The organism is Streptomyces sp. NPDC048383 (genome assembly GCF_040651775.1).
GTDB lineage: Bacteria > Actinomycetota > Actinomycetes > Streptomycetales > Streptomycetaceae > Streptomyces.
Window position 1 is genome coordinate 57,055 of sequence record NZ_JBEZKS010000028.1, and the last position, 41,417, is coordinate 98,471.

Below are 41,417 nucleotides of genomic sequence, written 5' to 3' on the forward strand. Positions count from 1 at the left end.
GGGAACACGTGAAGGAGCCCCGCAAGGCGCCCCTGTGCGGCAACTCCGTCGGCACCGACCGCGGGTTCCTGCTGCGCGACATGGGCGCACTGGAGAGCTACCTGCACTACCGGATCGTGGACGTGTCCTCGGTCAAGGAGCTGGCGCGCCGCTGGTACCCGCGGGCCTACTTCAACAGCCCGCCGAAGAACGGCAACCACCGGGCGCTCGCGGACATCAAGGAGTCCATCGCCGAGCTGCGGTACTACCGCGAGGCGGTCTTCGTGCCGCAACCCGGACCGGACTCGGACACGGCCAAGAGCATCGCCGCCAAGCACGTCGTGCCGGGCGCGTAGTACCTCCGGAGACGGGCGCGGGCAAAGGGGGGAGCGAGCACCCTCCCGGACCCTGTACGCTTTTCTTCGGCCGGTCGTTCTGCGACCGGACATGGTGGGTGTAGCTCAGTTGGTAGAGCACCTGGTTGTGGTCCAGGTGGCCGCGGGTTCAAGTCCCGTCACTCACCCTGCGGGAAGGCCTCGGTTCGCGGAAGCGGACCGGGGCCTTTCGCATGTCCGGCGGCCGGCGGGGCCGGTGGCCGCCGGCCCGTCCGTACGGCCGTGCCGTGGTGTTACGTGGACTCCCGCACGACCAGCTCGGTCGGCAGGATCAGCGCCCGCTCCCCCGGCTCCTCGACCGCGCCGTCCCGCAGGCCCGCTATGCGTTCCAGCAGCACCCGGGCCATGGTCCGGCCCATCTCCTCGATCGGCTGGCGCACGCTGGTCAGCGGCGGGTCCATGTGGCGGGCCACGACCGAGTCGTCGAAGCCGACCAGCGCGACGTCGCCCGGGACCCGGCGGCCGGCCGCGCGGAGCTCGCGCAGGGCGCCCGCCGCCATCACGTCCGAGGCGGCGAAGACGGCGTCCAGGGCGGGCCGCCGCTCCAGCAACTCGCGCATGGCCCGGCGGCCGGCGTCCTCGGTGAAGTCCCCGACCGCGATCAGCAGCTCGTCGACGGGGTGCCCGGCGGCGGTCAGGGCCTGCCGGTAGCCGTCGAGGCGGCACTGGGCCCCGTACACGTCGAGCGGGCCGGTGATGGTGGCGATCGTGCGGCGGCCCCGGTCGATGAGGTGGCGCACCGCGCCGGCGGCGCCCGCCAGGTTGTCGGAGTCCACGCTCGGCAGGGTCTCGGCGGCCGACCGCCGGCCGCTGATCACCGCCGGGATGCCCAGCTCGGTCAGCAGCTCCGGCAGCGGGTCCCCGGCGTGCACCGAGGCCAGCAGCACCCCGTCGACCCGGTGCCCCGAGAGGTACTGGGCCAGCCGGCGGCGCTCGCGGTCGCTGCCGGCGAGGGTGAGCACCAGCTGTACGTCGGTCTCGGCGAGGGTGGCGCCGACGCCGCGCACCACGTCGGAGAAGTAGGGCTCCGAGAAGAAGCGGGCCTCCGGCTCGGGGATCACCAGGGCGATGGCGTCGGTGCGGTTGGCGGCGAGCGCGCGGGCCGCCCGGTTCGGCACGTACCCCAACTCGGCGACGGCGGCCTCGACGACCTCCCGCGTACGGTCGCTGACCTTGGCCGATCCGTTGATCACCCGGGAGACGGTGCCCCGCCCGACCCCGGCCCGGACCGCTACCTCTTCCAAGGTCGGCCGTCCTCCACTGCGCCCGTGCCCGTTCATGGCTTCCTCCCGGTTGTGAATCTACCTCTTGACGACTGTGGGAGCGCTCCCACACTGTGTCACACGACACCCGGCACGTTCCGTCCTTCAGGGAGGACCCAGATGCGAGCCCGAAGAAATCTCCTCACCGCGGCCGGCGCGCTCGCCGCGACCGCTCTGCTGCTCGCCGGCTGCGCACAGGACCCGGACGAGGGCCCGAAATCGGGCTCCCCGTCGGGCGGCTCGGGGCGCACGACCCTGACCGTCGGCGTCTTCGGGGCCTTCGGCCTCCAGGAGGCCGGCCTCTACGACGAGTACATGGCGCAGAATCCGGGGATCCGGATCGAGCAGACCTCCATCGAGCGGAACGAGAACTACTACCCGCAGCTCCTGACCCACCTGGGCAGCGGCAGCGGCCTCGCCGACGTCCAGGCCGTCGAGGTCAACAACATCGCGGAGATCACCGCGACCCAGGCCGACAAGCTGCTCGACCTGGGCAAGGTGGCGGGGGTCGACAAGGCCGCGTACCTGCCGTGGAAGTGGGCGCAGGGCACGACGAAGGGCGGGGCGACCGTCGGACTCGGCACCGACATAGGCCCGCAGGGCATCTGCTACCGCAAGGACCTCTTCGCGGCGGCCGGACTGCCCACCGACCGGGAGGCGGTCGGCGCGCTGTGGGACGGCGACTGGAACAAGTACCTGGAGACGGGCCGCGCCTACAAGGCGAAGGCCGGGGACGGCAAGGCGTTCGTCGACTCGGCGTCGGGCGTGATGGCCGCCGTCACCGCGAGCAGCGCCCAGCGGTTCTACGACGAACGGGGCGAGGTCGCCTACAAGACCAATCCGGCGGTGCGCGGGGCCTTCGACCTCGCCGCCTCCTTCGCCGGCGACGGGCTGAGCGCCAAGCTCCAGCAGTTCACCCCGACCTGGGACCAGGGCTTCGCCAACGGCACCTTCGCGACGATCTCCTGCCCGGCCTGGATGCTCGGCTACATCCAGGACAAGGCGGGCCCGGCGGGCAAGGACAAGTGGGACGTGGCCCGGGCGCCCAAGCCCAGCAACTGGGGCGGGTCGTTCCTGGTGGTGCCGAAGGCCGGCAAGCACACCGAGGAGGCGGCGAAGCTGGCCGCCTGGCTGACGGCTCCCGCCCAGCAGGCCAAGCTGTTCGAGAAGCGCGGCAGTTTCCCGAGCGCGAGCGCCTCGTACGGGCTGCCGGCGGTGGCGGGCGCCCGGCACGCGTACTTCGGGGGCGCGCCCATCGGGGAGATCTTCGCGCGGGCGGCCGAGGGGGTACCGGTCACGGTGATCGGCCCGAAGGACCTGGTGATCGCCCAGAACCTGGCGGACATCGGGATGCTGCAGGTCGACCAGAAGGGCCGCAGCGCGCAGGAGGGCTGGGACGCCGCGGTGAAGGCCATCGACAACGCCCTGGACCGGTGAGGTCCCGGTGACCGACACGACCGCGGCTTCGGGCACGGCCCCGGCCCCGGCCTCCCCCGCCCGCCGCGTGCGGGGCGGGGAGGGCGGGGCCGGGGGCCGGGGGTCCGGGCGGGCTCAGGTGTGGCGCTCGCGCCGCTACCGGTGGGACCTGCGCTGGAGCCCGTACGCCTTCGTGGCGCCCTTCTTCCTCTTCTTCGCCGCCTTCGGGCTGTTCCCGCTGCTGTACACGGGCTGGGCGGCGCTGCACCAGGTCGAGCTGACCGACCCGGACGCCATGACCTGGGTGGGGCTGCGGAACTTCACCCGGCTGTGGGACGACGCCTTCTTCTGGAACGCGCTGCGCAACACCGTCACCATCGGGCTGCTGTCGACGGTGCCGCAGCTGGCGATCGCGCTGGGGCTCGCCCACCTCCTCAACTACCGGATGCGCGGCTCGGCGTTCTTCCGGGTGGTGGTCCTCACTCCGTACGCGACCTCCGTGGCCGCGGCCACGCTGGTGTTCGTGCTGCTCTTCGGCCGGGACTACGGAATGGTCAACTGGGCCCTTTCCAGCGTCGGGATCGGGGCGGTCGACTGGCAGAACGGGCCGCTGGCCTCCCAGTTGGCGGTGTCCGCGATCGTGGTGTGGCGCTGGACCGGCTACAACGCGCTGATCTACCTGGCGGCGATGCAGGCCATCCCCGGGGAGCTGTACGAGTCGGCCGCCCTGGACGGGGCCTCGCGGTGGCAACAGTTCGTCCACGTGACGGTGCCCTCCCTGCGCCCGACGATCTTCTTCACCTGTGTGGTCTCCACGATCGGGGCGACCCAACTGTTCGGCGAGCCGCTGCTGTTCAACGCGGGAGCGGGCGCGACGGGCGGCTCGGACCACCAGTTCCAGACGCTGGGGCTGTACCTGTACGAGCAGGGGTGGGTGAACCTGCACCTGGGGCGGGCCTCGGCGATCGCCTGGGCGATGTTCCTGATGCTGCTGCTGGTCGCGGGGGCCGCCCGGCTGCTGCGGGGACGGGGGGCGAAGCGATGAGGTCACTGCGCGCGGGCCGGCTGACGTACGCCGTGCTCGCCCTGTTCACGGTCGGATCGCTGTTCCCGCTGGTGTGGACGGCGATCGCGGCCTCGCGCAGCAGTACGCGGCTGGCGCAGACCCCGCCGCCGTTCTGGTTCGGCGGGAACCTGGGGCGCAACCTGCGGGTCGCCTGGACCGACGCCAACATGGGCGCCGCCCTGCTGAACACGGTCGTCGTCGCCGGTACGGTCGCGGCCGTGACCGTCGTGCTGTCGACGATGGCGGGGTTCGCCTTCGCCCGGCTGCGGTTCCGCGGGCACCGGGTCCTGTTGTCGCTGGTGGTCGGGACGATGCTGATCCCGCCGCAGCTGAGCGTGGTCCCGCTGTACATGTTGGTCGCCGAACTCTCCTGGACGGACCGGCTGCAGGCGGTGATCCTGCCGGCGCTGGTGTGTGCCTTCGGGGTGTTCTTCATGCGGCAGTACCTGGCGCAGGCGTTGCCGATGGAGCTGGTGGAGGCGGCCCGCACCGACGGGGCGAACTCGTTGCGGGTGGTGTGGCACGTGGTGTTCCCGGTGGCCCGGCCGGCGATGGCGGTCCTCGGGATGCTGACCTTCGTCATGACGTGGAACGACTTCTTCTGGCCGATCGTCGCGCTGACCCAGAACGGCAGCCCGACGGTGCAGGTGGCCCTGACGGGGCTGGGCCGGGGCTACGTCCCCGACCAGTCCGTGATCATGGCGGGTGCGCTGCTGGGCACGCTCCCGCTGCTGCTGGTGTTCGTCGTCTTCGGCCGCCAGATCGTGGGCGGCATCATGCAGGGAGCGGTGAAGGGATGAACGGCGTGGGGGACATGCGATTCCCGAAGGGGTTCCTCTGGGGAGCGGCCACGGCCGCCTTCCAGATCGAGGGCGCGGCCGGGCTGCGCGGGCCGTCGATCTGGGACACCTTCTGTCGTACGCCGGGCAAGGTGCACGGCGGTGACACGGGTGACGTGGCCGTCGACCACCACCGGCTGTGGCGGGAGGACGTCCGGTTGATGGCGGAACTCGGTCTGGGCTCCTACCGGTTCTCGGTGTCCTGGCCCCGCGTCCTGGCCGGCGGGATCGGCTTCTACGACGCGCTCGTGGACGAACTCCTCGCCCATGACATCGAGCCCTGCGTGACCCTGTACCACTGGGACCTGCCGCAGCACCTGGAGGAGGCGGGCGGGTGGCCGGCCCGGGAGACGGCCCACGCCTTCGCCGGGTACGCGCGGACCGTCGCCGACGTCCTCGCCGACCGGGTCGGGCTCTGGACCACGCTCAACGAGCCCTGGTGCAGCGCGTTCCTCGGCTACGCCTCCGGGGTTCACGCCCCGGGCCGTACCGATCCGGCCGACGCCCTGCGGGCCGCCCACCATCTGAACCTGGCCCACGGGATGGCGGCCGCGGCCCTGCCCTCACACGTCCGGACTGGCATCGCGCTCAACCCGAGCGCGGTGCGGCCGCTGACCGACTCGGCCGGTGACCTGGACGCCCAGCGCCGCATCGACGCCCTCGCGAACCGGATCTTCACCGGTCCCCTGCTGCACGGCGCCTACCCCGAAGACCTCCTCTCGGACACGGCGGCGCTGACGGACTGGTCCTTCGTCCGGCCTGGGGACGAGGCCCTCATCCACCAGCCACTCGGCTTCCTCGGCGTGAACTACTACACCCCGGCGGTGGTCTCGGCCTCCTCCGACGGCCCCCGCGCCGACGGCCACGGTGCCACCGGCCACTCCCCCTGGCCCGCGGCGGACGGCGTCGCCTTCCACCAACCGCCGGGCGAACGAACCGACATGGACTGGTCGATCGACCCGACGGGCCTCTACGACCTGCTGATGCGGTTCAGCGCCGAGGTCCCGGGCCTGCCCCTGATGGTCACCGAGAACGGGGCCGCGTACGCGCCGGACCTGCACGACCCCCGGCGCATCGGCTACCTGCGGGAGCACCTGTCGGCGATCCACCGGGCGATCGGCGACGGCGCGCCCGTCGGCGGGTACTTCCTGTGGTCGCTGATGGACAACTTCGAATGGTCCTACGGCTACAGCAAGCGGTTCGGCATCGTCCACGTCGACTACGAGACCCAGACCCGCACCCCCCGTTCCAGCGCCCGCTGGTACGCCCGCCTGGCCCGCACGGGCACCCTCTGACCGCCGGCGGTCGGTGCCGCCCGCCCTGGCCGCCCACCCCCGGCTGCCCACCCCACCGCTACGGCCTGCGGAAGTCGGCGGCGTTCTCCTCGGCCCAGGTTTCGAAGGACCGCGCCGGGTGTCCGGTGAACCGTTCGACGGTGTCGGTGGTGGCGGTCGGGAGGCCTTCGGCGGCAGCCCAGTAGCCGAGGAGCGCGTCGGCCATGGAGCCGGGCAGGTACGGGGCCACCTCGGCCTTCCACTGTTCGGGGGTGGCCTTCTCGTAGGGCAGGGTCCGGCCGAGGACGGAGCCGAGTATCGCGAGTTGGGTCGCGAAGGTCAGGGACTGCGGCCCGGTCAGGGTGTGGGCCCCGCCACCGCGGCCCGGGTCGGTGAGCAGGGCGAGGGCCGTCTCCGCGATGTCGGCCTCATGGATCGGGGCGGAGTGCGCTCCCGGGTAGGGCAGTCGGACGGGCCGACCGGCGACGAGGGACGAGGACCAGCCGCGGGCGTTCCCCGCGAAGGCCCCGGGGCGCAGCAGGGTGGTGTGCAGCGAGGAGGCCGACAGGACCTCCTCGACGGCGAGGTGGGCGGCTGCGAGGGGGTTCACGGCGGCGTCCTCCGTGATCACCGCGGAGGAGGACAGGAGCACCACGTGCTCCACCCCGGCGGCGCCGGCCTCCTCGACGAACGCCTCGATCCCGGCGGCTTCGGCGTAGAGGAAGACGGCGCGGATCCCGGCCAGCGCCCCGGCGAAGGTGGTGGGATCCGCGAGATCGCAACGCACGGCCTCGGGCGTGTCGGGCTCGCGCGAGGCGAGCCGGTAAGGGAGTCCGCGACCGGCGAGGAGGGTGGTGAGGGAACGGGCGACGGCGCCGCGGCCGCCGGTGACGAGGATCGACATGTCGATCTCCTGATCTGCTCGTGAGACTGATGGGTTCGGGTGACGACTTCGGTGTGCCGTAAGCTGAGTACGTGACGCAGATTCTGCGCGATACATTCTCTGCGCCACACAGTTAAATCTCAGGCATGGAGAGGCCGATGTCAACGGATTCCCCCCGTACGGGTGAGTGGAGCCGCGCCGAACTGCTCGCGCGCATCGTCACGGAGAGCCAGCGGCACTACGCCGACTACTCGCTCTTCAGCCAGGCCATGGCCGATCACGTCGGCCTGCACCCCACCGACCTCCAGTGCGTCGGCCTCCTGGACCTGGAGCCGGGGCCCGTCAGCACCGGCGACGTGGCCCGCCTCACCGGGCTGACCTCGGGGTCCGCCACCCGTCTCGTCGACCGGCTGGTCAAGGCGGGCATCGTCGAGCGGCGGGCCGATCCGCACGACCGGCGCCGCTCCCTCGTCGTCCTCTCCCCCGCCGCCCGCGACCGGATCCACCAGGCCTGGGACACCCCCGGCCGGGCCTTCGGGGCCGTACTGGACCGCTACTCCGACACCGAACTCGCGCTCATCGCCGACTACCTCCACCGCGCCGCCGAGGTCGGCCGGGCGCAGGCCCAGCGGCTGAACTCCGGCGACCCCGCCTGACCACCCCCTGCTCCGGGGCTACCAAGGCCCCCGTTCCGCGGCTACCGTCCCGCCCCACGGGCAACGACGCGCGCCGGAGACACGGGAGGATCGGCGTGCGGCTGAGGTTGCCCGGCCATGCCCGACGCCCTTCCCGACACCGCCGCCGGCCCCGGCCCCACGCCCGGCCCCACGCCCGGAGCCGGCCCCCGCCGCCGGCGGCTTCCGCGGGGTGTTCGCGCTCGGCGGCCCCGCCCTGCCCGTGTTCGCGTTCCTCGCATGGGCGGCCACCGGGCCGGCCCGTTCCACCAGCCCGAACAGGGCGATGAGGTGCGGGCGACGGCCAGGCCGATGCCGGCGACGGCGACGGCGAAGGCGGCGCGGACCGTTCCGGACACCGCCAGGAATGTTAGCGACAGCGCCGCTTGGACGCCGATCGTCCAGCGCAGCCGCACCGTCAGTTCGGCCGTACCGGGCCGGGCCACGGTCAGTAAGCCGGCGACGGAACTGGTCACGGAACGGATGGCCGAGGCGATGACGGTGGTGGGCAGCGGCCTGATCCTGGGTCAGGCGTTGGCGGCGGCCGCCGCCGGGCCGCTGGCCGCGGCGTACGGGTACCGGGCCGCGTTCGCCGTCTCCTGCGCGGCGGCCGCCGCCTCGACGGCCCTGGCCCTGGCCCTGGCCGCGACCCGTCCGGCCTGCTTCCGCCCCGGACCGGCATGATCCGCCCGGGAGGATCCGTACGGCATGACCCGCCCGGGAGGATCCGTACGGGACGATCCGCGCGGGATGCCGCCGGACGGACCGTCCCCGTACCGAAGGCGATGCGACTCAGGGCCTAACGCCCCCCGCCCAAGGCCGCGAGGCCCTTCGCCAGATCCTCGGCATTCATGACGGGAGCGACCTCGATCTCCGCGTTGAGCTGGAGGAAGAGGTCCTCCACCAGAGCCGGGACCATCGCGCTGTCCTGGAGGTCGAAGACCATCCAGCAGGAGCGCACGCCCTCGTGCAGTCCGAAGTAGGCGGCCTCCGGCTTGACCGTGTCCATCAGTTTCTTGATGGTGTGCGGCAGCGAGCCGGTCTTGATCCCCTCGTTGGCCGCGGCGGTTTCCATGTGGGCGCGGAGCATGACTCTCATGCGGGGCTCCTTCCGTCACGCCCACGCTCCGTGCGCTGCGGGCGCGGGGCAACATCTGAGCCCCCGTCCGGGGCCGGCCCCGGGAAGGAGCCCGGGAGGTCGGGGTCCGGGGAGGGCCGCCGGAACGACGCGGTCCGCCGTCGCGTGGGCGACGGCGAGGACGACGCCGATGGCGACGGCCGAGACGGTGAACAGGATCCACGCCCACAGGTACAGGTACAGGTACAGGTGCAGGCCGAGCAGGGAGCCGCCGTAGCCCTCGTTCCTCAGCAGGGCGTGCAGCAGCGTCCGGCGCCCGGCGGCGACGGAGCCGCCGATGACGGCGACCAGGGCCACGCCCCATACGGCCATGTAGTCCCGGCCGGTGACGGTGCCGTCACCGAGCGCCGTACGGATGGCCCAACCCGCCCCGTCAGTCGCCCCGCCGCTTGCGCCGCGTGCGGCGGCCGCCGGCGCCGCGGTCGCCGCCCCGGGCGCGGTCGTCGAGGGCGATCCAGACCCGGACCTCGGTCCCCCCGAGGACGGAGCGGCCCAGCCGGACGTCGCCGCCGGTGGATTCCGCGACCCGGCGCACGATGTCCAGTCCGAGGCCCGTCGAGCCGTCGCGGCCTCCGTCGTTGCCGCGCCGCAGGGCGGCGTCCGGGTCGGCGATGCCGGGTCCGGCGTCGGAGACGAGGACGATGACGGCGTCGCCCGCGTCGTGCACGTCGACGGCGAACGGGGTGGCCTCGGGGGTGTGCCGGAAGACGTTGCCGAGCATGGCGTCGAGCGCGGCGGCGAGTTCGGGCCGGGCGACGGGGATGCGCACGACGCGGTCCACGCCGGCGAGCCGCACCTCGCGGCCCTCGTCCTCGGCGAGCGCCGACCAGAAGTCCATCCGGTCACGGATCACCTCGGAGGCGTCGCAGCCGGCTCCCGCACCACCGGCCGCGCCCGCGAACCCCTGCGAGACGGGCCGCTGTTCACGGGCGGTACGGATGATCGTGTCGACCTCCCGTTCCAGCTGCTCCACGGCGGCCCGGGTGTGTTCGGCGGCCGGACCGTCGCCGAGGGAGGCCGCGTTGAGCCGCAGCACGGTCAGGGGCGTGCGCAGCCGGTGGGAGAGGTCGGCGGCGAGTTCCCGTTCGTTGGCGAGGAGTTCGACGACCTGGTCGGCCATCGAGTTGAACGCCACGGCCGCCGACCGGAGTTCCTTGGGCCCCTCCTCGGGCACCCGGGCTCCGAGCCGCCCCTCGCCGAGCTGGTGCGCGGCGTCCGCGAGCCGTTCGGCGGGCCGTACGAGGCGGGCGCCGAGCCGGTCGGCGACCGCGACCGAGCCGATGATCAGGGCGAATCCGACGCCTGCGAGGACCAGCCAGGCGGTGGTGACGCCGTTGCTGACCTCGTTCTCCGGCACCAGGATCTCGATGACCGCGATGTCCCCGGAGCCGAGGGCCGTGGGCTGGAGCACGACGGAGTCGCCGCCGCCGACGTGGGCGGTCGTCGCCCGTCCGAGGCCGCGCACCTCGGCGACGACGTGCGCGCCCGCCCAACCGTCACCGATGTCGACGGGCCCGGTCCCGCCGATGGCGGGTACGTGGACGGCCATCCGGCCGGCAGCGCCCATCTGCGTCGACTCGACGGCCTTGCGCAGTTGCACCGGGTCGGTGGTGATGGACAGGGTCGGCCCCATGGTGGCGGCCTGCCGTTCCGCGTTGGAGATGGCCCGGTCGCTGGCCATCTCCTGCACGACCATGCCGAGCGGGACGGCGAAGGCCACGACCACCATCACCGTGACGGCGAGGCACACCTTGACCAGGGCCCACCTCACGCCGGCGGCTCCAGTTTCACGCCGACGCCCCGCAGCGTGTGGAGGTAGCGGGGGCGGGCGGCGGTCTCGCCGAGCTTGCGGCGCAGCCAGGACAGGTGCACGTCGATGGTCTGGTCGTCGCCGTACGACTGCTGCCACACCTCGGCGAGCAGTTCGCGGCGGGCCACGACCACCCCGGGCCGGCCGGCGAGGAAGGCGAGCAGGTCGAACTCGCGGCGGGTGAGGTCGAGGACGGCCCCGTCGAGTTCCGCCTGGCGGCGCAACGGGTCGATGGCGAGCCCGCCGACGCGCAGCACCCGCGAGGGGGGTTCGGCGCCGGTGGCGCGGGCTCGGCGCAGGACGGCGGCCATCCGGGCGGAGAGGTGTTCGACGGAGAAGGGTTTGGTGAGGTAGTCGTCGGCGCCGTCGTTGAGGAGCCGGACGATCTCGGCCTCGTCGTCGCGCGCGGTGGCGATGATGACGGGGACGTCGGTGATGCCGCGGAGCATCTTGAGGGCTTCCGCGCCGTCGAGGTCGGGCAGGCCGAGGTCGAGTATCACCACGTCGAAGCGGTGGTGGGCGACCTCGCGCAACGCCTCCAGGGCGGTGCCGACGCTCCGCACGGTGTGGGAGGCCTCGGTCAGGTGCCGGATCAGGGCGGAACGTACGAACTGGTCGTCCTCGACCACGAGCACACTAGCCATGGCCGCACGGTAGTCCATTCGGGGGACCCCAGGAGGCGCCGGGCCACCTCTGGGGCGGGTGGTGCAGTATGTCCCCGATGCGTCGAGGACTTGTACATGCCATGGCCTGGATCCTGGCGACCGCCGCGGCCGTGACCCTGTCGTGGTGGGGCGTGCGCACCGTCATGTCCGGGACCGCCTACGATCCGCCGCTGGCCGTGCCCCTGACGACGACCCCGCTGTCCTCCTCGACGCACGGCACGCAGTCCCCGTCGCCGTCCCCCTCGCCCCCCTCGTCGCCGTCGCCGTCCGCGACGCCCTCCCCCTCGGCCTCCGCGTCGGATCCGGCCCCGGCGGCGAGGCCGAAGTCGCCGCCGCCGGCCGCCGCGCCGTCCCGGGGGCCGGAGGCATCGGGTCGGGTGAAGGGGTACTCGGTCACGGGCGGCCGGGTCGTCCTCGACCTCGGGACCGCCTCGGCCGAGCTGGTGTCGGCGACGCCGGAGGCGGGGTGGCGGATGCAGGTGTGGAAGCAGGACCTGTGGATCCGGGTCACCTTCACCCGCGACGGCCGGGAGTCGTCGGTGTTCTGCACCTGGCACGACACCGCCCCGCGCGTGGAGTTCGACGAGCGCTGAGCGGGGACGGGACCCGGCCGCCTACCGGAACACCGAGGGCGGCGGTTGCGGCGAGGCGACCGCCGAGGCGTCCGCGACGGGCGCGGCCCCGCCGGTGAAGTCGGCGAGGGCCCGGCCGTGTTCGACCCGGCCGGGGTGCGGGTCGCCGGCGACCCGGCGGGTGAACTCCGCGACGGGCAGCTCCCGGTCGGCGGCGACGAGCACCGCGTTGCCGAAGCGCTTGCCCCGCCACACCACCGGGTCGGCGGCCAGGGCCAGTTCGGTGAACCGGGAGGCGGCGGTGGCGATCTGGCTCCGCAGGTGGGTCAGCGGCGGACCGTCCGCGAGGTTCGCCACGTACCAGCCGGTGGGCGCCAGGGCCCGGCGTACGTCGTCCAGGAACTCGGTGCTGGTCAGGTGCGCCGGGGTGCGGGCGCCGCTGAAGACGTCGGCGATGACGAGGTCGGCCCAGCCGTCGGGGATCTTGGCCAGGCCCGCCCGGGCGTCCACGGCGCGGACCCGGATGCGTGCCTGGGGATCCAGCGGCAGGTGTTCGCGTACGAAGGTGACCAGGGCGCCGTCGATCTCGACGACCTGCTGGGTGGAGCGGGGCCGGCCGGCGGCCGTGTAGCGGGCCAGGGTGAAGGCGCCGCCGCCCAGGTGGACCACGTTCAACGGCTGCCGGGCGGGGGCGACGAGGTCGATCAGGTGGCCGATCCGGCGCTGGTACGAGAAGTCCAGGTACCCGGGATCGTCCAGGTCCACGTGGGACTGGGGGGCTCCGTCGATCAGCAGGGTCCAGGCGCGGGCGCGCTCGCGGTCGGGCGCCAGCTCCGCCAGGCCGCCGCCCACCTGCCCGGAGACCGGCTCCGCGCTCCCGCGCGGTCCGCCGCCGCCGCCCTTGCCACCCCTGTTGCCCTTGCTCTTGCCTGCCACGGCTCCATTATGGCTGGTCAGCGCATCAGCGACAGTTGTCGGCCGCTTCGATGAGCCGGGCGGCCTCGCCGAGCGCCGCGCGCAGCACCGCCGGGTCGGTGACCGGTCCGACGGCTTCGGGCGGGAGCAGCCAGCCGGTGCCGCCGGCCGTGGGCGAGGCGGCCTCGCCGAAGCGCATGCCGCGTCCGTTGGTCTGCGTACAGGCGCTGCCGGGCAGGTCCCAGCCGTCGGCGGTGCCCGGGGGGACGAGGAAGCCGAGGGTGGCGCCGGAGCCGTCGTGCAGGACGGGGCCGACGCCGGGGGCGGTGAGGCCGGCGCCGCGACGGATGATGTCGACGGCCTCCAGGCCCTGCCGGGTGGGGACGGTCACCAGGTCGGGGGCGTCGGGGGTGTCGATGACGGTCGCGCCGGTCTCGGGCGCGAAGTCCGTTCCAGTGCTGTCCATGCCGGCCTCCACCAAGGGAACCCCTCCTCGATCCGTATCCGCATGGGTCCAACGCACCGGAGCGTCAACGGATGCGGCGGCAAGACGCCGCAAAGGATGGCAGTTCATGGCGGATCACGGGTGAGATATCCGTTTTGTAGCCAAACATCGCATGAACGACCCTGCGTCGGCGGTACGTTCATGCGCGCCGGGGCCCCTCATGGGGCAAGTACAACCGGGATCCACTGAGATTGCCGAGCTTGTCCAGAGAGGCCACGTCCATGGCGGCGTTCCCCCACTCACCCAACTCCTCCTTCCGGCGGCTGCGCGCGGCGCGCTCCCCGGCCGAGTTCGCGGCCATGGTGCGCCGGGCCGCACGGGAGATCGGCGAAACGGTTTCCTGCGACGCCCGTTACATCGGCCGGGTCGAGTCGGGTGAGATCCGCTGCCCCAACTACGCCTACGAACGCGTCTTCCTGCACATGTTCCCCGGCCGCACCCTGGCCGACCTCGGCTTCTCCCCCCGCGAGACGGTGCGCGGGAGGTCGGCGCAGCGCGCCGCCCCCGAACCGCCCGCCCCCGTCCACCTCATCCACCGTTCCAAGGAGAGCGACGTGCTGCGTCGCGCGTTCATGGCGGGCGGCTCCGCGACCGTGGCGGCCGCTACGCTCAGCCTCACCCTGCTCGGCGACACCCGCCGGCTCCCCACCCGCGCCGGCGAGGCCGAGGCCGCCGCCGTCGAGGACGCCGTACGCCAGATCCGGCTGCTGGACGACCGGCACGGGGCGGACGCCCTGTACCGGCGCGCGGCCGGACCGCTACGGACCGCCTACGCGCTCCTGGACGCGGGAGCCACCCGGCAGTCCACCGAGGACCGGCTGCACGCGGGCGCCGGGGAGCTCGCCGTCTCGGTGGGCTGGCTCGCGCACGACTCCGGCCGCTTCGAGGACGCCCGCTCGCACTACGCGGAGGCGCTGGCCACCGCCCGGGTGTCGGGCGACTGCGGGCTGGAGGCCCACGCGTTCAGCAACATGGCCTTCCTGGCGCGGGACCGCGGCCGCCCCCGCGAATCGGTACGTGCCGCCCAGGCCGGGCGGCACGCGGCCCGCTCGATCGGCTCCCCCCGACTGCTGTCGCTGCTGGCGCTGCGGGAGGCCGGCGGCTGGTCGGGGCTGGCCGACCGCAGGGCCTGCGAGGAGGCCCTGGCCCGGGCGCACACGGAGTTCTCCAAGGGCCCCTCGGCCGCGGACCCGGAGTGGATGTCCTTCTTCGGCGAGGCCGAACTGGAGTCGCTGGAGTCCCGCTGCTGGGCCTCCCTGGGCGAGTTCGCGCGCGCGGCCCGGCACGCCCGCCGGGCCGCCGACCTCCAGGACCCGCACTTCGCGCGGAACGTGGCCCTGTACACCGCCGAACTCGCCGACGACCTGGCCCGCGCGGGGGCGCCCGACGAGGCCGCCTGGGCGGGGGGCCGCGTACTGGACCTGCTCACCGAGGTCCAGTCGACGCGGATCCGGTCCATGGTGGCGGGCACGGCCAAGACCCTGGTGCCGCACCAGCGTTCCCCCCGCGTGGGCGCCTTCCTGACCCGGCACGCCTCGGCCTGAGGGCCTGAGGGCCCGAGGGCCGGGCCGGCGGCGGGCCCGTCAGGCGTCGAGGTGCCCGGTGTCGTTCCAGCGTTCCAGCGCGGGGGCCCCGTACGCCCAGCCCAGGACGGACAGGGAGGTCGGGTCCAGCCGGATGCGGGCGCCGAAGGAGGCCTCGAAGCCGAGCCAGCGGGCGGCGAGGGTGCGCAGGATGTGGCCGTGGGCGAAGACGAGGACGTCGCGCTCCGCCGACCGGGCCCAGGCCACGACCTCGTCCGCGCGGGCCGCGACGTCGGCCACGGACTCGCCGCCCGGCACCCCGTCGCGCCAGATCAGCCAGCCCGGCCGGACCGCCTGGATCTCGGCCGGGGTCATGCCCTCGTAGTCGCCGTAGTCCCACTCCATCAGGGTGTCCCACGGCTCCGCCCGGATCCCGAAGCCGGCCAGGTCGCAGCTCTCGCTCGCCCGGACCAGCGGGCTGGTGCGCACCTGGAGGTCGTGCAGGTCCGACCACGGCTCGCGGGCGAGGCGTTCGCCCAGCAGCTTCGCGCCCTGCCTGCCCTCCTCCAGCAGCGGCACGTCGGTACGTCCGGTGTGCTTGCCGAGGCGCGACCAAGCCGTCTGGCCGTGGCGGGCCAGCAGGATGCGGGGAGCCATGTGAGTTTCTCCTGGTCCGTGGGGGTTCGCTCCGGTACGGGCGAATCCGTCGTCCGACCATCATCCATCACATGAACACAGGGCAACTCCTCCCCTCCCCGCAGCGTCATACACCGTATGACCAATCGACGGCGACCCACGTGGTGGGCGGAACTGCTGCTCCTGGCCCTCGTCTACGGCGCCTATTCCGGCGGCAGGCTGCTGGCGCGGGGCGACGTGGACCTGGCCGTCGACCACGGGCTGGCGATCCTGCGCGTCGAGGAGCTGCTGTGGATGGACTTCGAGCGGCCGCTGAATCGTCTCTTCTCCCAATCGGGAGTCCTCGGCATACCCGCCGACTTCGTCTACGCGTCCCTGCACTACCTCGTCACCCCGGCCGTGCTGATCTGGCTCCACCAACGCCGCCCCCGGCACTACCGCGCCGCCCGGACCTGGCTGGTGGCCTCCACCCTGCTCGGACTCGTCGGCTTCTCCCTGCTGCCCACCTGCCCGCCCCGGCTGCTCGACGCCTCGTACGGGTTCACCGACACGATGGCGCAGTTCAGCGCGTACGGCTGGTGGGGCGGGGAGGCCAGTGCCCCCCGCGGGCTCGGGTCCTTCACCAACCAGTACGCGGCGATGCCGAGCCTGCACGTCGGCTGGGCGCTGTGGTGCGGGGTGCTGCTGTGGCGGCACGCGCGGACGCCGCTGGTGCGGGCGCTGGGGATCGCCTACCCCGTCCTGACGACGGTGGTGGTCATGGGCACCGCCAACCACTACTTCCTCGACGCGGTCGCCGGCGCCGCCGTGATGGGCGCGGGCGCCCTGATCGCCCGCCGCCTGCTCGCGCTCCGCGACCCGGCCGGGACCGGCACGGACGCGACTCCGGACGCGGCTCCGGACGCGGCTCCGGACGCGGTCCCGGACGCGGTCCCGGGCGCGGCTCCCGGAGGTCGAGCAGTCGGTTTCCGCGGTAAGTCCCCGATTGTCGGTGGCGGATGGGACACTTCCGCCCGTGAGCTCCTTCCCGCCCAGCGGCCGCCCGCAGCCGACACCGCAGACGACGACACTGCGGCAGCGGCTCGCTGACCTGCGCGGCCCCGCCGTCCCGCCCCGCCCGCTCGACGCCCGGGCGCTCGCCGCGCTCGCCGCCAACCCCGGTTGCGGCAGAAGGGCCCTGCTCGACGGCGCGGGCGTGGACAAGACGGCGCTCGCGGCGGCCCTCGGTTCGCCCGCCTCCTTCGGCCAGTCCCAGTTCGCGATCGTGCGCGGGAACTCCTTCGAGGCCAAGGTCAAGGGCGACGGCGGCGCCGAGCTGCTGCGGCTGGTGCACGAGCGGCTCGGCGGCGGCGCCGAGGCTCCCGGCCCCGACGCCCGCGTCCCCGACCTGACCGCCGCCGGGCCCGAGGGCCGCGCCGCCCGTACCGCGCTGGCGCTGCGCGAGGCCACCGCCGCCGGGGCGTGGACGCTGCTCGACCATCCGATGCTGGCCCTGGAGGTGGCGGGCACCCCCGCCTACCTGGAGCCGGACGCGGTCGTGGTGCACCCCGACGGCCGCTGGACCGTGGTGGAGATCAAATCGTTCCCGATGATCGACGGGGCGGCCGACGCGGCGAAGGTGGGGGCCGCCGCCCGGCAGGCCGCCGTGTACGTGCTGGCGCTGGAGCGGACCGCCGGGAAGCTGGCCGAGGCCGAGGTGGGGCACCGGATCGTGCTCGTCTGCCCGAAGGACTTCTCCAACCTGCCCACCGCCGCCCTGGTCGACGTACGCCGCGAACACGCGGTGACCCGGCGGCAGTTGGAGCGGCTGACCCGGGTCGAGGACCTCGCCGCGGCGCTGCCCGAGGGGCTCTGCTTCGATCCGGCCCGCCCCGCCGAGGAACTGGACGAGGCCGTCTCCGCCGTCACCGCGGCCTACGCCCCCGAGTGCCTGGCCGCCTGCGAGCTGGCCTTCCACTGCCGCGAGCGGTCCCGCGCCGCGGGCGACCCCGGCGCGCTGGGCCGTTCCGTACGGGGCGAGCTGGGCGGCCTGACCACCGTGGAGGCGGCCCTCGCGGCGGCTGCCGGGGCGGGCCCCGCCGACGATCCCACCGCCGCCGCGCTGCACCACGCGGCCCGGCTGCGCGCCGAGGCCCTGGAGCAGGCCGCGGCCCGCCCCCCGCACCACGCCCCGGAGACCCCCGAATGCCCCTGCTGAGCACCCTGGCCCGGCTTGAGGCGGTCCGCGCGGGCCGCGCCCAGCCGCTGGCGACCGTACGGCACCGCCACCTGAGCCCGCGTCCGATGGTCTTCGTACCGCTGACCACCGCGGGCGAGGCGGGCGCCCCGCTCGGCGCGATGGTGGGCACCGATCGGCACGAGCCGCGGGTGTTCGTGATACCCCAGCCGCGCGACCGCGACCTGCGCTGGGCGTTCCTGGCGGAGCTCGCCGTCCACGTGCTGGCGCACATCGACGCGTACGCGGACACCGTCGAGCCCGCCGAGCGGACGGAGACCGACCCGGAGAGCGGCAAGCGCGTCAAGGTCGAGACCGAGCTGTGCGTGGACGCGCCGCAGCTGATCGTGCCCAGCCGCGCCGGCGTCGAGTACGTACGGCTGCTCGGCCGCTCCATGCGGTTCCGGCGCACCGCCGAGGAGGATCCGGAGAACCCGTACCCGGCGCCCTCGCAGGTGCCGATGCTGGGCCGCTGGTTCTCGCACCTCGCCGAACGCTCCCGGGTGCCCGGCTCCTCGATGCTGCTGTCGGCGACCGATCTGCTGTCACGGCACTGGGCCACCGGCCAGAGCAACCTGGAGGACCAGCACCTGGGCGCGCTGCTGGGCTGGATCGACCCGCCCGGGGGCACCTCGGGCGCGCGGGCGGCGTACGAGGCGGAACTCACCCGGGACGGGCGGGGCCAGTTGTCCTGCCCGCCGGCCGGCCCGGCCACCGATCCGGCGTTCGACAACACGCTGCTGGCCCCGGCCATCGCCCGCTTCGACGCGGCCCGCTCGGCCCTCGCGGCCGGGACCGGCGGCGAAACCCCGGTGCGGGAGGCCGAGGGGACGGTGCGCGCCCTGGTCGTCTCGCAGATGGAGCGCGCCTGGCGGGACACCTGGCGGGCGCTCGACCTGGTGCGCGCGCTGCCGCCGGGCGAGCGGACCGAGGAGCGCTGGACCCGCGACCGCTGGTCCTACACCGGTCACCGGGACCGCGTCCGCGCGGGCGAGCCACCGCAGCCGCGCCGCGACGACGCGGTGACCGCGGCGCAGAAGCTCGCCACCCGGGAGACCGAGCAGGTGCGTCTGGACGCCCAGGAGGCACTGGACGATCCGCTGGTCATGGCGGGTCGGCGGCTCGCGGGCGAAGCGTTCGCCGGTGAGGTCACCGAGGTGGTGATGGAGTGGACGGACTCCAAGCGGCCCAGTCCGCGCCCGCTGGTGACGGTGGCGACGGAGGACCGGCCGCAGCTCGCCGAGGACGGCGGCGGGAAGGTGTACCGCTCGCTGGACGGCCGCCCCCAGTCGGCGCTGTTCGTGCGCCGGGAGGACGACGGGCACCTCGTGCTGCGACTGCTGGACAAGATGGGCCGTACCCGGGAGCCGGAGCCGGGCTCGGTGCCGGAGAAGGGCGACCGGATCTGCTGGACGCTGTTCGAGCACGACGCGCGCGGCGGACCGAAGCTGCCCGATCCGGAGAACACCCCGTGGACGCACGGAGGGCCGCCCGGATCGGCGGCGTCCGTCCCCGGCCCGCTGCCCGACGCCGTGACCGACGAGGACATCCTGTGACCGCCTTCGACCCGGGCGCGGCCGCCGCCCAGGCGACCGCCGCCATCCTGCGCGACACCCTGCACGGCACCGAGCGGGGCGTGGTGGTGGATTCGCCGCCCGGGGCCGGCAAGTCGACGCTCGTGGTGCGCGCCGCGCGGGAACTGGCCGCGGCCGGGCGCCGGCTGATGGTGGTCGCGCAGACCAACGCGCAGGTCGACGACCTGGTGCTGCGGCTGCACGACAAGGACCCGGAGCTGCGGGTGGGTCGGCTGCACAGCAGCGACGGCGACGCCTACGACCCGGCGCTGCGCGAGCTGCCGTCGGTCACCCTGTCGTCGAAGCCAGGTGACCTCGCGGAGTTGCCCATCACCTTGTCGACGGCGGCGAAGTGGGCGTACGTGAAGGACGCCGAGCCCTGGGAGCACGCCATCGTGGACGAGGCGTACCAGATGCGCTCGGACGCGCTGCTGGCCGTGGCGGGGCTGTTCGAGCGGGCGCTGTTCGTGGGCGATCCCGGGCAGCTCGACCCGTTCAGCGTGGTCGGCGCCGAGCAGTGGGCGGGCCTGTCGTACGACCCTTCGGCGTCGGCGGTCTCCACGCTGTTGGCGCACAACCCGGGGCTGCCGCAGCACCGGCTCCCGGTGTCGTGGCGGCTCCCGGCGACGGCCGCGCCGCTGGTCTCGCGCGCCTTCTACCCGTACACCCGGTTCCGGAGCGGCACCGACCACGGCGACCGGCGGCTCTCGTACGGGGTCGCGGGCGACGGTTCGGGCCCCGACCGGGTGCTGGACGAGGCCGCCGAGGCGGGCTGGGGGTTGCTGGAGCTGCCCGCGCGGCACACCCCGCGCACCGACCCGGAGGCGGTCCGGGCGGTGGCGCTGGTGGTCCGTCGGGCCCTGGACCGGGGCGCGGTCACGGTCGACGAGCAGTCCCCGGACCCGTCGCCGCTGACGGCGGACCGGATCGCGGTGGGGACCGCGCACCGCGACCAGGCGGCCGCGGTGCGCGCCGCCCTGACCGCGCTGGGCGTGTCCGGGGTGACCGTGGACACCGCGAACCGGTTGCAGGGCCGCGAGTACGACCTGACGGTGGTGCTGCACCCGCTGTCGGGCCGCCCGGACGCCACCGCGTTCCACCTGGAGACGGGCCGGTTGTGCGTGCTGGCCTCCCGGCACCGGCACGCCTGCGTGGTGGTGGCCCGGGCGGGCATAGCGGACCTGCTGGACGCCCACCCGTCGACGGAACCGGTCCAACTCGGGGTCACGGTGAAGTTCCCGGACGGCTGGGAGGCGAACCATTCGGTGCTGGCGCACCTGGCGGAGCACCGGGTGGCGTGGCGGCCCTGACGGGGCGTCGCCCGGGCCGACTTTGACATAGTGCGCGGCCCGCGTTTCCCCAGGTGAGGCGCCCCCGGCCACAATGGCGGCCGTTCAGCACGGCGCGGCCGACCTCGGTCGTGCCGGGGCACCATCACGGCACCACCCACGGGGAGTTCATCCATCATGACCCGCCTGCTCGTCATCTCCGCCGCCACCCGCCCCACCTCCAGCGGCCGTCCGCTCGCCGCCTGGGTGGCCGACCGGGCCCGCGCGCACGGCGCCTTCGAGGTGACCCCGGTGGACCTCGCCGAGATCGCGCTGCCGTTCCTGGACGAGCCCGAGTACGCCTCCACCGGCATCTACGCCCACCAGCACACCCGCGACTGGAGCGCCCTCGTGTCCTCCGCCGACGCGTTCGTCTTCGTGCTGCCCATGTACAACGGCGGGTTCACGGCCCCGTTCAAGAACGCCGTCGACTTCCTCTACAGCGAGTGGCGGGGCAAGGCGGTCGGCGTGGTCAGCTACAGCGCGGGTCCGACGGGCGGCGTCCCGGCCGCCGAGATGCTGCTGCCGGTCCTGACCCGGCTGGGCATGCGGGCGGCCGGGCGCTCCGCGTCGGTCCCGGGTGTCAACGCCCTGATCGGGGACGCGGGCTTCGAGGCCCCGGCCGGGCTGGTGGAGCGGCTGGACGGGGTCCTCGACGACGTCGCGGCGCTGGCCAAGGAGCCCGTCGCCGTGTGACGCGGGGCACTCTTGCGCGACGTTGGACAATGGAGGGTGGCCCGGAAGGATTTCGCACGCGCAGCAGGAGGACACGCATGGCAGAGCCCGAGCGGACCGAGCGGAGGCTACGGCCCGCGCCGTTGCTCTTCGAGCCCTCGGCGGCCGCCACGGACCCGGAGCACTTCTTCGACCTGGAATCCATCGAGGATCCGCGTGAGCTGCTGGCCCGGGCCACCGAGCTGACGCTGGCCTTCCGGGCGGCGCACGACCGGGCCGTGGAGTTCCAGGCCCTGGCGGCGGCTCAGCTGGCGGATCCCCGGCGCTTCGACCGGATCCCGCCGGAGGCGATCGCGGAGGTCGCGGAGTGGACCGAGGACTACGCGCGCAAGATGATCGAGTTCGGCGAGGACCTCCAGCGCGGCGCCGCCCCTGAGGGACCGTAGGCGTACCGACGGCCGGGCGGGTGCGGATCCCGTACCCGCCCAGCGGAGGCACCTGGCATATGCGCGGCGCAACATACCCCAGTGGCACCCGCCCTGTCCCGGTTTTCGGTAACTCCCTGGAACGGTGGCATCACGCCCGGTAGACCTGGGGCATGACGACGCTGACGACGGCCTCCACCGGTCCCTCCCTCGACGGCACGGACGGACGCCCCGCGTCCGCGACCCACGTCACACCGCAGGGCGCCGCCTGGCTGGCCTCCGCGTCCGCCCGGCCCGAGCACACCCTCGCCGCCTGGCTGGCCCGGCCCACCACGCCCGCCGCGCTGCCCTGCGGGACCGCCTTCGACGTCGTCAACGTCCCGCTCGTACGGGGCCGCCGGATGCTCGACCTGCTGTGGGAGCGGGGCCCCGGCTCCGGCCCGGTCGCCGTGCACCGCGGCCGGATGCTGCTCTTCGCCACTCCGGGGACGGCCCAGCGGTTGCCGGCCCTACTGGCCTGGGAGGAGTGGAGCCCGGCCGCGCCGGCGCCGCTGTGCCACGGTCTCGGCGACGCCGTCACCGTGCCCCCGCTGGCCGCCGTGCCCGGCCCCTCCCGGTGGCTCGTGGCGCCCGATTGCCGACTCCCCCGGCTGCCCGGCCCGGACGCCCTGCTGTGGGCGTTCCTGCACGCCGGCCGGGGTGCGGCGACGATTTTTCCTTCGCCGGATCCTGATGCTAATGTCTACGACGTCAGCACGCGCCGCTAGCTCAGTTGGTTAGAGCAGCTGACTCTTAATCAGCGGGTCCGGGGTTCGAGTCCCTGGCGGCGCACAGACGGAAGAAGGCCCCCCACGCGAGTGGGGGGCCTTCTTCGTGTGCCGTCCCGGGCGGCCGGCTATGTGGTGATCTTGACCGTGTAGGCGCCGGACCGGGTGCGGTCGGCGACCTCGATCGTGATGCCCTCCCCGGGCACGGTGAAGGCCTCGCCGACCTCCAGGGGCGCGTCCGCCAGCGGCGGGTACACCGAGCGGTCCCAGCAGGCCTCGGTGCGCGGGTGCGCGTCCAGGACCTCGATGGGGCCACCGCCGGACGACGCCTCGTTGCGGACCCGGTAGACCAGCACCCCCTCGGTGCAGGTCTCCCCGTCGTTGCCGACGGAACCCCGCGCCTCGACGGCGATCGCGCTGCCGGGGCCCGTACGGATCACCGCCAGCCGGGTGCCGCCGGTGCTGCCGGGGGCGGGGGCCTGGGCGAGCGGCTGGAGGGTGTGCATCGAGGAGCCGGACCGTACGCAGTCCACCTGCGAGCGGTCCAGCCAACCCAGCTTCCACTTGTGCCACGCGAACAGGTCGGGGGCCATGCCGAACTGGCTGCCCATGACGTCCCAGTCCCCGACGTACGTGTCCCAGTCGCCCTTGCCGTCGGAGGGGCGGTGGTAGAGGTCGGGCAGGTCGAAGACGTGTCCGGTCTCGTGGGCGAGGACGTTGCGGTCCGGGGGGTGCCGCTCGAAGACGGTGACGATCCGGCGCAGCGGCGTCCCGTCGGCGGTCGGCGGCCGGTCGAAGTTGACGACCTTGGTGGCGTCGGAGTCCACCCCGGGCGCTTCCGGATCGGCGACGAAGTAGACGACGTCGTAGGCGCTGAAGTCGACCTCCGGGTCCGCGACGGCGACCGCGTCCCGCAGGTAGGCCGCCCGGTCCTCGGGGGCCCAGTCCCGCCTTATCCCGTACTCGGTGGACGGCTTGGGCATCCGGATCCACTGCTTCTGCGGGTGCGGGACCAGCCGGAACCGTCCGTAGGAGGCCCGCTCGAAGAAGTCGCTGGTGGCGGGGAAGTAGTCGGAGGTCAGCTGGTCCGGGGTGAGGCCGGTGCGGTGGTCGGGGAAGGAGAGGAACACCATCACCGCGTTGAGGGTGCGTTCCGGCTTGGGATAGGCGCGGTTCCAGGTGTCGAGGCCGAGCGAGTGGTGCGCCGCCGTACGGGTCAGGGCGCAGGGGCCCGCCTCGGAGTCGGCCGCGGCGGGGGCGGCGATCAGCGACATGGCCGCGAGGGCCGCCATGGAGGTGAGGACCGCCGCGGCACTTCGGGCGCGGGAGCCGTCCACTCCCCCGGGTGTCTGCTGTCGCGGCACATCGACCTCCGGTGGTGGATTGGTGACCTTTCATCCACTTTGAGGCGATTGTCTTACTAATGCCTTGTTCCGGTGCCCCACACGAGTGAGCGCTAGGGCAAGACGGTGACCCCCGGGGTTCACGCACACGCATACGGAACGTCACGATCGATCACCGGGGATCAGGTGCGGGTCACGGCTGCTCACAGGTGTGCGGAAACGATCAGCCCGGGGTGGTCGGCGGAGCATCCGACAGGGCGTCAGCACGGCGCCGTCGCGACGAAGGACCGTGTTCCGTACGGCGACGCCGCTGGATAGGGCCTCCCGGCAGCCTCTATGATCGGCACACTTTCCTGCACGGACACTCACGAGCACTGCGGGAGCCAACGGTGAGCGGAACCTCAGAGGGGACCGGTTCGGCGGCCGACAGCATCCGATCGGCCCTTACGGAGCGTCACCCAGTAGTGCCGGCCGTGCCCGGCATGGCGGCGGCGCCGGACCGGTTCGCGCCGGAACCCCTCGACTACCGGGCCGCCTTCGACGCGGCCCACCTCGCGATGGCCGTGGTCGGCCGCGACGGCGACGTCATCGCCGCCAACCAGGCCCTCGCCGGGCTGCTGGGCGGTGAGCCGCGCGCGCTGATCGGGCAGTCGGCGGCCGACCTGGTGGACCTGGCGGCCGAGGCCCGGACCTGGCAGGCGTACCAGGAGGTGTTGCGCGGACGGCAGGCCCGGCTGCGCTGCACGCGCCGCCTCAAGCACCCCGACGGGCACTCCTTGTGGACGGAGGTCACCCTGGGGCCGGTCCCCGGCACCAGGGACGTGCTGCTCTCGGTCGCCGACATCAGCGACCGGCGCGACCTCCAGGCCCGGCTGCGCCACCTCCAGATGCACGATCCGGTGACCCGGCTCCCCAACCGGGCGCTGTTCTTCGAGCGGCTCTCGGCCGCGCTGGAGGCCTCCGCGTACGGGAAGGGCGGAACGGGCCGCATCGGCCTGTGCTACCTCGATCTGGACGGTTTCAAGGCCGTCAACGACACGATGGGGCACCGGGTCGGGGACCGGCTGCTGACGGCGGTCGCGGCCCGGCTGACCCAGTGCGCGGACCAGTCCGGGTACGGGCGCACCGGCGGCCACTTGGTGGCGCGGCTCGGCGGCGACGAGTTCGCGCTGCTCGTGGAGGACTCCACCGGCACGGACCAGCTCACGGACCTGGCGCGGAGCGTCCTGGCCGCCGTACAGGAGCCGTTCGACCTGGCCGGACAGCGACTGTCGGTGTCCGCGTCGATCGGCGTGGTGGAACGCGACGCGGAGGGGACGACGGCGACCGGGCTGATGCAGGCCGCCGACACGACGCTGTACTGGGCGAAGGCGGACGGCAAGGCCCGCTGGACCCTCTTCGACCCGGAGCGCAACGCGCACCGGATGACCCGGCAGGCGCTGTCCTCGACGCTCCGACCGGCGGTGGAGCGCGGCGAGTTCGAGCTGGAGTACCAGCCGCTGGTGGACCTGGAGAGCGGCGCGGTGCGCGGGGTGGAGGCCCTCGTGCGCTGGAACCACCCGCAGTTCGGCACGTTGACGCCGAATCGGTTCATCGGCATCGCCGAGGAGGACGGTTCGATCGTCCAGTTGGGCGGCTGGGTGCTGCGGACCGCCTGCCGGCAGGCCCGCCGTTGGCAGATCGAACAGCCCAGTGACGCACCGGTGTTCGTGTCGGTGAACGTGGCGGTGCGGCAGGTGTGGGATTCCGACCTGGTCGGGGACGTCGCGGAGATCCTCGCCGAGACGGGGCTGGCCCCGCAGCTGCTCCAGCTGGAGCTGACGGAGTCGGCGGTCATGGGCTCGGCGGGCCGCCCGCTCCAGGCCCTCCAGGCGCTGAGCGACATGGGCGTACGGATCGCCATCGACGACTTCGGCACCGGCTATTCGAACCTGGCCTACCTGAGCCGGCTGCCCGTGTCGGTCCTGAAGCTGGACGGCTCCTTCGTGCACGGCTTCCGCTACGAGGACGGGGCGCACCCGAACCCGGCCGACGAGACCATCGTGGAGGCCCTGGTCCAGCTCGCCCACCGGCTGGGCCTGACCGTCACCGCGGAGTGCGTGGAGACCGCCGGCCAGGCCGCCCGCCTGCGGCGCGTGGGCTGCGACACGGGCCAGGGCTGGCTGTACTCCCGCGCGGTGGCCCCGGACGTGATCGCCCGCATGATCGGCCGCCAGGCCGCGGCCCCGCGTCCCGCGGTCTGAGGGGGCGCGGGGCGACGCGGCGCCGGGCCGCGCGCCGCGGGAGCGCGGCATCGGGCAACCGTGTGACACACCCCGCCCCGCACCCGGAATCCGGGGCGGGGCGGGGTGGCGCTCGGCGCGGGGTGGGGGGAGATCAGCAGGCGCCGAGGTCCTTCCAGACACCCCATTCACCGGTGGTGCCGGGCGCCTCGTTCTGGGTCCACCACTGGGCCTTGTACTTGCGGCCGTTGTGGGAGACCTCCGTGCCGCCGGTGTAGACGCTGCCCGCGACGTAGGCCGGGACGGAACCGCAGCCGGTGGGCGGCGTCGTCGGAGGCGTGGTCGGCGGGGTCGTCGGCGGGGTGGTGGGAGGCGTGGTCGGCGGGGTGGTCGGCGGCTGGGTGGTGCCGCCGAGGGCGTCCGAGATCTGGTTCAGCAGGGTGGTGTTGTTGTCCAGACCGAGGAGGGAGTACATCATCGCGCCGGCCAGGCCGCGCTGCTTGCCGTAGTCGACCCGGGCCTGGATGGCCTTCTGGTTCAGGCCGGTGAAGAACTCGCCGTCCTTGTAGAAGTAGGCGGACTTGGCGCCCTCGTCCCAGAAGGTGGTCGCCGGGTTGTCGACGATCCCGCCGAGCTCCTTGTAGTGGGCGATGCCGGCCTGCTGGCTGACCGGGCGGACGTTGGAGGCTCCGGTGGCCGACTGGGCGAGACCGTTGTTCGCGCCGGCCGGGACGCCCTTCCAACCGCGGTAGTAGAACTCGTAGCCCAGGGTCAGCTTGTTGGCGGGGAAGCCGCCGGCGATCCCGTAGGCCGGGTTGCCGTCGATCCAGGAGTCGATGGCGTTGTCGACGCTGTACTTCTGGGTGCCCGGGGCGATCGGGTCGGTCGGGTCACCGGCCGGGGAGTAGAGCGGGGACTGGTGGTAGGTCGGGCCGTCGCTGTCCCAGGCGCCGTGCATGTCGTACGTCATGATGTTCGCGTAGTCGAGGTACGCGCCGATCTTGTCCGTTTCGATGTACTTGATCTTGTCCTGGCCGGCCGGCAGGGCCGCCGTCAGCAGGTACTTCTTTCCGCCGTTGGCCGTGCCCTCGGCGTCGAGCTGCTTGCGGAACTCCTGGAGCAGCAGGGTGAAGTTCTGCTTGTCCTCGGGGCCGTAGTGGTTGCCCAGGTGGCCGCCGGAGGAGCCCGGGTACTCCCAGTCGATGTCGATGCCGTCGAAGACGCCCGCCGCGGTGCCGGGGCCGCCGAAGCCGCCCTCCACCGGGAGGTCGCCCTTGATGTACTGCTTGATGCAGGAGGCGACCAGCTTCTTGCGGGAGGCGTCGGTCTTCGCCGCGTCGTGGAAGAACTTCGAGTAGGTCCAGCCGCCCAGCGAGATGTTGATCTTCAGGTGGGGGTACTTGGCCTTCAGTTCCTTGAACTGGTTGAAGACGCCCACGATCGGCTGGTCCCACTTGTCGGCGACGCCGTCCACGCTGTCGGCCGCGCTGAAGGACTTCTGGTAGTCGGCGTAGCTGTCGCCCGCGCCGTCACCGGCGTTCGGGTTGTTGTCGTCCCCGGCCGCCTTGTTGGCCTCGAAACAGGTGAGGTCGGTGGGGTGGATGTTGCCGAATGAGTAATTGATCACGTCCAGCTTCCCCGCGATGCCCCGGGTGTCGAGGTGCTTGGGGTAGAAGGCGTTGCCGTAGACGCTCCACTGGTCGTAGTAGGCGATGCGGACACCGCCGCTGCTCACGGTGGTGGAGGCGTCCGCGGCCTGCGCGGTACCGAGTCCCGCGAAGGAGGCAAGCGCTCCGGCTGCCAGCGCGGCCGTGGCGGCGGCCGCGATGAGGGGTTTACGGATGTGCATGAACTGCCTCCGGGGGGTGGGAGGGGAGGGCATCGGCTTCAGGTGAGAGAAGTGATAGCGATCACCGACCGCCCCAGTCAATGGTTTGGACCAAAGAAGGACTAGACCACTGAGCGGCCAAATGTGCTCGTCAGAGACCTGAGCGCACACGAAGAACCGCCCGCCACCCCGGGTGACGAGCGGTTTAAGACTCCCTTAGGCCATGCTCCGGCAAGGTTTCGGCAACAAACCAGCCAAACCCCGTTCTCGACCGCTCAAGACGAAATCGAGAGGTCCGTCGGCATGCCGTACGCATCTGCGACGAGCCCGTAGGACCGCAGACGGACGTCTCCGCCGTGGGCGTTGGCCGTCAACATCAGCTCGTCGGCGCCCGTCCGCTTCACCAGCCCGTCGAGCCCGGAGCGGACCTCGTCGGGGGTGCCGTGGACGATGTTCGCGAGCCAGCCGTCGACGAACTCCCGCTCCGGCGGGGAGAAGGGGTACGCCGCCGCCTCCTCGGGCGTCGGGACCAGCCCGGGCCGGCCGCTGCGCAGCCGGAGCATCGACAGCGCGCCGGTCAGGACCTGGGCGCGGGCCTCCCGCTCGGTGTCGGCGGCGAGCGCCGAGACTCCGATGACGGCGTACGGGGCGTCCAGGACGGCCGACGGCCGGAAGCTCTGCCGGTACAGGTCCAGCGCGGGCAGGGTGCCGGCGGCCGAGAAGTGGTGGGCGTACGCGAAGGGCAGGCCCAGCTCGCCGGCGAGGCGGGCGCTGAAACCGGAGGAGCCGAGCAGCCAGACGGGCGGGCGCCCGGCGGGCCCCTGCACCGGTCCGGGGACGGCGTGCACGCGGGCGTACGGGTGCCCGTCGGGGAAGTCGTCGTCGAGGAAGCGGAGCAGCTCCGCGAGCTGCCGGGGGAACTCGTCGGCGGCCTCGTCGAGCCGCCCGGAGCCGCGCAGCGCGGCGGCGGTGCGCGGGTCGGTACCCGGCGCCCGGCCGAGTCCGAGGTCGACGCGGCCCGGGGCGAAGGCCTCCAGGGTGCCGAACTGCTCGGCCACGGTCAGCGGGGCGTGGTTGGGCAGCATCACCCCGCCCGAGCCGAGCCGGATGCGGGAGGTGTGGGCGGCCAGGTGGGCCAGGATCACGGCCGGTGAGGAGCTGGCGACCCCGGGCATGGAGTGGTGCTCGGCGACCCAGTGCCGGTGGTAGCCGCGGGACTCGGCGAGCCGCGCGATCTCCACGCTGGTGCGCAGCGACGCCGTCGCCGTGCTGCCGCTGCCGACGGTGACGAGGTCGAGGACCGACAGCGGCACCGGCGCCCCGCCCCGGACGGTCCCGCGGATCGGATCCGCGGCCCCCCGTCCCTCGCCCGTGTGCCGGCCCGCGTCCCCGGTGTCGCTCATCGTCGCTCCCGTCCCGTCCCGTTCGTCTCGTTCGGTGGCTCTACGAAGTAATCGAACGGTCCCGGTGCCCCCGGGCATTCCCGGCAGACCGGGACGCGTTCATGCATCTGGCATATGCCAGATGAGTTACGCCTGATGGAGGGACTTGATTAAGCCATCAATCTCATCAACACACGCTCCACGTGGGCCTCTTGATGGCTATCGTGGTAGAGCAAGCGGTAACAACCTGGTAGGGGGAAACCGTGGCGCTGAAGCCCGAGCCGACCGCGCCGTTCCACTCGGTGCAGTACGCCCTGCGCGTACTCGAAACGATCGCCCGCCACACCGGCGGCGTGACCGACGTACAGATCGCGCGTGAGACAGGCCTGCCCGCGGCCCATCTCGCCCCGATGCTGCTCATGCTGCGCCGGGAGGGGTACGTCCTGCAGGTGTCGGACGGCGCCTACGCCATAGGGGACTCCCTCGTCCTGCTCGGTTCCGGGATCGACCGGCAGCAGGCTCTCCAGGAGAAGCTCCAGGAAACCCTGGACCGGCTGCGGGATTCGGTCGGCGCGGCCGTGTACATCAGCCGGTACGTGGACGGCGAGGTCCGCATCACCCAGTTCGCGGACAGTCCGCGCACGCCGAAGGTGCACGAGTGGGTCGACTTCCGTTCGGCGGCGCACGCCAGCGCGGTCGGCAAGTGTCTGCTGACGCAGCTCGACCTGAACGGGCGGCGCGACCACCTGTCGCGGCACAAAATCGCCCGGCTCACCTCGAAGACGATCGTGAACGAACGGATCCTGTTCTCGAAGCTGGACAGCCAGCCGGCCACCGTGCCCATGCTGGACCTGCAGGAATACGCGGTCGGGACGGTCTGCGCGGCCGTACCGATCACCGCCGGAGCGGCCGTGGGCTGCCTGGCGCTGTCGCTGCCCGTCGAGCACGCCCACCGACTGCGCGCCGCGGCCGACACCCTGAACCGCAAGGCAGCACCGCTGCTGCTGTCGCTCACGCTCTGAGGGGCGCGTCCCGGTTGGTCCACCGAGGCCGGAGAGGCCGGAGAGGCCGGAAAACACTTCGGGCGGTTCCCGGTGAACCGGAAACCGCCCGAAGTACAGGTGCGCCGCCAGGGACTCGAACCCCGGACCCGCTGATTAAGAGTCAGCTGCTCTAACCAACTGAGCTAGCGGCGCCTGACAAAGAAAATACTACCTGGTCCCCGGGGGTGCTCAAAACCATTACCGCGCGCGGGCGCACGCGCCGGCAGCCGCCGGGAGGCGTCCCGGGGCGGGTCCCTCGCGCCGGCCGAAACGCGTCTGCGTCCGGCGCCCGGGTCGGCGGGGCGCCTGGGACGAGTGGTGCGGGCGGGGTGGGTGGGGCTGATGGGGCGGGGTCAGTGGTCCAGGAGGGCGCGCCGGCCGTGGGCGTCGTACGCCGTCAGCAGGGCGCGGAGGTCCGGGGCGTCGAGCGGGCGGTAGCCGGGGGCGCCGGGCGGCCGCCACCAGACGGGTTCCGGGCAGCGGAAGCCGGTGCGGCGCAGGGCGACCCGGTGGACCTTGTTCGTCGCGGTGACGGGCAGGGCGTCGAGGATCCGCAGGTAGCGGGGGGTCATCTTGGTGCCGAGGTCCGGTTGGGCGGCGAGGAAGCGGGTGAAGGCGTCCGGATCGAAGGCCTCTCCCCCGCGCAGTGCCAGGGCGGCCATGACCTGGTCGCCGGCTGCTTCGTCCGGGACGGCGTAGACGGCGACGGCGGCCGCCGCGTCCCAGCGGGCCAGGATGTTCTCGATCATCGCGGCGGCGAGGTTCTCGCTGTCGACGCGCAGCCGGTCGTCCGTGCGGCCCGCGAACCAGAGGAAGCCGCCGGGGTCGCGGAAGAAGAGGTCCCCGGTCCAGTACCAGCCCTCGCGGGTGCGGGCGGCGTCCGCGTCGGGGTTGCGCCAGTAGCCCTCGAACCGGCTGCGACCCCGGTTGACCAGTTCGCCTATGGCCTCCTCGCCGTTCAGCAGGCGGCCGTCGGGATCCAGCAGGGCCGGGGGGCATTCGCGTCCGGTCTCCGGGTCGATGACGGCGAGGTCGTCGCCGGCTCCGGCGCGGCCGAGGGCGCCCGCCGGGGTGTCGGGGGTGCGCTGGACGGAGGCGCCGCCCTCGGTGGCCCCGTACCCCTCCACCAGCCGGACCCCGAACCGCTCGGCGAAGCGGGCCGCGTCGACCGCCCCGGCCTCGGTGCCGAAGCCCAGGCGCAGGGTGTGTTCGCGGTCGTCGGGGCGGGGGCCGGTCGCCAGGAGGTACTGGACGGCCCGGCCGACGTAGGTGAAGTAGGTCGCTCCGTAGGCCCGTACGTCGTCCAGGAACGCGGAGGCCGAGAAGCGGCGGCGCAGGGCGACCGCGGCGCCGCCGGCGAGGGCGGGCAGCCAGTCGGCGATGACGGCGTTGCCGTGGAAGAGCGGCATGCAGACGTAGTGGACATCGTCCGGGCCGACCGAGAAGTGCCGGGCCAGGGAGTGGCCGGCGGCGGCGAGCCGGCCCTGGGTGCAGACGGCGGCCTTGGGGGCGCCGGTGGAGCCGGAGGTGAAGTAGAGGAGGAGCCGGTCGGCGGGGCCGGGCGGGCGGCGTACGGCCGCGTCGCCGGGCGCGGCGCCGGCGTACGGGGCGAGCAGGGCCTCGTACTCCTCGGTCCCGGTGACCAGGATCCGTACGCCGGGCAGGTCGAGGCCGCGCAGCAGCGGCAGGTGGGCGGCTTCGGTGACCAGGATCCGGCAGTCGGTGTGCAGGATGTCCCGGGCCAGCTCGGGGCCGCGCCGGGTGGGATTGATCCCGGCGACGGCGGCCCCGGCAAGGGCCGCCGCGCCGAGCCAGAACGGGAACTCGGGGGTGTTGTCGAGCAGCACGCCCACGTGCGGCTGCGCCCCCGGCGCCAGCAGGTCGACGAGCAGGGCCGCCCGGGCGGCGGCCTCCCGGGCCGCGCGGTGGTGGCTCAGCGCGGTGGGGCGACCGTCGTCGTCCCGGTACTTCAGCCCGGGCCGGTGGTCGTCCCAGCCGCGCGCCACGAGTTCCGCGACGGTTCCGGGTGCGTCGGATGCGTGGGGGGCATCGGGTGCAGTCGTCGTCCGCATGCCGCCGGAGGTTAGCTGACGTTCCGTCAGAATTGAACGTCGGAGCAGGAGTAGAAGGCCATCGGGGTGTCGTGGACGGTCCACACGGCCAGGATCATGTGCCGGCCGGTCTTCCCGCTCGGCATGGCGCCCTGGTGGGTGGTGGTCATGGCGGGACGGGCGCCGTTGTAGGCCACCGTCAGGAAGGGCTGGAGGTCGAGCGCGGAGCGGGTGAGGGGCCGGCTCGGGTCCCAGCCGTTCTTGGTGACGTAGTACTTGATGTCGGTGGTGGCGTGGTTCGCGGTGAACTGCCAGCGGAAGCTGTAGCCCTGCCCGGCGCTCACGCTCGTGGCGGGCCAGGCGCCGCCGCGCGGGTCGTCGAGCTGCGCGAACTCGGGGTGACCGGCGGCGCATATCGTGCCGTCGGAGGGACCGAGACCCGGGAAGCCCTTGGGGCCCTCCGCGCTCTGCGGCTCCCACTGGATGGGCCCGCAGTTGGAGACGGTCTTGTTGGCGCAGAGCTTCTGGCGGCTGATCGGGGTGTCGGTGTAGCCGTGGCTGCTCGCGGTGGGCGCGGTGACCAGGGCGGCGGCGGCGAGGAGGCCGAGGCCGAGCACGGTGGCGCCGGCGGCGCGGCCGGTGCGCGCGGGGCCGCGGGGCGGCTCGCCGCCGTCGGAGTGCGCGGACGGGTCGGGGCGGGTGGGCATGCGGAAGAGACGCATGATGCTCCTTGGACGTGGGGGGACGCGGGGATACGTGGGGGTCGCGGGGGTCGTGGGGGATCCGGCAGGGAGCGTGCGCGCGCGTGGGGAGGGTGACGAGCTTCTAGGTCTAGACCAAGTTCCACAGTATTGACGGGAGTTGGCCATGTCTATACCAATGCGAGAACGGGTGGTCCGGTCATGACCGGCCACCCGTTCCCTTTGGTCCGGTCCATGGGACGGACCGGTGTTCCTGTTGCCCTCGTTGCTCCCGGTGTTTGCGGTGCTGCCGGTGTTTGCGGTGCTGCCGGTGTTCCCGGTGTTTGCGGTGTTCCCGTTCGGTGTTACTGCTCGGCGCGGCCGGTGTAGAAGGCGACGGTGAGGTCCTTCACCAGGGCCTTGCGCTCGTAGTCGTCCAGTTCGACGATCCCGCGCGAGGTGAGTCGGTGGACGGTGTCGTCGACCGCGTCGACCACCGAACTCAGGACGGCGTCCCGGTGCTTGGCGTCGATCGCGGCGACCCGGCGACGGCGCATGGCCTCCGCGACCTCCGGGGCGTACTCGATCCGGGTCGGCTGCGCCGAGAACACCTCCACCCCGACGGCCTCGGTCTCGGCCGCCAGCATCCGGGTAAGCGCGTCGCCGACGGCCTCGGCGTCGCGCAGAGTCGGGGCGTCCTCGTGGAAGGCGTCGGCGGGGAGCTGGGACAGCACCCGGGCCATGGCCGACTCCACCTGCTCGGCGAGGTAGTCCGTGTGGTCCTCGACGGCGAGGGTGGCCCGGGCGGTGTCCTTGACCTGCCAGACGACCTGGACGACCACCTGGAGGGCGAGGCCGCCGGAGTCCACGGCCGGCATCGGCTCACTGCGCCAGTGCCGCAGCCGCACGTCGACGCGGCGGCGCAGCAGGAGGGGGCTGACCCAGGTCAGGCCGGTACGGCGGACCGTGCCGCGATAGCGCCCGAACAGGGTGAGCACCCAGGCGTGACCGGCCTTGGCCCGGCCGAGGCCGCCGAGCGCGAGGAGGGTCACGATGCCGAGGAAGGCCAGCGGGGGCCAGTGCGTGACGCGGAGGCCGCGGTAGGGGCGGGGGGTCACCCCGAACGCCTCGGCGAGGGCCGCCGGCACGGTGCCCGCCCGCCACAGCAGGGCCGCGCAGCCGGTCATGGCGAGCGCGCCGACGGCCAGGGCGAACCAGCCGGGGAGCACCGGGCCGCGGTGCTCGCGGAGCCGGTCGTCGCCCCGGGGGACGCGGCGGCCGGCGGGCAGCCGGGTGCTGCCGCCGGGACGCCGGGCCGGGCTCGCGGCGGGGTCGGCCGGGTCGGCCGGGGCCGGCGTGGTCGGGGTCGGGTGGGCGCGGAACGGGAGGTGGACGGGGATCTCCGTCACCGCGGCTCCGCGCGCGGGGCGGACGTGGGGCAGGTCCTGGGTGTCGTCCTCCTCCCGCGTCGCGTCCATGCCGCGGGCGACGGCCCGGGCGACGAGCCCGGCCACGTCGGGGGTCGGTGTCGGGTGGACGGTCCCGTCGGGGCCGGGGTCGGGACCGGGAATCCCGCTTCCCCTCGGGGGGTCGGCGGGCGCCTCGGCCGGCCAGAGCTCGCTCCGGGGGTGGCCGGGGGCCGCCTCGGGCGCGGGGTGGGGGATGTCCAACCCCGCCCCGGACCCGGCCGTTGCGGCCTCCGCCTGAGCGGGGGCCACCAGCACGTCACCGCGCGGGTCGGGGGCACTGGGGAGGCCGGCGTGCTGGGGCACGGGGACGCCGGTGTCGCTGCCGCGCGGGTCCGGGGTGGCCGGCAGGCCGGCGTGCTGCGACGCCGGGATGCCGGTGCCGCTGCCGCGCGGGTCTTGAGCAGCCGTGACCCCGGCGTGCTGGGGCACGGGGACGCCGGTGTCGCTGCCGCGCGGGTCTTGAGCAGCCGTGACCCCGGCGTGCTGGGGCACGGGGACGCCGGTGTTGCCGCGTTCGGGCGCGCCCGGGACGCCGTCGTGGCGGGGGGCGACGTCCGTGGCATTGCCGTGGGGGGTGATGGAGCTGCCCCTTTCGCTGCCCCGCCGGTCCGAACCGGTCGAGACCGCATCGCGACGCGAGGCGTAGCCGGCCGTGTCGCTGCCGCTCCAGTCCAGAGACACCGGGATCCCGTGGTGGCGGGAGCCCGAACCCGCCGTGCCCGCGCCGCGGGGGTGCTGAGCAGACGGGGTGCGGGCGTGCTGGGGGGCGGAGTTGCTCGTACCGCTGGCCTGCCGGTCCGGGAGGCCGTCGTGGCCGGAGCCCGAGCCGGCCGTGGCCGCGCCGCGCGAGTCCTGAGCAGGCGCGATGCCCGCGTGCTGCGGAACCGAGTCGCCCGTACCGCTGGCCAGCCGGCCCGGGAGGCCGTCGTGGCCGGAGCCCGAACCGGCCGTGGCCGCGCCGCGCGAGTCCTCAGCAGACGCGATGCCCGCGTGCTGCGGAACCGAGTCGCCCGTACCGCTGGCCTGCCGGCCCGGGAGGCCGTCGTAGCGGGAGCCCGAACCCGCCGCGTCCGCGCCGCGCAAGTCCTCAGCAGACGCGATGCCCGCGTGCTGCGGAACCGAGTCGCCCGTACCGCTGGCCTCCCGGTCCGGGAGGCCGTCGTGGCGGGAGGACTGGCTCGCCGTGTGCGCGCCGCGAAGGGGCGGTGAGGCGGAGTTGCCGGCGGTCGTGGCTTCGGTCGGCTGCGGCGCGGGGCCGAACGGGGTCGCGTCGCCCGGCTCCGGGGCGGTGGGCAGGCCGCGGCGCGTCGGCGTGGAGGTGGACGCGCTGTCGCCGCGCGGGGTCGAAGCGCCTTCTCGACCCGGTACGGAGGGCGGGTTGCCGTCGGTCGGGTACGGCTCCGCCGGGCTCCCCTCCCGGTCCGGTGCGGAGTAGGACCGGCCCCGACCGGCGGTCGGGACCTCGATCCACCGGCCTCGGCGCGGAGCCGGGGCCTCCGGCTCGGCGGGGTCCGGCCGCGCCACCGGAACGCCGGCCGGCGCCGCGTCCTGCGGGTGGGGCCGCGCCGGGTACGCCGCCGGCCCGGCGAAACGGCCGCCCGCCGGGGGCGGAGCCTGTCCCTCCGGTACGAGGACTCCGCCGGTCAGGGGCTCCGCCCCGGAGGCTCCGGCCGGGACCGGAAGCTGGGCCTGCGCTCCCGCGTACTCCTGCACGCGGCCCTCGGCCGGGACCCGGCCGGGGTACTCCGCGCCGGAACGGGCCGTGGCCGGCGCGGCCTCGGGCCGTCCCGCCCGGGCGGCCTCCTCCGCCGGGCCGTCGCGCCCTGCGCGGTACTCCGACGACCGGTCCGCGCCCCGGGCACGGGCCTCGTCCGCCCCGGAACCCGACGCGGCCGAAGCCGCATCCGCGAACGCCGCCGCCCGGGCCGCGTACGGGGCGGCGGACTCCGCCTCCAGGGCCGCACCCCGCGCCGGGTCCGCGTACTCGGAGCGGTGTTCCGACTCGCGGTCGGCAGCCGACGTCCGAGCCCCGATCGAGGCCGGCTCGGGCCGGACCCGTCCGAACGGATCGGCGGCGCCGACCGCGTACGGGGACGCGGACCCCGCCTCACGGGAGCGACCCCGTGCCGGAGCCGACGCCCGACCGCCCGCAGCGGCAGCCCCGAACTCCTCGGACCGACCGGCCACGTACGAACCCGCCTGTTCCAGCGACCCCGCCTCACGGGAGCGACCCCGTGCCGGAGCCGACGCCCGACCGCCCGGACCGGCAGCCCCGAACTCCTCGGACCGGCCGGCCGCGTACGAGCCCGCCTGCTCCGTCGGTTCCGCGAACCGGGACGCGTAGCCGGCACCGGGCTGCCACAGCTGCGCCGGGGCCCGCTCCGACGACCGGTCGGGCGTCGCCCAGGACTCCGCCTCGCGGGAGTGACCCCGCGCCGGGGTCGACGTCCAGGCGGCGGGACCGGCGGGACCGGCGGGACCGGCGGTCGGGACTTCACCGGATCGGGGCGTGCGGTCGGCGGCCGGCGCCGACGCGGGCCCGGACGCCGGGTCGGCGGCGAAGTCGTCGCCGGGATGGGACGCGGCAGGCGTCCCGGCCGCGGTCGGGGGTCGCGTCGCGGGGGTGTGTCGGGTCGGGGGCAACGCCGGGGGGACGTGGAGGGTGCCCGTCGTGGACGTGGTGCGCGTGGGGTACATCGTTGCCTCCGTCATGCGAACAGCCGCCGCCAGGTTTCCGGGCCCGGGTAACCGTCGGCCGAGGAGCCGCGCCAGCCCTGGGCGCGCTGGAACGCCTCGACGTTGCGGCGGTCGGCCTCGCTCCAGCGGGCGCTCGGACCGGACGTGTAGTGCTTGCCGAAGCCCTTCTTCACCAACTGCCGGCCGAGGGCGCCGATGGCCGGATGGGACGTGCCCGGGCGGAAGACCCGCGCCCCCGGGTACGCCGCCACTCCGCCCGGCCCCGCGTGACCGATCGGAACCGTCGGAGCGGTGGGCGCGGTGGGGCTGGTGGGGGTGGTGGGGGTGGTGGGGGTGGTGGGGGTCGTCGTACCGCCGGGGGCCCCCGGCGGGATGTCCTTGCCGCCGCGTTCCACCAGCAGCCGCCAGGTGTGCGAGCCGGGGACGCCGTCGGCGTCGGTGCCCGTCCAGCCCTGCGCCCGCTGGAAGGCCTGCGTGGCCTGCCGGTCGGAGTCGCTCCACTTCCGGCTCGCGCCCTGCGGGTAGAAGCGGGACGCGCCCCGGCCGATTAGCATCGCGCCGAGCTCGGCGACGTGCGCGTTGTCCGCGCCCGGTCCGAACTTCGACGTCCCCGGGAAGACCGTCGAGACGACGGGGGACGGTCCGGGCTGTGGCGCGTCCGGCACGATCCCGCCCGCCACCCCGGTGAACCGGTACGGCAGGTACTTGGTCGCGTTGTTCCAGTACGCGTACGGCGTGGCCTGCTTCCGCGTGTTCGGGCGCGTCTGCTCGTAGGCGATGTAGTGGGTGCGTGTCGCGTCGGCCCAGCCCCCGAACAGGGTCACGTGGGAGCCGTTGTTCGGGTTCGCCGGGTTGTGGAAGAGCAGCATGTCCCCCGGCAGCAGCTCGTCCTTGGTGATCGGGGTGGCGAACGTGTGGAGGCTGCCGGTCCACTCGTTGGTGCCGAGGTTCCAGGCCATCGAGACGTAGCCCGAGCAGTCCTGCCGGTAGCCGTCCGTCCAGTACGCGGACATGCTGTAGGGGACCTTGGCGTCCAACCACCGCTTCGCCCGGTTGATGATCGTCGCCCGGTCGATGCGTCGGACCGCCGACGGGGCGCCGGGCAGGCCCGGCGGGCGCGTGACGGTCGACGGGCGTCCGTGCAGCGGGGCCCGGCCGCCCTGCGGGGTGTCGGGGTCGTCCAGGGTCACCGGCCCCGGGCCCGGGGCCGGTGTGTGCAGGGCCACCGCGGATCCGCCTCCGCCCAGGACCACACCGGCCGCGGTGGCGAGCACCAGCGCCCGGCGGGCTCCGCGTGCGGCCGGGTGGCCGCCGTCCCGGAGCGGTATGGCCCGCCCGCGCGCGAGGGCGCGACGCCTCTGCGCGCATCCCGGGCACGCGCAGTCGCCCGCGGGTTGGTAGTCCTCGAAGACCGGCATCGGCATCGGTGCCGGCGGCTGCTCGTGCACCGGAGGCTGCGTCGTCATGCGGTTCCGTCCACTCCCCTGCTCGTCCACTGGTCGGCCGGGCACGCATCTGGCGGGGCATCAGATTCGGCTCGACCAGACATATCGTGCACGATAAACACCCCAAACATGGGTTAATCGGACAGCGCGGGCGCGGCTGGTCACGAGCAACCCTTGAGGTGGGGTAGAGTTTTCTCTGTCAGCAGGCGCCGCTAGCTCAGTTGGTTAGAGCAGCTGACTCTTAATCAGCGGGTCCGGGGTTCGAGTCCCTGGCGGCGCACGACAAGGAGAAGCCCTCCACAGCGAAAGCTGTGGAGGGCTTCTCCCGTTGCGCCGTGCGGGTCACTTCGTGCGGAGCCTCAGACCGCGGTGCCGGAGCGGACGCCCGCGCCCGTCAGGTAGGCGGAGACCACCACGTTCGCCGAGTACTGCTTGGCCGCCTTGTCGTAGGCGCCGCCGCAGGTGACCAGCCGGAGTTCGGCCCGGCCGCCGACCCGTGGCCCGTACGCCTTCTTGGGGTCGAAGCCGGTTCGCTCGTACGTCTTGACGTCCTCGACGGTGAACTCGGCGACCGTTCCGTCCGCGCGGGCGACGCGGATCTTGGCGCCCGGTTTCACCGTCGCCAGGCCGAAGAACACCGCCGGCTTCGACTTCGTGTCCACGTGCCCCACCATCAGCGCCGTCCCGGCCGCACCCGGCGCGGCGCCCGCGCCCCACCAGCCGACCGTGCCCGGCAGTTCGTACGGCGGCGGGTCGATCGACCCCTGGGAGTCCAGGCCCCGCGAGATCACCGGGGCCTGGACGCCTATGGACGGTACGTCGATCCGGGCGGGCATCGCCCCGGACATCGGGGCGTGGGCGGCGGGCATGCCCGCACCCACCGGGCCGCCGCCCTGCCCGGCCTGCGGACCGGACGGCACACCGGTGATCTCCTTGCCCCACAGCCACAGGCCCAGGACCAGCACCGACCAGGCCGCGAAGGTCAGCAGCCGGCCGCCCGCGGTGGCCCGGTCCTCGCTCATCCGCCGCTGCGGCGACGGCGCAGGGTCAGGGCGCGGCCCGCGACCGCCAGGGTGGCCACGGCCGCGAGGGCCGCTCCGATCAGGGTGTGCGGCAGGCCCGGGCCGTCGGCGCCGTGGCCCTTCTTCGTCGCCGCGGCGAGCCGCGTCGTCTCGGCGAGCTGCGCCGACATGCCGCCGCCGCCCGCGTGGACGGGCCAGATGGGCGAACGGTACGGATCGGGGCGGTGGTGTTCGCGGTGGCGAACCTCGATCGAGCCCCGCAGCTCCTCGCTGCCGCCCTTGCCGCCCTTGTCACCGTGGCCGCCCTTGCCGTCGCACTTCACGCGGATCTCGTGCCAGCCGGCCTCGGCGTGCGAGCGGACGATCGCCTCGCCGTACAGCGCCTGCCCGTCGCGGCCGTCGGACAGGCGGACCTCCGACACGAAGACGGAGGAGTGGGCCAGCCCCCAGCCGCCGTGACAGCCGCGCACGCGCAGCTTGACCAGTGCTCCCGGCTCGGCCGGGTTCGGTTCCGCGGAGACTCCGCCGCGGTCCCATTCGTTGGCGAGGGCGGTGGGGGCGGTCACGACGGAGCATGCCGTCAGGGCGACGGCCACCCCCGCGACACGGAGAGCGAACAGTGAACTGCGCATGGTGAACCTCCTCTACGAGGAGATTCACGCGCGACGCGCCGATCCGCATCCGGAGCGGCGCTCTCTTGGCCCGTATGTGTCAGCCGTTCGCGCCAATGCCGCGCATGGGCGCGGCCGGTCCGGAGGCCGGCGCGGCGCTCAGACCAGGTCGACGAGGTCCGCGATCGAGTTGACCGTCTTGGTCGGCCGGTAGGGGAACTTCTCGGTGTCCTGCGCCGTGGTCAGGCCGGTCAGCACGAGGAAGGTCTGCATGCCCGCCTCCAGTCCGGCCAGCACGTCGGTGTCCATCCGGTCGCCGATCATGGCGCTGCTCTCGGAGTGCGCGCCGATGGCGTTGAGCCCGGTGCGCATCATCAGCGGGTTGGGCTTGCCGGCGAAGTACGGCTTCTTGCCGGTGGCCTTGGTGATCAGCGCGGCGACGGCGCCCGTGGCGGGCAGCGGGCCCTCGGTGGAGGGGCCGGTCTCGTCGGGGTTGGTGCAGATGAAGCGGGCGCCGCCGTTGATCAGGCGGACGGCCTTGGTCATGGCCTCGAAGCTGTACGTACGGGTCTCGCCGAGCACCACGTAGTCGGGTTCGTGGTCGGTGAGGATGTAGCCGATGTCGTGGAGGGCCGTGGTCAGGCCGGCCTCGCCGATGACGTAGGCGGTGCCGCCCGGGCGCTGGTCGTCGAGGAACTTCGCGGTGGCGAGCGCCGAGGTCCAGATGTTCTCCACGGGTACCTGGAGGCCCATCCGGCTGAGTCGGGCCTGGAGGTCGCGCGGGGTGTAGATCGAGTTGTTCGTCAGCACCAGGAAGGGCTTGCCGGACTCGCGCAGCCGCTTGATGAAGGCGTCGGCACCGGGGATCGGGGTGCCCTCGTGGATGAGGACCCCGTCCATGTCGGTGAGCCAGGATTCGATCGGCTTGCGCTCTGCCACGGGACTGTTCTCCGCTCTGCGGGGCCTCTGACCTCGGAGGCCTACTGGCCTCGGGGGCCTCTGGTCTGAACCACCCTATCCGTGTCGGGGGGGGGGGGGGGGGGGGCGGGCGGCCCGGCGGGGGGGGGGGGCCCCCGGGGGGGGGCGGG

Annotated in this window: 37 protein-coding genes and 4 tRNA genes (1 of these 41 running past the window's edge); 21 read left to right on the top strand and 20 right to left on the bottom strand. The window is 73.7% G+C overall.

Translation table 11 applies throughout. The annotated features are described in order from the left end of the window. Together orn and AB0D46_RS20260 are read left to right on the top strand one after the other, a co-directional pair. Positions 1-335, top strand: the 3' portion of a protein-coding gene (gene orn / locus AB0D46_RS20255; RefSeq protein ID WP_362879180.1) for an oligoribonuclease. The gene continues 268 nt to the left of window position 1, outside the view; the window shows 335 of its 603 coding nt (coding positions 269-603); the start codon falls outside the window, past its left edge; the stop codon is at positions 333-335. A 94-nt stretch (positions 336-429) separates the two neighbouring features. Further along, positions 430-502, top strand: a tRNA-His gene (locus AB0D46_RS20260). A 105-nt stretch (positions 503-607) separates the two neighbouring features. Here the strand turns inward: AB0D46_RS20260 and AB0D46_RS20265 are convergent. After that, complete coding sequence (locus AB0D46_RS20265; protein WP_362879181.1) at positions 608-1,654, bottom strand: LacI family DNA-binding transcriptional regulator; 1,047 nt, start codon at positions 1,652-1,654, stop codon at positions 608-610. A gap of 102 nt (positions 1,655-1,756) precedes the next feature. Between AB0D46_RS20265 and AB0D46_RS20270 the strand changes: the two genes are divergently transcribed. The 4 genes from AB0D46_RS20270 (at position 1,757) to AB0D46_RS20285 (ending at position 6,252) form a co-directional block, all read left to right on the top strand. Then, on the top strand, positions 1,757-3,073 hold the full coding sequence (locus AB0D46_RS20270) for an extracellular solute-binding protein (RefSeq protein WP_362879183.1): 1,317 nt from the start codon (positions 1,757-1,759) through the stop codon (positions 3,071-3,073). Positions 3,074-3,140: 67 nt separating this feature from the next. Next, positions 3,141-4,097 carry a sugar ABC transporter permease gene (locus tag AB0D46_RS20275; protein WP_362879244.1) on the top strand — a complete coding sequence of 319 codons (957 nt, stop codon included), beginning with the start codon at positions 3,141-3,143 and terminating at the stop codon, positions 4,095-4,097. Continuing rightward, positions 4,094-4,918 carry a carbohydrate ABC transporter permease gene (locus AB0D46_RS20280; RefSeq protein ID WP_362879184.1) on the top strand — a complete coding sequence of 275 codons (825 nt, stop codon included), beginning with the start codon at positions 4,094-4,096 and terminating at the stop codon, positions 4,916-4,918. Before AB0D46_RS20275 ends, AB0D46_RS20280 begins: the two co-directional genes overlap by 4 nt. Continuing rightward, positions 4,915-6,252, top strand: coding sequence for a GH1 family beta-glucosidase (locus tag AB0D46_RS20285; RefSeq protein WP_362879186.1), 1,338 nt, complete (start codon positions 4,915-4,917; stop codon positions 6,250-6,252). The genes AB0D46_RS20280 and AB0D46_RS20285 overlap by 4 nt, the downstream gene beginning before the upstream one ends. 58 nt (positions 6,253-6,310) lie before the next feature. Here AB0D46_RS20285 and AB0D46_RS20290 read toward each other — a convergent pair whose 3' ends face one another. Then, positions 6,311-7,135: an NAD(P)H-binding protein gene (locus AB0D46_RS20290; RefSeq protein ID WP_362879187.1), complete on the bottom strand. Its 825-nt coding sequence runs from the start codon at positions 7,133-7,135 to the stop codon at positions 6,311-6,313. A gap of 137 nt (positions 7,136-7,272) precedes the next feature. On the opposite strand from AB0D46_RS20290, the gene AB0D46_RS20295 reads away from it, so the two are divergent. After that, positions 7,273-7,770 (top strand): MarR family transcriptional regulator, encoded by a 498-nt coding sequence (locus tag AB0D46_RS20295; RefSeq protein WP_362879188.1) that lies wholly within the window; start codon positions 7,273-7,275, stop codon positions 7,768-7,770. 258 nt (positions 7,771-8,028) lie between these two features. Next, a complete protein-coding gene (locus tag AB0D46_RS20300; RefSeq protein WP_362879190.1) occupies positions 8,029-8,472 on the top strand; it encodes a hypothetical protein in 444 nt (147 codons plus the stop codon). A gap of 115 nt (positions 8,473-8,587) precedes the next feature. Here the strand turns inward: AB0D46_RS20300 and AB0D46_RS20305 are convergent, their stop codons facing one another. The 4 genes from AB0D46_RS20305 to AB0D46_RS20320 form a co-directional block, all read right to left on the bottom strand. Continuing rightward, positions 8,588-8,887, bottom strand: coding sequence for a hypothetical protein (locus AB0D46_RS20305; RefSeq protein ID WP_362879192.1), 300 nt, complete (start codon positions 8,885-8,887; stop codon positions 8,588-8,590). A 15-nt stretch (positions 8,888-8,902) separates the two neighbouring features. After that, positions 8,903-9,238 (bottom strand): hypothetical protein, encoded by a 336-nt coding sequence (locus AB0D46_RS20310; protein WP_362879194.1) that lies wholly within the window; start codon positions 9,236-9,238, stop codon positions 8,903-8,905. A gap of 61 nt (positions 9,239-9,299) precedes the next feature. After that, positions 9,300-10,697, bottom strand: coding sequence for a HAMP domain-containing sensor histidine kinase (locus AB0D46_RS20315; RefSeq protein WP_362879195.1), 1,398 nt, complete (start codon positions 10,695-10,697; stop codon positions 9,300-9,302). Further along, positions 10,694-11,380, bottom strand: a complete 687-nt coding sequence (locus AB0D46_RS20320) for a response regulator transcription factor (protein ID WP_362879197.1) — start codon at positions 11,378-11,380, stop codon at positions 10,694-10,696. Before AB0D46_RS20320 ends, AB0D46_RS20315 begins: the two co-directional genes overlap by 4 nt. 77 nt (positions 11,381-11,457) lie before the next feature. On the opposite strand from AB0D46_RS20320, the gene AB0D46_RS20325 reads away from it, so the two are divergent. Continuing rightward, positions 11,458-11,994 (top strand): hypothetical protein, encoded by a 537-nt coding sequence (locus AB0D46_RS20325; RefSeq protein WP_362879198.1) that lies wholly within the window; start codon positions 11,458-11,460, stop codon positions 11,992-11,994. Positions 11,995-12,015: 21 nt separating this feature from the next. Here the strand turns inward: AB0D46_RS20325 and AB0D46_RS20330 are convergent, their stop codons facing one another. After that, on the bottom strand, positions 12,016-12,909 hold the full coding sequence (locus AB0D46_RS20330) for a fused MFS/spermidine synthase (protein WP_362879200.1): 894 nt from the start codon (positions 12,907-12,909) through the stop codon (positions 12,016-12,018). Positions 12,910-12,934: 25 nt separating this feature from the next. Further along, the gene (locus AB0D46_RS20335; protein ID WP_362879201.1) at positions 12,935-13,354 is read right to left on the bottom strand and encodes a hypothetical protein; all 420 of its coding nucleotides are present in this window, start codon (positions 13,352-13,354) and stop codon (positions 12,935-12,937) included. 260 nt (positions 13,355-13,614) lie between these two features. On the opposite strand from AB0D46_RS20335, the gene AB0D46_RS20340 reads away from it, so the two are divergent. Continuing rightward, positions 13,615-14,937, top strand: coding sequence for a tetratricopeptide repeat protein (locus AB0D46_RS20340; protein WP_362879245.1), 1,323 nt, complete (start codon positions 13,615-13,617; stop codon positions 14,935-14,937). A 39-nt stretch (positions 14,938-14,976) separates the two neighbouring features. Here the strand turns inward: AB0D46_RS20340 and AB0D46_RS20345 are convergent, their stop codons facing one another. Further along, positions 14,977-15,573, bottom strand: a complete 597-nt coding sequence (locus tag AB0D46_RS20345) for a histidine phosphatase family protein (RefSeq protein WP_362879203.1) — start codon at positions 15,571-15,573, stop codon at positions 14,977-14,979. A gap of 117 nt (positions 15,574-15,690) precedes the next feature. Between AB0D46_RS20345 and AB0D46_RS20350 the strand changes: the two genes are divergently transcribed. From AB0D46_RS20350 to AB0D46_RS20385, 8 genes are all read left to right on the top strand, one after another. After that, positions 15,691-16,641, top strand: coding sequence for a phosphatase PAP2 family protein (locus tag AB0D46_RS20350; protein ID WP_362879205.1), 951 nt, complete (start codon positions 15,691-15,693; stop codon positions 16,639-16,641). Beyond that, positions 16,568-17,749 (top strand): hypothetical protein, encoded by a 1,182-nt coding sequence (locus AB0D46_RS20355; RefSeq protein WP_362879207.1) that lies wholly within the window; start codon positions 16,568-16,570, stop codon positions 17,747-17,749. The genes AB0D46_RS20350 and AB0D46_RS20355 overlap by 74 nt, the downstream gene beginning before the upstream one ends. Further along, on the top strand, positions 17,737-19,323 hold the full coding sequence (locus tag AB0D46_RS20360; protein WP_362879209.1) for a hypothetical protein: 1,587 nt from the start codon (positions 17,737-17,739) through the stop codon (positions 19,321-19,323). Before AB0D46_RS20355 ends, AB0D46_RS20360 begins: the two co-directional genes overlap by 13 nt. Further along, positions 19,320-20,651 (top strand): AAA domain-containing protein, encoded by a 1,332-nt coding sequence (locus AB0D46_RS20365; protein WP_362879211.1) that lies wholly within the window; start codon positions 19,320-19,322, stop codon positions 20,649-20,651. The genes AB0D46_RS20360 and AB0D46_RS20365 overlap by 4 nt, the downstream gene beginning before the upstream one ends. A gap of 156 nt (positions 20,652-20,807) precedes the next feature. Next, positions 20,808-21,365 (top strand): NAD(P)H-dependent oxidoreductase, encoded by a 558-nt coding sequence (locus tag AB0D46_RS20370; RefSeq protein ID WP_362879213.1) that lies wholly within the window; start codon positions 20,808-20,810, stop codon positions 21,363-21,365. Between the two features lie 77 nt (positions 21,366-21,442). Further along, the gene (locus tag AB0D46_RS20375; protein ID WP_362879214.1) at positions 21,443-21,790 is read left to right on the top strand and encodes a hypothetical protein; all 348 of its coding nucleotides are present in this window, start codon (positions 21,443-21,445) and stop codon (positions 21,788-21,790) included. Between the two features lie 152 nt (positions 21,791-21,942). Next, positions 21,943-22,536 (top strand): hypothetical protein, encoded by a 594-nt coding sequence (locus AB0D46_RS20380; RefSeq protein WP_362879216.1) that lies wholly within the window; start codon positions 21,943-21,945, stop codon positions 22,534-22,536. Further along, positions 22,527-22,600, top strand: a tRNA-Lys gene (locus AB0D46_RS20385). Before AB0D46_RS20380 ends, AB0D46_RS20385 begins: the two co-directional genes overlap by 10 nt. Before the next feature lie 64 nt (positions 22,601-22,664). Here the strand turns inward: AB0D46_RS20385 and AB0D46_RS20390 are convergent. Then, positions 22,665-23,900 (bottom strand): M6 family metalloprotease domain-containing protein, encoded by a 1,236-nt coding sequence (locus AB0D46_RS20390; protein WP_362879218.1) that lies wholly within the window; start codon positions 23,898-23,900, stop codon positions 22,665-22,667. A gap of 461 nt (positions 23,901-24,361) precedes the next feature. Here AB0D46_RS20390 and AB0D46_RS20395 point away from each other — a divergent pair, with 461 nt between their 5' ends. Beyond that, positions 24,362-26,122 carry an EAL domain-containing protein gene (locus AB0D46_RS20395; RefSeq protein WP_362879247.1) on the top strand — a complete coding sequence of 587 codons (1,761 nt, stop codon included), beginning with the start codon at positions 24,362-24,364 and terminating at the stop codon, positions 26,120-26,122. 133 nt (positions 26,123-26,255) lie between these two features. Here AB0D46_RS20395 and AB0D46_RS20400 read toward each other — a convergent pair whose 3' ends face one another. After that, positions 26,256-27,950 (bottom strand): glycosyl hydrolase family 18 protein, encoded by a 1,695-nt coding sequence (locus AB0D46_RS20400; protein ID WP_362879220.1) that lies wholly within the window; start codon positions 27,948-27,950, stop codon positions 26,256-26,258. 254 nt (positions 27,951-28,204) lie between these two features. After that, positions 28,205-29,332: an LLM class flavin-dependent oxidoreductase gene (locus AB0D46_RS20405; protein WP_362879222.1), complete on the bottom strand. Its 1,128-nt coding sequence runs from the start codon at positions 29,330-29,332 to the stop codon at positions 28,205-28,207. 242 nt (positions 29,333-29,574) lie between these two features. On the opposite strand from AB0D46_RS20405, the gene AB0D46_RS20410 reads away from it, so the two are divergent. Further along, positions 29,575-30,333 (top strand): IclR family transcriptional regulator C-terminal domain-containing protein, encoded by a 759-nt coding sequence (locus AB0D46_RS20410; protein ID WP_281206459.1) that lies wholly within the window; start codon positions 29,575-29,577, stop codon positions 30,331-30,333. A gap of 100 nt (positions 30,334-30,433) precedes the next feature. Here AB0D46_RS20410 and AB0D46_RS20415 read toward each other — a convergent pair. The 5 genes from AB0D46_RS20415 to AB0D46_RS20435 all read right to left on the bottom strand — a co-directional run bounded on the left by AB0D46_RS20415 (position 30,434) and on the right by AB0D46_RS20435 (position 38,675). Continuing rightward, positions 30,434-30,507: transfer RNA gene (locus AB0D46_RS20415), tRNA-Lys, on the bottom strand. A 200-nt stretch (positions 30,508-30,707) separates the two neighbouring features. Beyond that, positions 30,708-32,426 carry an AMP-binding protein gene (locus tag AB0D46_RS20420; protein ID WP_362879224.1) on the bottom strand — a complete coding sequence of 573 codons (1,719 nt, stop codon included), beginning with the start codon at positions 32,424-32,426 and terminating at the stop codon, positions 30,708-30,710. A 26-nt stretch (positions 32,427-32,452) separates the two neighbouring features. After that, entirely contained in the window at positions 32,453-33,127 is a 675-nt protein-coding gene (locus AB0D46_RS20425) for a lytic polysaccharide monooxygenase auxiliary activity family 9 protein (protein WP_362879226.1), read from the bottom strand. A 323-nt stretch (positions 33,128-33,450) separates the two neighbouring features. After that, positions 33,451-37,251: an SPFH domain-containing protein gene (locus AB0D46_RS20430; protein ID WP_362879228.1), complete on the bottom strand. Its 3,801-nt coding sequence runs from the start codon at positions 37,249-37,251 to the stop codon at positions 33,451-33,453. 11 nt (positions 37,252-37,262) lie between these two features. Continuing rightward, entirely contained in the window at positions 37,263-38,675 is a 1,413-nt protein-coding gene (locus tag AB0D46_RS20435; RefSeq protein WP_362879248.1) for a peptidoglycan-binding protein, read from the bottom strand. Positions 38,676-38,902: 227 nt separating this feature from the next. On the opposite strand from AB0D46_RS20435, the gene AB0D46_RS20440 reads away from it, so the two are divergent. Further along, positions 38,903-38,976 (top strand) — tRNA-Lys (locus AB0D46_RS20440). A gap of 79 nt (positions 38,977-39,055) precedes the next feature. Here AB0D46_RS20440 and AB0D46_RS20445 read toward each other — a convergent pair. From AB0D46_RS20445 to AB0D46_RS20455, 3 genes are all read right to left on the bottom strand, one after another. Continuing rightward, complete coding sequence (locus AB0D46_RS20445) at positions 39,056-39,718, bottom strand: class F sortase (protein ID WP_362879230.1); 663 nt, start codon at positions 39,716-39,718, stop codon at positions 39,056-39,058. Next, positions 39,715-40,350, bottom strand: a complete 636-nt coding sequence (locus AB0D46_RS20450) for a hypothetical protein (protein WP_362879232.1) — start codon at positions 40,348-40,350, stop codon at positions 39,715-39,717. The genes AB0D46_RS20445 and AB0D46_RS20450 overlap by 4 nt, the downstream gene beginning before the upstream one ends. A gap of 138 nt (positions 40,351-40,488) precedes the next feature. Beyond that, complete coding sequence (locus AB0D46_RS20455; RefSeq protein ID WP_362879234.1) at positions 40,489-41,268, bottom strand: HAD-IIA family hydrolase; 780 nt, start codon at positions 41,266-41,268, stop codon at positions 40,489-40,491. Between the last annotated feature and the right edge of the window lie 149 nt (positions 41,269-41,417).

Bases quoted from the DNA above. Each gene is read 5' to 3' on its own strand.
- AB0D46_RS20265 (WP_362879181.1), bottom strand. From the start codon at position 1,654: ATGAACGGGCACGGGCGCAGTGGAGGACGGCCGACCTTGGAAGAGGTA.
- AB0D46_RS20270 (WP_362879183.1), top strand. From the start codon at position 1,757: ATGCGAGCCCGAAGAAATCTCCTCACCGCGGCCGGCGCGCTCGCCGCG.
- AB0D46_RS20280 (WP_362879184.1), top strand. From the start codon at position 4,094: ATGAGGTCACTGCGCGCGGGCCGGCTGACGTACGCCGTGCTCGCCCTG.
- AB0D46_RS20285 (WP_362879186.1), top strand. From the start codon at position 4,915: ATGAACGGCGTGGGGGACATGCGATTCCCGAAGGGGTTCCTCTGGGGA.
- AB0D46_RS20290 (WP_362879187.1), bottom strand. From the start codon at position 7,135: ATGTCGATCCTCGTCACCGGCGGCCGCGGCGCCGTCGCCCGTTCCCTC.
- AB0D46_RS20295 (WP_362879188.1), top strand. From the start codon at position 7,273: ATGTCAACGGATTCCCCCCGTACGGGTGAGTGGAGCCGCGCCGAACTG.
- AB0D46_RS20300 (WP_362879190.1), top strand. From the start codon at position 8,029: ATGGGCGGCCACCGGGCCGGCCCGTTCCACCAGCCCGAACAGGGCGAT.
- AB0D46_RS20305 (WP_362879192.1), bottom strand. From the start codon at position 8,887: ATGAGAGTCATGCTCCGCGCCCACATGGAAACCGCCGCGGCCAACGAG.
- AB0D46_RS20310 (WP_362879194.1), bottom strand. From the start codon at position 9,238: ATGGCCGTATGGGGCGTGGCCCTGGTCGCCGTCATCGGCGGCTCCGTC.
- AB0D46_RS20320 (WP_362879197.1), bottom strand. From the start codon at position 11,380: ATGGCTAGTGTGCTCGTGGTCGAGGACGACCAGTTCGTACGTTCCGCC.
- AB0D46_RS20325 (WP_362879198.1), top strand. From the start codon at position 11,458: ATGCGTCGAGGACTTGTACATGCCATGGCCTGGATCCTGGCGACCGCC.
- AB0D46_RS20335 (WP_362879201.1), bottom strand. From the start codon at position 13,354: ATGGACAGCACTGGAACGGACTTCGCGCCCGAGACCGGCGCGACCGTC.
- AB0D46_RS20340 (WP_362879245.1), top strand. From the start codon at position 13,615: ATGGCGGCGTTCCCCCACTCACCCAACTCCTCCTTCCGGCGGCTGCGC.
- AB0D46_RS20345 (WP_362879203.1), bottom strand. From the start codon at position 15,573: ATGGCTCCCCGCATCCTGCTGGCCCGCCACGGCCAGACGGCTTGGTCG.
- AB0D46_RS20350 (WP_362879205.1), top strand. From the start codon at position 15,691: ATGACCAATCGACGGCGACCCACGTGGTGGGCGGAACTGCTGCTCCTG.
- AB0D46_RS20360 (WP_362879209.1), top strand. From the start codon at position 17,737: ATGCCCCTGCTGAGCACCCTGGCCCGGCTTGAGGCGGTCCGCGCGGGC.
- AB0D46_RS20370 (WP_362879213.1), top strand. From the start codon at position 20,808: ATGACCCGCCTGCTCGTCATCTCCGCCGCCACCCGCCCCACCTCCAGC.
- AB0D46_RS20375 (WP_362879214.1), top strand. From the start codon at position 21,443: ATGGCAGAGCCCGAGCGGACCGAGCGGAGGCTACGGCCCGCGCCGTTG.
- AB0D46_RS20380 (WP_362879216.1), top strand. From the start codon at position 21,943: ATGACGACGCTGACGACGGCCTCCACCGGTCCCTCCCTCGACGGCACG.
- AB0D46_RS20395 (WP_362879247.1), top strand. From the start codon at position 24,362: ATGGCGGCGGCGCCGGACCGGTTCGCGCCGGAACCCCTCGACTACCGG.
- AB0D46_RS20400 (WP_362879220.1), bottom strand. From the start codon at position 27,950: ATGCACATCCGTAAACCCCTCATCGCGGCCGCCGCCACGGCCGCGCTG.
- AB0D46_RS20405 (WP_362879222.1), bottom strand. From the start codon at position 29,332: ATGAGCGACACCGGGGACGCGGGCCGGCACACGGGCGAGGGACGGGGG.
- AB0D46_RS20420 (WP_362879224.1), bottom strand. From the start codon at position 32,426: ATGCGGACGACGACTGCACCCGATGCCCCCCACGCATCCGACGCACCC.
- AB0D46_RS20425 (WP_362879226.1), bottom strand. From the start codon at position 33,127: ATGCGTCTCTTCCGCATGCCCACCCGCCCCGACCCGTCCGCGCACTCC.
- AB0D46_RS20430 (WP_362879228.1), bottom strand. From the start codon at position 37,251: ATGTACCCCACGCGCACCACGTCCACGACGGGCACCCTCCACGTCCCC.
- AB0D46_RS20435 (WP_362879248.1), bottom strand. From the start codon at position 38,675: ATGCCGATGCCGGTCTTCGAGGACTACCAACCCGCGGGCGACTGCGCG.
- AB0D46_RS20445 (WP_362879230.1), bottom strand. From the start codon at position 39,718: ATGAGCGAGGACCGGGCCACCGCGGGCGGCCGGCTGCTGACCTTCGCG.
- AB0D46_RS20450 (WP_362879232.1), bottom strand. From the start codon at position 40,350: ATGCGCAGTTCACTGTTCGCTCTCCGTGTCGCGGGGGTGGCCGTCGCC.